Raw genomic sequence first — 57,347 nt, 5'->3', positions numbered from 1 at the left:
GTTCCAGAAGGTCGCTTTAAGCTTTTCGGCAAGACTTTCACCAAAAAAAATCCCGCCTGTGGACATGGTTAAAAAAGGCAATTCGCTGAATCATTTAGGTCTTGGCCCTGAATCATTTTCGTAACGCGAAAATGACAGATCACGGGAAAGCGGCATGCGGGGGGCTGGTGTTGGCGAATACGCATTATACACTGATTTTAATAGATGATTCGAAATAGAGCCCGGTGCGTGCAACGCGGGGAGGCCGGTATCGCAACTGGCCGAAGCCGGTGGGCGGTACTCGGAAAAGGTGGTTTATGGGTCTTGGTCTTTTGGAAATTGAACGTTTGAACAATCCGGTCGACATGATCGAGTTCGTGGCATCCACGAATGACTGGAGTTTCGAGCGTTCCGGCGAGGACGAGATCGCGATGACGGTCGGTGGCCGTTGGGCCGACTATCACGTCTCGTTTTCATGGATGAGCCAGCATGAGGCGCTGCACCTTGCCTGCGCCTTCGACCTGCGCGTGCCTGACCACAGGGTGACCGAACTTGTGCGCCTGCTGTCGCGCGTCAATTCCCAGGTGCTGATGGGCCATTTCGATTTCTGGCCGCATGAAAATGTCGTCGTCTTCCGTCATTCGCTGCTTCTGGCAGGCGGTGCCGAGCCCACCAACCAGCAGGTCGAGGGCACGCTGTCGAACGGGCTCGATGTGTGCGAGAATTATTTTCAGGCCTTCCAGTTTGTCGTCTGGTCCGGCATGTCGGCCGAAGACGCCATGAAGGCAGTGTTGTTCGAAACGGTTGGAGAGGCCTGATATGGCGGATCTCGGCGAAATCGAAGGACTGGTTCTGGTCGGCGCCGGCAATATGGGCGGCGCGATGCTGTCCGGCTGGGTTGCCGGCGGGGTGTCGCGCGAGGCGATCACGGTGATCGACCCGAACCCCTCCAACAATATCAAGAGCCTTCTGGACCGCAGCGGCATCCGCCATGCGGTCGCGCCGCCGGACAATATCAAGGCAAAGATCCTCATTCTGGCGGTCAAGCCGCAGGTCATGTATGCGGTGCTCGACACGATTATCCCGATAATCGATGACGATACGCTGGTGGTCTCCGTTGCCGCCGGCAAGACGCTTGACTATTTCGAGGAACGTCTCGGACAGCATGCCATGATCCGCACGATCCCGAATACGCCGTCCATGGTCGGGCGCGGCGTCATCGGCGCCTTTGCCAACAGCCTTGTCTCAGCGCCCGCACGGGAAAAGGCGGATATGCTGCTTTCCGCTGTCGGTCAGGTCGAGTGGGTGGAAAAGGAATCCGATATCGACGCCGTGACGGCGGTTTCGGGCAGCGGGCCTGCCTATGTCTTCTATCTGGTCGAGTGCATGGCAGAGGCCGGGCGCAAGCTCGGGCTTGATGAAGAACTCGCCATGCGGCTTGCGCGCGGTACGGTGATCGGCGCGGGCGCGCTGATGGACGGATCTGAGGATGAGGCCGGAACGCTGCGCAAGAACGTGACGTCTCCCGGCGGAACCACGGCGGCGGCCCTTGAGCACCTGATGGCCGAAGACGGCCTGCAGCCGGTTTTCGATCAAGCGCTGGAGGCCGCCTGCAAACGCTCCCGCGAACTGGCAGGCTGAACGCGATGACAGACGAGATTGCATTCGATGATTTCCTGAAGGTGGATATCCGCGCGGGCACGATTGTCGAGGCGGAAACCTTTCCCGAGGCGCGTAAACCCGCCTACAAGCTGAAGATCGATTTCGGGCCGGACATCGGCATCAAAAAATCGTCCGCCCAGATCACGGTGCACTATACGCCGGAAACACTGGTCGGCAGGCAGGTGATGGCGGTTGTCAATTTTCCGCCGCGCCAGATCGGCCCGTTCCGCTCGGAAGTGCTGACCCTCGGCATGGCGGACGAAAATGGCGACATCGTTCTGGCTGCAATCGGCAAGCCGGTCGAAAACGGCGCAAGGCTGCACTGAAGCCTATCAGCACTGACATCTATCAGCACGGAATGTGAATGGTCGCCCGCAAGCCGCCGAGCGGGCTATCCGACAGCACCACATTGCCGCCATGGGAACGGGCGATGTCGCGTGCAATCGCCAGCCCGAGCCCGGTTCCAGACGAATCGAGATTGCGCGCGTTGTCGAGCCTGAGGAACGGCTTGAACACGTCTTCGCGCATGTCCTCGGCAATGCCCGGCCCGTCATCGTCAAAGGAGACTGACAGCCATTTCTCGCCGTGTTCGGCGGTGATTTCCAGGCGATTGGCATGGCGTTTGGCGTTTGATGCCAGATTGGCCACCAGCCGGGCAAAGGCATTGGGGCGCACCGTGACCGCATCATCGCCGATAATCGTGTAATGCAGCGTCTTGCCGGAAAGCTCGAAATCCTCCTGCTGGCGTTTGAACAGGGCGGAAAGGCTTGCCGTACCTGTTGTCTCCTCCGCGTCGCCGCGGGCAAAGTCGATATAGCCCTCCAGCATTTTCTGCATTTCCTCGATATCCTGATTGAGCGCGTCAACCTCCGCACTGTCGCCGATCAGGGCGAGCTGCAGCTTGAAGCGTGTCAGGATGGTGCGCAGATCGTGGCTGACGCCGTTGAGCATGGTGGTGCGCTGTTCGATCTGCCGCTCGATGCGCTCGCGCATCAGGATGAAGGCGAGACCGGCCCGCCGGATTTCGATGGCGCCGCGCGGCTTGAACGGCATGGATGAGCGATGTCCCTTGCCGAAATCTTCCGCCGCTTGCGCCAGGCTCAGGATCGGGCGTGTCTGTCCCCGCAGGAACAGCGTGGCGATGCCGATCAGCACCAGCGAGGTGCCGACCATCCACAGGATGAAGATGTGGGTGTTCGACGCATAGGTCATGGAACGCCGGGCAAAAATCCTGAGAATGCCTTCATCCAGCTTGATGCGGATTTCCACGAAACGCGAATTGCCCAGCGTATCGATCCAGAAGGGGCGGCCGATCTTGTCTGAAATGAGCTCGGCCAGCACCTGGTCCAGCAAGCCGAAAAACGGTTTCGGCAGCGGTGGCGGCAGTTTGCCGTCGGGCTCCAGGGCGACGCGAAGTCCCATGTCGCGCGCCGCAATCGATATGATCTCGTCCTCGTAATCGGGGTCGGTCGTGTCGATGAGGTCGATGATGGCCGCAATGTCACCGGTCACGGCGTCGGAGAGCCGCTCGGTCACCATCTGCCAGTGGCGCTCCATGAACACCGCGGCGACGACGGCCTGAAGCAGCAGCATCGGGATGATGCTGATCAGCAGGGAGCGCGCGAAAAAGCCGCGCGGCAGGCGGTGATGGGTCCAGCGGGCAACGGTGTTGTAGGCCCCGCACAGCTGGCGCAGGCCGGGCAGTCCTGCAATGGCGCGAAGCACCTTGCGCACCCCTCCGGCGGCTTGGTTGCAGGCATTCGTCAGGCTTTGGCGCAATTGTCTCAACGACACACCCTAATCCCGGTTCAGCCGGTAGCCGATGCCGCGTACGGTCTGCAGATAGCGCGGATTTGCCGGATCGCTCTCGATCTTGCGTCTGAGCCGGTTGATCTGCACATCGATCGTGCGTTCGTTGATCTCCGCGTCGGAACTGACAAGGTCATAGCGGGCAACGGTTTCGCCGGCCTTTTCCGTCAGCATGGTCATGATGTCCTGTTCGCGTTCGGTCAGGCGGATCGGCGTGGAGCCCTTTTTCAGTTCGCGGCGGGACAGAGAGAAGGTGTAGGGGCCGAACATGATCTGTTCGATCGCCGGTGTCTTGGGCGTCTGGGAACGGCGCAGGATATTGCTGATTCTCAGGAGCAGTTCGCGTGGTTCGAACGGCTTGGCGAGATAGTCGTCCGCGCCGGCTTCGAGCCCTTCAATCCGGGCATCGGCTTCCGCTTTCGCGGTCAGCAGCAGCACCGGAACCGGGCGGATTTTGCTCAGGTCCCGGGTCAGTGACACACCGTCTTCGCCGGGCATCATCACATCGAGCACGAGCAGGTCGAAATCCAGCCCCTCAAGCTTGCGCCGCGCCTCGGCCGCATCGCCGGCGGTTGAAACGCGGTAGCCCTGTTCGCCGAGATAGCGCTTCAAAAGCGTGCGGATGCGGGTGTCGTCATCGACGATCAGCAGGTGAGGGGCGTCGTCTGCAACTTTTGGGGTCATGAATTGGCTCCGTTGCCGGAGGACAGCGCGCCGCACAGATCGGTGGGATCGTTGTTGCACATGCGCGCCAGAAAGTGCATTACGGCGCTGCGCTCGTTCTCCGAAAGGTCTTTCAGGGCTTCGGCAATGCGTTCAAGCTGCGGTGACAGCAGTTCCTGACGCAGGCTTTCCCCCTTTGGGCTTAGCGACAGGCGGCGCTGGCGGCGATCCTCCGGGCCGGTGGTCTGGCGCACATAGCCGCCGTCGATCAGCTGTTTGAGAACGCGGGCAAGGCTTTGCTTGGTAATACCCAGCGTGTCGAGCAGGTCGGCAACACTCATGCCCGGACGGCTGCCGACGAAGTGCACCACCCGGTGATGGGCACGGCCAAAGCCGATCTCATCCAGGATCGCGTCGGGATCCGAAGTGAAATCGCGATAGGCAAAGAACAGAAGCTCGACGATTTCGAACTCCTCCTCGCTGTTTCGGGTCGGGTTGGAAAACACGTCCGCTGTTATCGCTTCACTCTTCGGCACTGAGGCTTACATCCTTTCGCCGTTTTGCATTTCCCGGGTGACGGGGGTTTGCAATCAAAACAAGTCTGACATAGGTGTTGCAATAGATTTAGAGCGGTTCTCTGTGAAATGGAAGCCGCACCGGCGGATCGAAAACGGGAGCGAAGAGAATAGCATGGCACAGCTTCAGGCCGGAATCATCCCCGTCACCCCGCTTCAGCAGAACTGCACGGTCCTGTTCGATCTGGAAAGCCGCGAAGGCGTTCTGGTCGATCCCGGCGGCGATGCCGAAGTGATCATCCAGACAATCGAGGAAAACGGCATCAAGCTGTCGGCGATCTGGCTGACCCATGGTCATCTCGACCATGCCGGCGGCGCGATGGACATGAAGGAGCAGCTCGGCCTCGAAATCATCGGCCCGCACGAGGATGACCGGCCGATTCTGGAATCCATCGAGGAAAGCGCGGAAAAGTTCGGGATGACCGGCATGGTGCGCAATGCCTATCCCGACCGGTTCCTGACGGAAGGCGAAACACTGACATTCGGCGAGCATGAATTCGAGGTGTTCCACACGCCCGGCCACGCGCCGGGGCATGTGATCTTCTTCAACCGGCGCCAGAAATTCGCGCATGTCGGCGATGTTCTGTTCCACGGCTCGATTGGCCGCACCGATTTGCCCGGCGGCGATCATCAGACGCTTTTGAACTCGATCCGCACCAAGGTCCTGCCGCTCGGCGATGATGTCGGCTTCATCTGCGGTCATGGCCCCGGCGGCCGTATCGGCGAGGAACGGCGCACCAACCCCTTCATTCAGGGGCTGTAGGACGTGTTTTAGCTGACAACAACCGTCTGTTCGGGGTCACAACCGGCATTTTCGGCAAACACGGCCTGACCGTTTTCCATGCGCACATCGCCGGCGGCAAGGCGGCGCAGGGCTGCGGGGTAAAGCCGGTGCTCGACGGTCAGGATCCGTGCGGCAAGCGCTGCGGCGTCATCACCGGGCTGAACCGGCACGGCCGCCTGGCCGATGATCGGGCCTTCATCCATGCCTTCGGTCACGAAATGCACGGTGCAGCCGGCAATTCGCATACCGGCGTCGATGGCGCGCTGGTGGGTATTCAGCCCGGGAAACAGCGGCAGCAGCGAAGGGTGGATGTTGATGATGCGCCCTTCATAGGCGCGGATGAAATCTGCCGAGAGCAGCCGCATGAAACCGGCAAGGCAGATGAAATCGGGCCGCACATCGGCAAGGACGTCCAGCATCGCCTGTTCATGGGCGCTCTTGCTGTCATGATCCTTGCGGGCAAGCGCATAGGCCGGAATGCCATGCGCGCGGGCCTTGTCCAGCCCCTTCGCATCCGGCTTGTCGGCGATCACGGCAACGATTTTAGCCGGGAAGTCATCCGCCTGTGCGGCCTCGGCGAGCCTGACCATGTTCGAGCCGCTTCCCGAGATGAAAACGGCGACACGTTTCTTCGTCATAGGTTGATCATGCCCTTGTAGACCGTGCCGTCCATGCCGTCTTCGCGCGTGACAATGCGGCCGAGTGCAAAGGCGGTCTCGCCTTCGCGCGTCAGAACCTCAAGAACGGCCTTAAGATCGTCCGCCTTGCACACGCCGATCATGCCGACGCCGCAGTTGAAGGTGCGCATCATTTCTGCCGGCGCCACGCCGCCTGCACGCGCCAGCCAGGAAAACACCGGCGGCACGGATATCGCCGCGAGATCGATTTCAGCCGACAGCGTTTTCGGCAGGACGCGTGGAATGTTTTCGGGAAAACCACCGCCGGTGATGTGGGCCAGCGCCTTGACCGCACCGGTCTCGCGGATGGCGGCCAGCAGCGGCTTCACATAGACGCGGGTCGGCTCCAGCAATGCCTCGCCCAGGGTCTTGCCGGGGGCAAAGGGGGCGGCGGCCTGCCAGCCGAGACTGTTCATTTCGGCAACGCGACGCACCAGCGAAAAGCCGTTGGAATGAACGCCGGAAGAGGCAAGGCCGAAAATCACATCGCCTTGCTCGAGGTTTGCCGCCGGCAGAAGCGTGCCGCGCTCGGCCGCGCCGACAGCGAAACCGGCGAGGTCATAGTCGCCCTTGGAATACATGCCCGGCATTTCCGCCGTTTCGCCGCCGATCAGCGCGCAGCCCGCCTGGCGGCAGCCCTCTGCGATCCCCTCGACAATCGTCGCGCCTTCGTCGGGGTCGAGCGCGCCGGTGGCAAAATAATCGAGGAAGAACAGAGGCTCGGCGCCCTGCACGACGAGATCGTTGACGCACATGGCCACAAGATCGATGCCGACGGTGTCATGCTTGCCCGCTTCGATGGCGATCTTCAGCTTGGTGCCCACGCCGTCATTGGCGGCAACCAGAACCGGATCGGAAAAGCCCGCTGCCTTCAGATCGAAAAGGCCGCCGAAACCGCCGATCTCGCTGTCGGCGCCAGAACGCCGTGTCGATTTGACGGCCGGTTTGATCTTTTCGACCAGAAGGTTGCCGGCATCGATATCGACGCCGGCATCGGAATAGGTCAGTCCGTTTCTGCGGGTCTCGCTCATGGGAAATCCTCGTGCAAAATTCAGATGTGGGCATTGCACGGGTTGTGGCCCGATGCAAGCGCGAAGGCCGAAAGCCCCTGTTGATGTCGACAATAAAGCCTGCGAGCGCCCTCCACAGCGGGTTTGAAAGCCTGTTTGCGGACGGTGGATATCGGGGAGTGCCGCTGGAACCGGCATGCTTGAGACTTGACGGTGAACACGCAATAGCCAACAAACAAGGCGTGCCGACGGATTTTCCGGGCCCAAGCCTTTCAACAGAACCGGCAATCGTTTCTAAAACCGGAAGCGTGCCTGCGACGGGAGTGTGGTGAATGACAGGACGCATCAGCGGGGCAGGCCTTCGCAGACAGGTGATCTTCTGGCTCCTGTTCGCCGCCTTCGTGGCGCTCTTCCTTTATGTGTTCCGCAGCATTCTTCTGCCGTTCGTGGCGGGCATGGCGCTGGCCTATTTCCTGGACCCGATTGCCGACCGTCTGGAAAAATTCGGTTTGAACCGGCTGTGGGCGACGACGGCGATCATGCTGACCTTCCTCATCGTGGTGATTGCGGTCTTGCTGCTGTTCATTCCGCTGCTCGTTTCGCAGGCTTCCGATGTCGTCCAGCAATTTCCGCAATATATCGCGGCGCTGGAGCATTATGTTCAGACGACGCAGCTCAGCAAGCTGGTCGACTGGGCGAACGGTCAGCTGACCGACCTCAGCGAAAATGTCGGCAAGATGCTTTCAGGCGGCGCCTCGATTGCCGGTTCGCTGTTCGGCAGCCTGTGGAACTCGTCGATGGCCGTGGTCAACGTCGTCTCCTTCGTGGTGCTGGCGCCGGTGATCGCTTTCTACCTGCTGCTGGACTGGGACCGGATGATTGCCAAGGTCGACCAGTGGATCCCGCGTGCCCAGGTCGATGACGTGCGCTACCTTGCGCGCGAGATCAACGGCGTGATTTCCGGCTTCGTGCGCGGGCAGGGGTCGCTCTGCCTGATCCTCGGTATCTATTATGCCGTCGCACTCAGCCTGGCGGGGCTCAATTTCGGGGCACTGATCGGGCTTTTCGCCGGCTTTGTCAGCTTTATTCCCTATCTCGGTTCGACATCGGGGCTGGTGTTGTCGATGGGCGTTGCGATCTTCCAGTTCTGGCCGGATTTCTGGATGATCGCGCTGGTGTTCGGCATATACCTGTTCGGCCAGTTTCTCGAAGGCAACATCCTGCAGCCGAAACTTGTCGGCGGCAGCGTCCGGCTTCATCCCGTCTGGCTGATGTTCGCCCTGTTTGCGTTCAGTGTGCTGTTCGGCTTTGTCGGCCTGCTTGTGGCCGTGCCGGTGGCCGCTGCCGTCGGTGTTCTCGTGCGCTTTGCGATCGACCGTTATCTCACCAGCGATCTCTATTGGGACGGTGTTGAGCACGATACGGAAAAGCCCGCGCCGGTTAAGGAAGAAGAAAGCTGAGCACACACGCCGTGACGAAAGAGACCGACACCCTGCAATTGCCGCTCGCACTCGGCCATGATCCCGCCGCCGACCGGGAGCACCTGCTGGTTTCCGCATCGATCGCGCCTGCCGTCGATCTGGTCGACCGCTGGCCCGAATGGCGTGCGCCGGTCACCGTGCTGAGCGGACCGGCAGGCTCCGGCAAGAGCCATCTTTCGGCAATCTGGAAGGGCATGAGCGAGGCGCATGACGTTACCGACAATCTGCGCGCCGGTCGTCCCATCCCTTATCGTCAGGGCGCCTTTCTGTTTGAAGACGCCGATCGCGCCGAATTCGACCAGACCGCACTTTTTCACCTCATCAACACGGTGCGCCAGAACAGCGGAAGCCTTCTGATTACCGCGCGCTCGGCACCTGGCCTGTGGGATATCACGCTTGCCGACCTTCGCTCCCGGCTTCAGGCGGCAACGCTGGTCGAAATCGGCGCGCCGGATGACGCATTGCTGCAGCAGGTCATCGTCAAACTGTTTTCGGACCGGCAGCTGGAGGTCGATCAGCGGGTCGTTACCTATCTCGTTTCGCGCATGGAGCGGTCGCTCGATGCCGCCTGCCGGATTGTCGACCAGATCGACAGACTGGCGCTGGCGCGGGGACGCCGGATTACGCGGGCGCTGGCCGCCGAAGTTCTCACCGCGCGTGAAAATGCCGTTTAGAGCGTTTCAGTCTGAAACGCTCTAGTGTGCGGTTCACCGGTTTGTGTGTCGAATTCTCATCGCCTGCTTGCAAGCACCAATAATCTGCGCAAGTCTGACGTCGTGTCACAGTTTCGTTGCCAAATTCAGATAGTTCGGCAGACGGGGCGTTGTTGCCGGTGTGATGCGCTGCCGTGTTGTGGCCAATGAGAGGGAAAAGCGGAAACCATGGAAAACCTGTCTTCACGTGTGGATGATATGACCGAACTCGAGGGCGCCGAAGATCTGGCAAACAGCCCGGCGCGCTTCATCAACCGTGAGTTTTCCTGGCTGCAGTTCAATCGCCGTGTGCTCGAGGAAACACTGAACCCGGCGCATCCGCTTCTCGAACGCGTGCGCTTCCTGTCGATTTCGGCGGCCAATCTGGACGAATTCTTCATGGTCCGCGTTGCCGGTCTGGAAGGTCAGGTGCGCCAGGGCGTGACCATGCTGTCCGCCGATGGGAAGACGCCGGCCGAGCAGCTTTCCGACATTCTGCGCGAGATCGACAATCTGCAGATGGAGCAGCAGGCCGCCCTTGCCGTGCTCCAGCAATATATGACCAATGAGGGCATTGCGATCGTGCGTCCGTCGGTACTGACGGAAGAAGACCGCGCATGGCTGACCAACGAATTCGAACGTGGCATTTTCCCGGTTCTCACCCCGCTTTCCATCGATCCGGCGCATCCGTTCCCGTTCATTCCCAATCTCGGCTTTTCCATGGGGCTGCAGCTCGTCAGCCGTCATGGTCGTGAGCCGATGAATGCGCTTTTGCGCCTGCCGCCGTCGATGAACCGTTTTGTACGCATGCCCGATCTCGACGGGATGATCCGTTATATCACCATGGAAGATGTGATCGGCCTGTTCATCCACCGGCTTTATCCGGGCTACGAGGTGCAGGGCCACGGCACATTCCGCGTCATCCGCGACAGTGATATCGAGCTTGAGGAAGAAGCCGAGGATCTGGTGCGTTATTTCGAAACGGCGCTGAAGCAGCGCCGGCGCGGCTCGGTCATTCGTATCGAGACCGACTCGGAAATGCCGGCGTCGCTTCGCCATTTCGTGATCCACGAGCTTGGCGTTCCCGAAGACCGCGTGGCCGTGCTGCCGGGGCTTCTGGCACTCAACACGCTTTCGGAAATCACCAAGGCGCCGCGTCCCGACCTGTTATTCAAGTCCTTTAATCCGCGCTTTCCCGAGCGCGTGCGCGAGCATGTCGGCGACAGTTTCGCTGCGATCCGCGAGAAGGATTTCGTTGTCCATCATCCGTATGAATCCTTCGATGTCGTGGTCCAGTTCCTGATCCAGGCCGCGCGCGATCCGAATGTGCTCGCCATCAAGCAGACGCTTTACCGCACCTCTAACGACAGCCCGATTGTGCGTGCGCTGATCGACGCGGCGGAGGCCGGTAAATCGGTGACCGCGCTTGTGGAACTGAAGGCGCGGTTTGACGAGGAAGCCAATATTCGCTGGGCGCGCGATCTCGAACGCGCCGGCGTGCAGGTGGTCTTCGGGTTCATCGAACTGAAGACCCATGCGAAGCTTTCCATGGTGGTGCGCCGTGAAGACGGCAATCTCAGGACCTATTGCCACATGGGAACCGGCAATTATCATCCGATCACCGCCAAGATTTACACGGACCTGTCCTACTTCACCTGCGATCCGCAGATCGCCCACGATGTGGCGGAAGTGTTCAATTTCATCACCGGTTACGGCGAGCTTGAGCAGAACATGAAGCTTGCCGTTTCGCCGCGCACCATGCGTTCGCGCATCCTTCAGCATATCGAGGATGAGATCGAGCATGTGAAGAACGGTCTGCCGGGCGCGATCTGGATGAAGATGAATTCGCTTGTCGATCCCAAGATCATCGATGCGCTCTACCGGGCAAGCGGCGAGGGCGTGCAGGTCGATCTCGTGGTCCGCGGCATCTGCTGCCTGCGCCCGCAGGTGCCGGGCCTTTCGGAGAATATCCGGGTCAAGTCGATCGTCGGTCGCTTCCTGGAACACTCCCGCATCTACTGTTTCGGCAACGGCCACGGTCTGCCGTCGGAGAATGCCCATGTCTATGTCGGTTCGGCCGATCTGATGCCGCGCAATCTCGACCGGCGGGTGGAAACCATCGTGCCGCTGACCAACCCGACCGTGCATGAGCAGGTGCTTTCACAGATCATGCTTGGCAATATCATTGACAACCAGCAGAGCTACGAGATACTGCCCGACGGAACCTCACGTCGGGTGGAGCCGCGCGAGGGCGAGGAACCGTTCAACGCGCAGGAGTATTTCATGACCAATCCGAGCCTTTCTGGCCGCGGTGAAGCTTTGAAATCAAGTGCGCCAAAGCTCATCGCCGGGCTTTTGTCCGGCCACAATAACTAAGCCGGTATTTTATGGTCGAATCAGAAGCACAGGGGCGCCTTCCGGGCATAAACCCTGTCTCCGTGGTCGATATCGGGTCAAACTCGGTTCGTATCGTTATTTACGAGGGCCTGTCGCGTGCGCCGACAGTACTCTTCAACGAAAAGGTCCTCTGTGGCCTCGGGCGCGGTATTGCCGCAACCGGCAGGATGAGTGACGAGGGCGTCGAGCGTGCCTTGCGCGCGCTCAAACGCTTCAAGGCGCTTGCCGAACAGGCGCGTTCGGTCACCATGCATGTGCTGGCGACGGCAGCCGCCCGCGAGGCCGAGAACGGCCCGGCATTTATCGAAGCGGCGGAAGACATTCTCGGCATGGAAATCCGCGTGCTGACCGGCCGCGAAGAAGCGCTTTATTCCGCCTACGGCATCATCAGCGGCTTTTACCAGCCCGATGGTATCGCCGGCGACCTTGGCGGTGGTTCGCTGGAACTCATCGACATCAAGGACAAGACCTATGGCGACGGCATCACCTTGCCGCTCGGCGGTATCCGGCTTTCCGAACTGTCCGAAGGGTCGCTGAGCAAGGCCCGCAATTTTGCCAAGAAGCAGGTCAAGAAGGTCAGCTTTCTCGAAAAGGGCCGCGGCCGGACCTTTTATGCGGTCGGCGGCACCTGGCGTAATATCGCCCGCCTGCACATGGAAATGACCGGTTATCCGCTGACCATGATGCAGGGCTATGAGCTGAGCTTCGAGGAGATGATGAATTTCCTCGACCGGATTGGCGAGGACGAGGATCAGAAAGACGATGCGTGGCAGGCGGTCTCCAAGAACCGCCGCATGCTGCTGCCTTTCGGCGCCATCGCCATGCGCGAGGTGCTGAGCATCATGCAGCCGAAGTCGATCTGCTTTTCCGCGCAAGGGGTGCGCGAGGGGCTGCTTTATTCACTGCTGAGCGCCGATGACCAGCAGCAGGACCCGCTTCTGGTTGCCTCAAGGCAGCTTGCGCTTCTGCGGGCGCGCTCGCCCAAACATGCGACCGAGATCGCCGCGTGGACCGGGCTGATGCTGCGCCGTTTCGGCGTGGAGGAAACACCGGAGGAGGCACGCTATCGCCAGGCGGCCTGTCTTCTGGCTGATATCAGCTGGCGCGCGCATCCGGATTTCCGCGGTCCCCAGTCGCTCAACGTGATCGCCCACTCGTCGGTCACCGGCATTACCCATCCCGGCCGCGCCTTTATCGCGCTTGCAAACTATTATCGCTTCGAGGGCCTGCGCGACGACGACCATACCAATGGTCTCGGCACCATTGCCACGCCGGAACTGCTCGACAGGGCAAAATTGCTCGGCGGTCTGCTCCGGGTTGCCTATCTGTTTTCGGCCTCTATGCCTGGCATTGTCGGCGCGCTGGACTTCCTGCCCGGCAAGAACGACGATGTCGACCTCGAACTGGTGGTGCCGGCGCAATATGCCGATTTCATCGGCGAACGCGTCGAGGGCCGCCTGCAGCAGCTTTCCAAGCTCACCGGCAAGAATCTGGCGATTGCCACGGTCTAGAGATAAGCGGCGCTCCCATTGTCAGGATCGGTGGGCGCTGTAGCCGTCTTCTGGCTGCTGATCCTGTTTCAGCGAAGCCACCTCCTGCCGCAGCGCCTTCAGCTCTGAAAGGATCAGCTGCATTTCCGGTTGCCTGGCCTGGCGGTTTTCCTCCAGCAGTTCCTGCTCGTGCTCCTTCTGCATGGCCGAGACGATGATACCGATGAACAGGTTGAGCACGGTGAAGGCCGTGGAGAGGATGAACGGCACGAAGAACAGCCAGGCATTGGGATAGACATCCATGACCGGGCGGACGATGCCCATCGACCAGCTTTCCAGCGTCATGATCTGGAACAGCGAATAGATTGTCGCCCCCAGCGAACCGAACCATTCGGGAAAGGCTTCGCCGTAGAGCCGGGTGGCGATCACGGCGAAGATATAGAACACCAGCGCCATCAGCACGATGATCGAGCCCATGCCGGGCAGTGCGGCCACAAGGCCGCCGATCACGCGCCTGAGCGAGGGGATCATCGACAACAGTCTCAGCGCACGCAGAATGCGCAGCGCGCGCAGCACCTGAAGCGGCCCGCTGGCCGGCAGAAGGCTGATCGCCACGATTGAAAAATCGAACAGGCTCCAGGGATCGCGGAAGAACCGCAACCTGTGGGCATAAAGGCGCAGCGCAATCTCGACGACAAAGATGACGAGCACGATCCGGTCGAAAAACCGCAGCACCGGGCCAGCGAAGCTCTGCATCACGGTTTCGGATGTTTCAAACCCCAGCGTGATCGCGTTGATGATGATGACCGTCAGGATAAAGGCCTCCCAGTTCCGGGAAGCCGTCAAAGCCAGTACCTTGTCACGCATCTCGTCTCAATCTCCGCTTGGGTCACCTTCGGCAAACGAAATGGGGATGGTTTGCGAGAAAGCAAGAGTTGCCGGTATGGCAACATCAAAGCCGCGTTGCGGCCGTCTTCACGAATCTGTGAATGTCTTTGGCGGGTGCTTTCATGGATTTTTCAGCGGTTCTCCCGCACACTGATGCCATCCTCAAAACCCGGGGGAATGGCAATGCTTCGTCAATTCGCGATGCTCGTTCCTGCAATTTTAATGCTCGTGGGCGCGGGCGCGGCTGCGCAAACGCGCCCGCCGGTCAGCCAATGTCAGGCGATTGCACAGCGCCTGCCGGATGTGAAATTCGCAAGCTTCGTGCCCGTTGCCTATGAGGCGCCGGAGGTGACGATTACCTTCATCGGCCATTCCACCTATCTGATCGAAACGCCTGCCGGGGTCCGGATTGCAACCGACTATTCCGGTTTTCTGCTGCCCGGCGGCCCGCCGGATGTCGCCACCATGAACAAGGCCCATCAAAGCCATTTCACGCTGACGCCAGATCCGAACATCGGCATGGTTCTGCATGGCTGGGGTGACGTGCCGGGCGAGGCGGCAGACCACGACGTGGTTGTCGGCGATACCTACATCCGAAACGTCACCACCGATATCCGCGCCTGGGGTAGTTTCGAGGAAGACGGCAATTCGATTTTCATCTTCGAAGTGGCGGGCCTGTGCATCGGGCACCTTGGCCATTTGCATCACGAACTGACCGCTACCCATATCATGGAGATCGGCAGGCTTGATGTGGTCATGGTGCCCGTGGATGGCGGGCTGACGCTGGGGGCCGAAAGCATGGGCAACGTGATCGAGCGGCTTTATTCCTCCATCGTGCTGCCCATGCACCGCACCGGTCCGCGTGTGAGAAGCTTCGCGGAGATGATGGGCGAGGGGTTCGAGGTGGTCTATTCCGACAGTCGCTCGCTGACGGTGTCGCTCCGGACGTTGTCGAGCCCGCCGAAGATCATTCTTCTGGAGGGGGTCTGGTAGGATTTGTCCGGCTCTGCCTGCGGTCTGCCGATCGCTCACGCTCTTGGGCTTGAACAGAAAGCGTCACGCCCTTATAAGGCGCCCATTCTATCCTTTGAACGATAAAGAGACAGGGCGGAGCTCATGGCGGGCCATTCACAGTTCAAAAACATCATGCATCGCAAGGGCCGGCAGGATGCGGTGCGTTCGAAAATGTTCTCCAAGCTGGCGCGCGAAATTACCGTCGCTGCCAAGATGGGCGCGCCTGATCCCGACATGAACCCGCGTCTCAGGCTGGCGATCCAGAACGCCAAGGCGCAGTCGATGCCGAAGGACAATATCGAGCGCGCGGTCAAGAAGGCCGCCGGCGGCGATGCCGAGAACTATGACGAGGTTCGCTACGAAGGTTACGGCCCCGGCGGCGTTGCCGTGATCGTCGAGGCGCTCTCGGATAACCGCAACCGTACAGCCTCCAATGTTCGTTCGATCTTTACCAAGGCCGGTGGCGCGCTTGGCGAAACCGGCTCGGTCGCCTTCTCCTTCGATCACGTCGGCGAAATCGTCTACAAGCCGGAAGCCGGTGATGCGGACACGATCATGGAAGCCGCAATCGAAGCCGGCGCCGATGACGTCGTTTCCGACGACGAGGACGGCCACACGATTTACTGCGCCTTCGAGGACATCAACGAGGTGTCCTCCGCTCTGGAAAAGGCGCTCGGCGAAGCCGACAGCGTCAAGGCCATCTGGAAGCCGCAGAACACCATTCCCGTCGACGAAGACCGCGCAACGTCACTGATGCGCCTCATCGAAAACCTCGAAGACGATGACGACGTGCAGAACGTCTACTCGAACTTCGAAGTCGATGACGAGGTTATGGCCAAGCTTTCGGCCTGAGTTCCGTCACGCAGGTGTGAGGGGCGATGGCCGGGCTGACGCGCAGATCGTTTCTGGCGGCCGGCTTTTCGGCCATGGCCGCCGCGTCTGTTCGGGCCGATGTGCAGGGTCCGCCGGGGCCATATTATCCCACACTTGCCGCTCTCAAGGATTCGCTTGCCGATTACGGCGTTGGCTGGTTCGACCGCCGCGCGCTGGCCAAGCTGGCGCGCCCGACGACGATGTTCACGTCGAAGGCGATGTCCGACAGCGCCATTGCCATCGGAAAAACCAAGATCGGCGGCGCGCCCGATGTGACGCCGCAGTTCGGCTGGCCGATGCGCGGCGTATCCTCGGCTGGGCTGGGCGAGGTGAAAATCCTCAGGCAACTGGCGCAGGAGCATCCGGAATATCGTCTTGATGACGAGATTGCCCGAAAACAGGCGGTGGCAAGCCGGCCCGCGCCGCTTGCCTTCCTGATGCAGATCGATCTGGCCGAGGCGGCAAAAGCGGGGCCGATGGACCCGGATATTCCCCAAAATGGCCGGCTTCTTCTCTTTTTCGATTTCGTGTTCCTGCCCTGGTTCGGCGAACAGCAGGACGAAAAATCCTTCCGCCTCATCTATCTCGAAGACGGTGTTGACCCGCTTCAACGCCCGCCGACGCCGGATCTTGGCCTGTCGCTTGGGGGCGAGATGCCGACCGGGGACGCGCCGCAAACCGATGCGGAACGGCTTCAGGCTCAGCAACTTCCGCCCGCCCGCCTGACCCCTGTTTTTTCCTATACGCTTCCCGGTGGCGGCACCTATCCGATGATGACGCGCTGGCCGTGGCCAGACGTCGCCCCGCATCAGGCCTGGCTTGACGCGCAGACCGCGTTGGCGGAGGCCGGGAGCCAGCTTTTTGGTTGGCCCGAATACGTCCAGTCCGATCCCGGCATCGACCTCGGGGCGGACGACGCTCACGTGAGCCTGCCGCACAACAGCCTGTTCATACCGACGATCCGCACAATGCCGGGGCCGATCACGAACTGGATACCGTTGGTGTCGGTCCTCGGTTATGACAACGACTTTATCGATTTCAACGGCGGTTACTACGTGATGATCCGCCGCACTGATTTGCGCCGGCGCGACTTCTCCAAAGCCGTGATTGTCTACCAGACGGATTAGGGGTCTGGCCGGCCGGTTTGTGCCGGGAAGCGGGACCGGACCGCGCCATGTTTACAAGCCGATGATTGTGCGTATTGCAACAATTGACATCTTCTGATTGTGTAATGCCGATTACTGGTTGTTATGGTGCGGGGAAATGCCTTCTTTTGCCAAAAGATATGGCTGGGTTCTCTTCGTTCTTCTGTCCGCAGCCACGGCCATGGCCGATGATGCCGACAGCCAGGCGAAGCTGGCCAAGCAGCTTTCAAATCCGGTGGCGCCGCTGGCCGTGCTGCCGTTCCAGTTCAACTATGACCGCGGCTATGGTCCCGAAAAGGGCGACCAGTTGCAGCTCAATATTCAGCCGATCATCCCCTTCAACCTGAATGCGGACTGGAATCTGATCAGCCGCACCATCGTTCCGATCGAGCAGCAAAGCGACATTGCCGGTCCCTCCGGCGACCAGTTCGGCCTTGGCGATACCTTGCTGTCGCTGTTTTTCTCGCCGGTCGACAGCGGCGTGGACGGGCTGATCTGGGGCGCGGGACCGGTTTTCCTGTTGCCCACGGCAACCGATGATCTGCTCGGAACCGAAAAATGGGGTGCAGGACCGACCGGCGTCATTGCCTTCGAGCACGGGCCATGGACGACCGGCCTTCTCGCCAACCACGTCTGGTCCTATGCCGGCGCGGACGACAGGAGCCGCATCTCGACGACGATGACCCAGCCCTTCATCTCCTACAACACCAGATCGGCATGGACCTTCTCGCTCACCAGCGAGGCGGAATATGACTGGGTGGAAGAGGACTGGATCGTGCCGCTCGACTTTACGGTCAGCAAGCTGGTGATGGCGGGCAAACAACCGATCAGCCTGACGCTGGGCGCGCGCTACTGGGCAACGGCGCCCGCCAACGGCCCGGAAGGCTGGGGGCTGCGGGCCGTGGTGAGCTTCGTGTTCCCGAAATAGCGGGTGGCTAGGCCGCTGCTTTCAGTTCATTGCGCAGCGCGCCGAACATCGCCACCGATTTCAGCCGCGCCTCGACCGAGTGGACGGGCACGGAGATGATCACTTCGTCGGCCTTGGTGTCGGCGATGAAACCTTCCATCTTGGCCCTCGCTTTCTCCGGCCCGCCGACGACGGCGAACTGGAACGTGTGTTCGATCGACATCTTTTCCATTTCGGTCCAGTGGCCATCCATGCTTTCGACCGGACGCGGGGTCTTGCCGCGGGCATTGCGGCGCAGCGCCACGAAACTTTGAAGCGCCGAGGTGAAGTGATAGTCCGCCTCGTCATCGGTATCGGCCATTGCGCCCATCACGCCGACGATCACATAGGGTTTTTCGAGCTGGGCGGAGGGTTTGAAATTGCTGCGGTAGATGTGAAGCGCCTCGAACAGCATGTCGGGGGCAAAATGCGAGGCGAAGGCATAGGGCAGGCCAAGAGCGGCGGCCAGATGCGCGCTGTAGGTGGACGAGCCGAGAATATAGAGCGGCACCTTTGCGCCCGCACCGGGATTGGCGATCAGCCGCTGGCCCTCTTCCGGGTCGTCCATCAGCTTCTGCAGTTCGACGATATCATTGGGGAAGGTCTGTGCGCCGGCCTCCAGATTGCGGCGCAGCGCCCGGGCGGTGTTCATGTCGGTGCCGGGCGCGCGGCCAAGGCCAAGGTCGATCCGGCCGGGATAAAGCGCTTCCAGCGTGCCGAACTGTTCGGCGATCACCAGCGGCGAATGATTGGGCAGCATGATGCCGCCGGAGCCGACGCGAAGCGTTTTTGTCGCCCGCGCCGCTTCCGAGATCACCAGAGATGTCGCGGCACTGGCGATGCCGGTCATGCCATGATGTTCGGCCAGCCAGAAACGGGTGAAGCCTGAAGCTTCCGCCTGTTTCGCCATCTGCCGTGTGGCGTCGAGCGCTTCTGAAACTGTGCCGCCTTCGACGACGGGGCAAAGGTCGAGAATGGAAAATGCAGTCATCGGAAAATCCTGATCCGGAAAATGAGGTTTGAAACACACTTAGGAATTAATCACCTGATTTGCAAAGCGGTGTCACGCCGGATTCGGCTTTTCGTCAGTCCCGCGTGCGCGGCGGTCTTCGGCAACGAGATCGATAAATGCGCGCAGCGGGCGCGGCGTCAGCCGGCTCGAATAGTAGAGAAAGGGGCCGTCGAATTCCGGCCACCAGTCGGAAAGAAGCGGAACCAAGGCGCCGCTAGCAAAATGAGGTTCAAGCCAGTTACCGAATGCAAAGACAAGCCCATGTCCGGCAATCGCGAGATCGATGGCGGCCTGCCAGGCCGACGTGCCGATGGCAATGCTGGCTGCCGGATCGACCCTGACGACCTCTTCTCCTCTTTCGAATTCCCATTCGGCCAGAGCGCCGCTGGCAAAGCGGGTGCGGATGCAGGCGTGATCAAGCACGTCGCGGGGATGCTCGGGGGCGGGGTGCATTTTCAGATAGTCGGGAGAAGCGGCAAGCGCGGCCCATTGTCGACGTGGCCCGATCGGCACGGCAATCATGTCCTGTGCCAGATGCTCGCCATACCGGATGCCGGCGTCGAAACCGGCGGCGAGTGTGTCCGTCAGCCGGTCATCGACGATAATTTCAAGACGGACATCCGGGTGGCGTTTCAGAAAACGATCGATCAGCGGCGGCAGGATATCGCTCATCACCGCGCCCGGAACATTCAGCTTGAGCGCGCCGCGAACGGAGCCGGATGAACTTGCCGCATCGGCCAGCGCCGAGCGTGCCTCGCTCATGACCGGTTCCAACCGCTCGGCAAGCGCGCGTCCGGCTTCCGTGAGGGCCACATTTCGGGTGGTACGGATCAGAAGCGGGACGCCGAGGCTCGCCTCAAGCCGCGAGATCGTTTCGCTGACGGTGGAGGGCGCGATCCCCAGCCAGCGAGCGGCCGTGCGGAAGCCGCCGCCGCGGCTGACCGCCAGAAAGACCGAAAGGCCGTCGAGAGCAGGCAAATGAGGATTGTTCGACATGGCGATCAACCTATTCGGAATTGTCCGGATTATCAAATCAAAATGGACGTCCTAAATCGGCCGGGAAAACAACGAAAGGAAACCGTTATGACCTTACCAGCAAGCGCCGCCGGCCGTTTCACCTTTCCCGGCACGGAAATCTCCGTCAGTCGCATGGGCTACGGCGCCATGCAGCTTGCAGGTCCGCATGTCTTTGGCGAACCGAAGGATCCGGATGAAGCCCGGGCCGTGCTGTGTGAAGCACTTGATCTCGGGATCGACCATATCGACACCAGCGACTTCTATGGGCCCTATGTCACCAACAGACTGATTGCCGAAACGCTTCATCCCTATCCGGAAAATCTCACGCTCGTCACCAAGGTTGGCCGCTGGCGGGATGATCAGGGGGGCTGGAACATGGACTACAGCCCGGCATTCCTGCGCAAATCCGTCGAAGACAATCTTAAGCGCCTGAAGCTTGATCAGGTCGCAATCGTCAATCTGCGCATGGGCAGTGCTACCGGCTTTAGCGAGGACAGTGCCCTTGCCGAACCGATGCGCGAGATGAGCAGGATGCAGGAAGAGGGGCTGATCGCCCATATCGGTCTTTCAACCGTGACGGAATCGCAGATCAGGATTGCCCGAGATATCGCGCCGGTCGTCTGCGTGCAGAATCTTTACAACCTCGTGCACCGCGATGACGATGCAATGATCGACAGTCTTGCCGAGCAGGGGATCGCATATGTGCCGTATTTCCCGCTCGGTGGCTTTTCGCCGCTTCAGTCGGATGAGTTGGCGAATGTTGCAAGCGAACTCGGTACATCGCCGCAAAGTGTGGCGCTTGCCTGGCTGCTCGCCCGCAGTCCCAATATTCTTGTCATTCCGGGAACTGCATCGCGCACCCATCTGCGGGAAAACATCGCCGCCGCCAGCCTGAAGCTTGATGCGGACCATCTGCGTCGCCTCGACGGGATTGCATCGATCAGCTGAGTGCCTTTCTTCGCTGAAACATGAAAGGCCCGCCGAACGGATCGGCGGGCCTTTTCGATTTTGGCTCTATGCCCGCTGCAATGTTGCAACAGGCTGCAGAAAGCCTTGGTTGCTTAGAGCAGCTTGCCCATGACGACGGCGTTGTCGGCCATGCGGTTGGAGAAGCCCCATTCATTGTCGTACCAGGACAGGATGCGCACGAGCTTGCCTTCCAGAACCTTGGTCTGCTCGGCAGCAAAGATCGAGGAGGCCGGGTCGTGGTTGAAGTCGCGCGAGACGAGCGGTTCTTCCGAATATTCGAGAACGCCCTTCAGTTCGCCCTCTGCGGCTGCCTTGATCGCGGCATTGACTTCCTCGGCAGTCACGTCCTTGCTCGGAACGAATTTCAGGTCAACGACCGAAACGTTCGGGGTCGGAACGCGGATGGCCGAGCCGTCGAGCTTGCCGTTAAGTTCCGGCAGCACCAGACCGACAGCCTTGGCGGCACCGGTGGAGGTCGGGATCATCGACAGTGCGGCTGCACGGGCGCGATAGAGGTCCTTGTGCATGGTGTCGAGGGTCGGCTGGTCACCCGTGTAGGAGTGGATCGTGGTCATGTAGCCACGCTCGATGCCGAACGTCTTGCTCAGGACGTAAGCGACCGGCGCCAGGCAGTTGGTGGTGCAGGAGCCGTTGGAGACGATCAGGTCGTCCTTGGTCAGCGTGTCGTGGTTCACACCGTAAACGATGGTCTTGTCGGCGCCCTTGGAGGGGGCGGAAACCAGAACGCGCTTGGCGCCGGATTCCAGCAGCATCTCGGCCTTTTCCTTGGCCGTGAAAATGCCGGTGCATTCCAGCGCGATGTCGACGTCGCTCCACGGCAGTTCCTTGGGGTCGCGGATCGCGGTGACGCGCATCGGGCCGAGACCGGCGTCGATGGTGTCGCCCTTGACGGTGACTTCGTGCGGGAAACGGCCGTGAACGGAATCGTATTTCAGAAGATGGGCGTTGGTTTCGACCGGACCGAGATCGTTGATGGCAACGACCTCGATGTCCTTGCGGCCCGATTCGACGATGGCGCGCAGAACGTTGCGGCCGATGCGGCCGAAGCCGTTGATGGCAACTTTAACTGTCATGGTAGGACTCCCTATTCGCGAGTAGATTCTTACAAAACCCAAAGCCGCCGGATGACATTCAATTGCGGCAGGGCAACCTCTTTTGGACTGCGAGCGCATCGGCCATTGCGCACCGGTAAGCTGGCAGCCCTGATATAAGCCTTTTTTGCCGGAAATTCAGCATTCGTCTGGCGAAATGCAGTCATTTTCGGCACGAGACGGCCCGGCTTTAAAACCGGGCCGCTCAATTCATTCATGGTTAGCCGCTTATGCGCGCTTCTTTTCGACCGCTTCGACAATCGCTTCGGCGGTGATGCCGAAATGCTTGAACAGGTCGGCGCCCTTGCCGGATGCGCCGTAACCGTCCATGCCGATGAAGATGCCGTCTGTGCCGATGAAGGAATCCCAGCCCATGCGGATCGCGGCCTCGACGCCGACCTTGATCGGCGAATTACCGATGATGGCCTTCTGATAGTCTTCCGGCTGCTCGAAGAACAGCTCCATGCAGGGCACGGAAACCACGCGGGTGGAAATACCCTTGCCGTCAAGCGTCTTCTGCGCTTCGACGGCCAGGCCAACTTCCGAGCCGGAGGCAAAGATCGTGACTTCGGCTTCATTGGCCGGGATCAGATCGTAAGCACCGGTGGCGCAAAGGTTCTTCTCGTTATAATCGAGACGAACGGCCGGCAGGTTCTGGCGGGTGAGCGCAATGCCCGAGGGGGCATGCGCACTTTCCAGCGCAAGCTGCCAGCATTCCGCCGTCTCCATGGCGTCTGCCGGACGGAACATCTGGAGGCCCGGAATGGCCCGCAGCGATGCCATCTGCTCGACCGGTTCATGGGTCGGGCCGTCTTCGCCGACGCCGATCGAATCATGCGTCCACACATGGATGACCCGGATGCCCATCAGCGCGGCAAGGCGCACCGAGGTGCGGCAATAATCCGAGAAGATCAGGAAGCCGCCGGAATAGGGGATCAGCCCGCCGTGAAGCGCGATGCCGTTCATGGCTGCCGCCATGGCATGCTCGCGAATACCCCAGTGGATGAACCGGCCGGAGAAATCATCAGGCGTGATCGACGGCGTCTGGCTGGTATTGGTGTTGTTCGATCCGGTCAGGTCGGCAGAGCCGCCGATGGTTTCCGGAATCGCACCATTGATGACTTCGAGCGCGTTCTGCGAAGACTTGCGCGAGGCCAGCGTCGGCTTCTCATCGGCAAGCTGCTGCTTGTACTTCTGAACTGTGCGGTCGAAGGAGCCGGGCAGTTCGCCGGCAAAGCGGCGGTTGAACTCGGCCTTGATTTCGGTCTTGGTGCCTTTCAGGCGCTCTTCCCACTCGACACGTGTCTTGGTGGAACGCAGACCGGCAACGCGCCATGCGTCCAGAATGTCTTCCGGCAGTTCGAAGGGGGCGTATTCCCAGCCGAGCGCCTTGCGCGTTTCAGCGATTTCCTCATCACCGAGCGGCGAACCATGGGCCTTGTTGGTGCCGGCCTTTTTCGGTGCACCGTAACCAATGGTCGTCTTGCAGGCGATCATCGTCGGCTTGTCGGATTTCTGCGCTTCCTCGATTGCCGCGGCGACTTCATCCGGGTTGTGGCCGTCAATGTCGATCGTGTGCCAGTTGGCCGCGCGGAAACGGGCATGCTGGTCGGTCGAATCGGCAAGCGAGACGGCGCCGTCGATGGTGATCGAGTTGTTGTCCCAGAACAGGATCAGCTTGGAAAGCTTCAGGTGGCCGGCAAGCGTGATCGCTTCCTGGCTGATACCTTCCATCAGGCACCCGTCGCCGCAAAGCGCATAGGTGTAGTGATCCATCAGCTCGCCGCCGAACTCGTCGGCAAGCTTGCGCTCGGCGATCGCCATGCCGACGGCATTGGCAATGCCCTGGCCGAGCGGGCCGGTGGTGGTCTCGATGCCGGAGGCATGGCCGTATTCCGGGTGACCGGCGGTCTTGGAGCCGAGCTGGCGGAAATTCTTCAGGTCTTCGAGCGTCATGTCCTCGTAGCCGAGGAGGTAGAGCAGCGAATAAAGCAGCATGGAGCCGTGGCCGGCCGAAAGCACGAAGCGGTCGCGGTTGGGCCAGTTCGGGTTCTTGGGATCGAAACGCATGAACCGCGTGAACAGCACCGTTGCGACATCGGCCGCGCCCATCGGCAGTCCGGGATGTCCCGAATTGGCTTTCTGTACGGCGTCCATGGAGAGGAAACGGATCGCGTTGGCCATCCGGTTGTGTTTTTCAAGAGAAGTCATGTGTTCTTCGCTTTTCTTGATTCTGAGGGATTACGTTGGTCGTTGGAAGTACCGGCCGTCAGGCCAGTCGGCAGTGCTGCCGGTTAAATTACAGTGTTACCCGAACCAATCAAGGCGGCAAATTTGAAAGCGCCTCGATGGGCCTCGAGCCCGAAAACGCGTGGACACTACACCATTTCAAATGGGCCTGCCACAGCTTAACCCGCCATGAGGCAATATGGTGTATATCGTGTCTCATTTCTGCGTTTATCCGTTCGCTAAATCGATTGATAGAGGAATTTTCATCGGGTTACATTGTTTTATGACAAATCGACGGTCAGTCCGGCGGCCGCAATGAAGCGCTTTTTAACAAAACCGGCGGCGTTTGGGCCGGTCGGGGAACAGTCCTTAAATTTCCACTTGACAACCACCGGTCTCAGTTGACCTCGGCTGTTAACTCTCCCTAAGATCATAATGAATTTTCGGGCATCTTGACGATTCGAAAAGCGCATTTTGCACCGTATGGTGGTGAGCGTATCGGTGGCTCAAGCAGTGCGCGTCTCTCTATTTCGGGAGGAAGGCAGTAGTGGCAGAAACGGGACGGCTTGAAAACGCGCTTCAGGCGCTTGAAAACGCTCTTTCGGGCCTCGAAAATGCCGTCGATGCCCGTGCGGAAAAGCTTCAGAACCGCGAGGATCTCGAAAACGAGGTGCGGATTGTCCACGAGGACCGCGCAGGCCTTGCGCGCGAACTCGACCAGGCGCAGTTTCGGGCCAACCGGCTGGAAGAGGTGAACCGTGAGGTCTCCCGCAGGCTGGTGACGGCCATGGAGACAATCCGCTCGGTTCTCGATCACGAGAAATAGGCCGGAAGGAACAGGGCAGATGGCGCAAGTCACCGTCAACATCGATGGCAAGGCCTACCGTATGGCCTGCGAAGAGGGGCAGGAGGACCACCTGGTCGATCTTGCAGCCCGGTTCGATTCCTATATCAGCAATCTGCGCGGGCAGTTCGGCGAGATCGGTGATCTCAGGCTGACGGTGATGGCCGGGATCATGATCATGGATGAGCTTCATGATCTGCAGACACTGGTAGATGCCAATGCCGCCGAACTGGAAGACCTGCGCGCCAAGGCCGGCTCCGCCGACAGTGCGCGTGCAGCCCATGACGACGAAATGGCGGCGGTTCTGGAAAATCTTGCCGGGCGGCTGTCGAGCCTTTCGGCAAAAGTGTCCGGCGTTGACAAGTGACCGGTTTTTCGGGCTTTCGGGCAAACTCTCCGGAAGATTGAAGAAAATCGTTTCGCTGACATCTTTTTCCCTCTGGCAGGTGGAAGGGTGGAACGCTATATAGGAGCTACGGTCTGCGCTTCACGACAGGAATCTTCGAATCCCCGGGGCCTTACTCGATCCTAAGGGAGCTGTCCCTGACCTCGCCCGTGGGCTTGGTTATATGGCGCCCACCTACTTCTGTAGGCGCCCAGGATCCAACCGATTCCATCGGTCGCCGTGGACCGGCTTTATAATTCAGGTTTCTTTATGCTGAGACGTTTCTTTTTGCGGTTGACGGGGGGCTCCGGCGAGTTTCTGGAAGCCTATTTTTCCCGTCCTGATGAAACCAAATCCGATCTTCGCAAGGTTCTTCTGTCCCGGCGCGACAGCTTGAGCGAAAAGGAACGCAAGAAGCGCGACAAGCGCATCATGCACGAACTCGAAGAACTGTTTACAGCGTTCGAAGGCATGACCGTTGCCGGATACTGGCCGATCAAGAGCGAATTCGATCCGCGCCCGGCGATGCGTGAAATCGAAAAGGCGGGCGGCAAGCTCTGCCTTCCTGCCGTCATTGACCGTGAGACCATTGTTTTTCGGGCTTATAAAACCGGTGACGATCTGGTGAAATCCGGTTTCGGTACGCTTGCGCCGCCGGAGACGGCCGAGGCGGTCGATCCCGAAATCATTCTGATTCCCCTTGTCGGTTTCGATGGCACCGGAAACCGCCTCGGCTATGGTGCCGGCCATTATGACCGTGCCGTTGCCGATCTTGCAGCCAGGGGAAAGCGTCCGCGTCTGATCGCGCCGGCCTACGCCATCCAGGAAGCCCGCAGAATTCCCTCCGAGCCGCATGACCAGCGGCTGTTCGGCATCGTGACCGACGGTGGAACAAGGACGATCATGGAAGTGGTGGAAGACGGGGAAATACATCTGGAGCCGCCGACGACCTGAGGCGATGGTGCGAAACCGGATTAATTTATTTCCATAGCCGCCGTGCCGCGCTAGAGCGTTTCAGACTGAAATGGAATCGTTCTGCGGCAAGGAATTTGCGCCGGGATCAAGGGCTTTGGCGCAGGGCATAGCCGAAGCTATGTCCAAGCCGAAGACCGCCGGTAATGGCGCAAATTCATGCCGCCCTTCAGGGTTTGCCGAAACCGGCCCTCCACTTTGTCGAAGCCCTTCGCCATAGCTATGGCTATGCCGCGCGGGCTTCTTCGCGTGGAATGACCGGTTTGGGCAAACAGAACTGTTTCCATTTCAGTCTGAAACGCTCTAAAGGGGGCAGCAACACCATCACCACTTTGCCGCAGACCCTCTGTCGCTTTTGACTGCGACGATGCGGCTGGAAACGGAATTTTCAATGCGTTTGCTTTTTCTCGGGGATATGGTCGGCAAGACGGGGCGCAGGGCGGTCTGGGATCGCCTGCCGGGGCTGATCAGCGATCTGAATCTCGATTTCGTCATCGTCAACGGCGAGAACGCCGCCGGCGGCTTCGGCATCACCGAAACCATCTTTCAGGAAACCATCAATGCCGGCGCCGATGTTGTGACCACCGGCAATCATGTCTGGGACCAGAAGGATGCGGTCATCTTCGCCGACCGGCATGAGCAGTTCCTGCGCCCTGCGAACTATCCGGCCGGCACGCCGGGCCGGGGCTCGAGCATTCATTATGCCAGGAACGGCGCGCGCGTGCTGGTGGCGAACATCATGGGCCGTGTGTTCATGCATCCCGAGCTCGACGACCCCTTCAAGGCGGGTGAGGATATTCTCGGGGCCTGCCAGCTCAAGGATCAGGTCGACGCCATCATCTTCGATTTCCACGCGGAAGCCACCAGCGAGAAACAGGCCTTCGGCCATTTCGTTGACGGCCGCGCCAGCCTCGTCGTCGGCACCCACACCCATGTGCCGACCGCTGATTGCCAGATCCTGAATGGCGGCACCGCCTATATGTCGGATGCCGGCATGTGCGGCGATTACGATTCCTCGCTTGGCATGGACAAGGAAGAACCGCTTTCTCGTTTCGTGTCCAAGATGAACAAATCCCGCTTCGAAGCTGCCTCCGGCCCGGCGACCATCTGCGGCGTCGGCGTCGAAATATCCGATACGACGGGGCTGGCTGAAAAGATCGCGCCGCTCAGGCTCGGTCCGCGTCTGGAAGAGACGGTGCCTGCGTTCTGGGGGTAGGTCACCCGTTCATGAAGGGTTTTTCCGGACGTCGTCGCCCGCGGCATTTCCGCAGCGTTTGCCGGTCTGTCCCCGAGATGCAGATCGCGGGGTTTTAAAACCGGATCAAAGCATTTGTTTGTGAATGACCTATTCGTTATGGTTCGGTAACTGCCATAACAGAGCGTTATCGATGGACATCAATGCAGCCCTCAAGGCGTTCGTTCGCACCGTCGAGCGCGAATCGATCACCGCCGCCGCCCGCGATCTGGGCATTTCCCAGCCGGCGGTGACGAAACATATCCGAAACCTTGAAGCCCGCCTGAACGCGCGCCTTCTGGAGCGATCGCCCAAAAATGTCCGGGTGACGGCCCAGGGGGCCGAACTCTATGAATCCTGCCGGCATGCCCTGGCCTCGATCGACGCGGCGCTCGAAGGCGTCCGGCTGAACGATGGCGAGGTGGAGGGCCCCTTGCGGGTCCATGCGCCGGTCTGCATCGGCGAAAAGCATGTTCATGCCATCGTGATGGAATTTCTGGATGCGCACCCGCAGACGAATATCGAACTGGTGCTGGAAAACAGGCAGGTCGATCTCATTCACGAGAATTTCGACATCGCCATTCGCTTCGGCAGGATCGAGGGGCAGGATGTCATCGCGCGACGCATTGGCTGGATTCAACGCATCCTCGTCGCGGCGCCGGAATTCCTGGATATCACCCCGCGCATCGATGCGCCGCAACAGCTTGGCGACGTCGCTTTGGTCGCCACCAGAAACGTGCTTGAAAAACGCAACGAACTGCAGCTTGTCAGCGACGCAAACGAGGCGATGACTGTCACTGTTTCGCCGGTGCTGACGACCAACAGCGCGCAGGTTCTCCTGAAGAGCCTGCTTTCGGGGCGCGGGGTCGGCACAATCCAGACCAATCAGGTCATCGACGAGCTTCGCGACGGGCGTCTTGTGCGGGTATTGCCGCATTACACGATAAAGCCGATCGCAGCGTCATTGACCTATCCCTCCACGAAATTCATGCGCCCCGTCGTGCGGGCCTTCACCGATTTCGCCATCACAAGACTGCGCGGCATCACCGGCATCAGCGCTGAGCCGAATTGCGGATTCGATGTGCCCCATGCGCCGGAAAAACCCGAAGCCGAGATCGTCATGTCCTCCTGATCGGGATTGGCGGTATCGTTTCGAGGGTTCTACACGCTGACCGGCTGCTGGCGAACGACGATCCGGGCGTGGTAGGGCACGCGGTCGTAAAGGTCGATGACGTCCTGATTCAAAAACCGGACACAACCCGACGACACCGCATTGCCGATCGAAGACCATTCCGGCGAGCCGTGCAGCCGATAAAGCGTATCCTGACCATTTTGAAAGATGTAAAGCGCGCGTGCGCCCAGCGGGTTCATGATCCCCGGCGCCATGCCGCCATTGGCGACCGAATAGATTTCAAGTGCGGGATCGCGCGCGATCATGTCACGCGGCGGCTTCCATCGCGGCCAGTGTTGCCGCCAGTGGATGACGCCTTCGCCTTCCCAGGAAAAGCCGGTTCGCCCGATGCCGACGCCATAGCGCATGGCGCTGCCACCGTCCTCGACGAGATAGAGAAAGCGGGAGGGCGTGTCGACGACCACCGTGCCGGGCGGCTCCCCGGTTGGGTTTTCGACGCGCTGGCGCAGCATTTGCGGGTTCATCTGCCAATAGGGCACTGCGGGGATTTCGTGGCCGTCGTCCGTCACAGCCGCATATTGCAGATCGCGTTCGGGGCTGCGCGGGGTGGAAATCCGGGCTTCCGGCGTTTCCTCGACGGGCTGCGTCTTCACGGCGGGCTGTGTCGAGACGCATGCCGAAACGGACATGGCCAGAGGAAGGGCGCCCAGAACAAACGTCCTGCGGGTGAGGGGTGCTTGAGTGTCTGATTCTTGCATGGAGGCGGTGAGTCTTTTTCTGGTCGGCTTGGTGTCGCCGGCCAGAGAAAACCAAGTAGTCAGCCATGTCCAGTGGTTGGGTGGTGATTAGATCCATAACCAATGGTTATGATTTGATCTGCCTTATGCATTGTACCCTCCGGCATCCGTTCGACTGAACCGCGTCTCGCCCCACCTGCAAGCACGGTCTGCGACCGCGGGACATCTCAGGGGCGGCTGATGACGGCCGGAGGTTTTCGTTTTGTCAGCCAGCCTCAACGCTTTGGTAACCAAAACAGGCGAGAATCGGGCCAATCACCAGTTGTTGAGTACCTGTACAAGCGAGTAACACATGGTTCCGGTCACTGCCCTGAAGACGAAGGCGGCGTCGCCTGAGCGCGCCGAATGGATTGACACTATCCTCAAGGGCGATTGCGTTGCCGCACTCGAAGCGCTTCCGGATCATTCGGTCGACGCGATTTTCGCCGACCCGCCCTATAATCTCCAGCTTGGCGGCGTGCTGCACCGCCCGGACCAATCGAAGGTCGATGCCGTCGATGACGAGTGGGACCGGTTTGCATCGTTCGAGGCCTATGACGCCTTTACCCGCGCATGGCTGCTGGCCTGCCGGCGGGTGCTCAAGCCGAACGGCACGATCTGGGTGATCGGCTCCTATCACAATATTTTCCGCGTCGGCGCCAAGATGCAGGACCTTGGCTTCTGGATTCTCAACGATATCGTCTGGCGCAAGACCAACCCGATGCCGAATTTCAAGGGCCGCCGGTTCCAGAACGCCCATGAGACGATGATCTGGGCCAGCCCCGACGCCGAAACCAAAGGCTATACCTTCAACTATGACGCCATGAAGGCGGCCAATGACGATGTGCAGATGCGCTCGGACTGGCTGTTTCCGATCTGCTCGGGCGGCGAGCGGCTGAAGGGCGAGGACGGCAAGAAGGTGCATCCGACGCAAAAACCCGAAGCATTGTTGTCGCGCATCATCCTGTCATCGACCAAGCCCGGCGATGTCGTGCTCGACCCGTTCTTCGGCTCCGGCACCACCGGCGCGGTGGCCAAACGTCTCGGTCGTCATTTCGTCGGCGTCGAGCGCGAACAGGACTATATCGATGCCGCGACTGCGCGCATTGAAGCTGTCGAGCCGCTGGCCGACGAAATGCTGGCGCCGACGCCGAGCAAGAAATCGCTGCCGCGCGTGGCCTTCCTGTCGCTGATCGAAAGCGGACTGCTGGCTGCCGGCGACCGGTTGACCTCGCCCAGGGGAAATCTGACGGCCTATGTCCGGGCAGACGGCACGCTGGCAAGCGGCGCAGACAGCGGTTCGATCCATCGCCTCGGTGCGCGCCTTCAGGGCGCGGAAGCCTGCAATGGCTGGACATTCTGGCATTATGAGGAAGGCGGCGAACGCTATCCGATCGATCGTCTTCGTGGGCGTATCCGCGCGGCAATGGCCGGCGCCTGATCGCGCCAGCGTTCATATTAGGACTTTATCAACCATATATAGAAACTGTTCACGAATTTCGTTTAAAGGTTGATCTGTTCCCTGTAGCGGCGTTTCGGTTCCTGACCTCCGAACATGACGCGGCAATTTCCGGGCCCGGCACCAACCGGGCCCGGTTGTGCTTTGCGCGGTTCAGACGGTGATGCCGAAAGAGGCAAAATCGGCTTTCAGCGTCGCGGCATCGGTGAACCGGACTGCGTTCCAGCCGGCTGCCTTTGCACCCTCGACATTGACCGCCTTGTCATCGATGAACAGCGTTGCTTCCGGTGTCAGACCGAAGGTCTCGGCGTGCCGGTCGAAAATCTCGCGGTCGGGTTTGACCATGCCGATCTCGCCGGAAACGGTGATGCCGCGTCCCTCGTCAAGAAACGGATAGCGGGTGCGGCAGACCCGGAATGTATCGGCCGCGAAATTGGTCAGCAGCGTCACATCCCGCCCCGAAGCGATCAGCGATTGGTAGAGCGCCACCGAATCCTCGTAGGAATAAGGGATCATCTCTTCCCAGTGGGCGCGGAAGGCGCGGATATTGTCGGCTTCTTCCGGATGGCGGGCGATGGCCTCGGCTTCCGCTTCCGGCCATGGGCGGCCGCGGTCCTGCTCGTGGTTCCAGGCATTGGTGCAGACCTCGGCAAAGAAGCGGGCACGCTTTTCCGGATCCGGAATGATGCGCGAAAACGGGACGTGCGGGTCGTAATGCACCAGCACATGGCCGATGTCGTAGACAATGTGGCGGATTTCAGTGGTCATGATGTCTCCCTGCGGGCCTTGAATGCATCGGGTATAGCCTGCGTGATTGCCTTTTTCATTACACTGGGAAGTGCTTCCTCACCAAGTGCCGTGATTTGCGTCCAGCGCCCGCCGGTAACCGGGCGCTCGTCCGAAGCCGCATGCCAGATGGCAAGCCTCAGTTCGAAATGGGTAAAGACGTGCGTGACTTCGCCCTTCGGCGTCCATGCCGCCGAAAACGGGGCGGCGTCCTTCCCGGTTTCACCGTCGCTCCTGGCCGTCCAGCCGGTTGTCGGCACCTCGGCCATGCCGCCCAGAAGCCCCTTGTTTTCGCGGGTCTTCAGCAGGATCCGCTGGTCCGGCGTTTCCGCGATGAAGGCCGCGCCATAGCGCACCGGCCGGGCGGCTTTCGGCATCTTCAGCGGAAGACGCTGCGGGTCGTCTTTTGAAAGCGCGATGCAGTCATCGCGCAACGGACAGAGCACACAGGCCGGCCGTTTCGGTGTGCAGATCGTGGCGCCGAGGTCCATCATCGCCTGTGCGTAATCGCCCGGACGCTCGGCCGGCGTCATCGCCTTCGTTCGGGTTTTGATCTCCGGTTTGGCAGTCGGCAGTGGCGTTTCGATGGCAAAAAGCCGTGTCACCACGCGCTCGACATTGCCGTCGACAACGGCTTCCGGCCGGTCGAAGGCGATGGCCGCAATCGCTGCAGCGGTATAGTCGCCGATGCCGGGCAGGGCCTTCAGCCCTTCAAACGTATCGGGAAAACGTCCGTCATGGTCGCGCGCCAGCACTTCGGCGCATTTCTTCAGATTGCGCGCGCGCGCATAATAGCCTAGGCCCGCCCAGGCCGCCATCACTTCATCCGTATCGGCGGCGGCGAGATCGGCGACGCGCGGCCAGCGCGTGAGGAACTTGTCGAAATAGGGTTTGACCGCCTGCACGGTGGTCTGCTGCAGCATGATTTCCGAAAGCCAGACATGATAGGGATCGGGCACGACGCCCTGCGCCTTGTCGGAAGGGCCGACGCGCCACGGCAGTTCCCGGTGGTGGCGGTCGTACCAGGCGAGAAGCTTTCGGGCGAAGTGATCCATGATGTCCTGAAATTCAATTGTGTTCGGGCGATTTTTCGCAGGGTCTTCATCGCTTATCGCGGAAGTCCGGCACCGGGCAACATGGCATGCGAAAATTACCCGCGCGCTTTTTCATCAATCCCTGTTCAATACCTGACAAAATCTCTATGGTCTGCACATCTTCTGCCGTATATCGTTGCCGGCCTTGTAAAGGTTTGGAAAGAAAATGCGCCCGTCCCGCCCGAGAAATGCCAGCCAGATTGCCGATGTGGCCAACAGCCTCATCGACCCGATCCTTGCGCGCCGCTCGGGCATATCCACAGCACTTCTGGGCGCCTGGGACGAGATTGCCGGCGAAGCCTATGCCGATTTCTCGCGGCCTGAAAAGATCACCTGGCCGAAACGTCCCTCGGAAAGCGAGGACGGCGGGTTTCGGCCCGGCTGCCTGACGATTGCCTGCGAAGGCGCGCGGGTGCTGTTTTTGACCCATGCGCAGGGCGAACTCATTCACCGGGTCAACGGCTTTTTCGGCTTTTCGGCGATCGATCGCATCAAGGTGGTTCAAAAGCCGGTGCAGCCGCCCGGCGGACACCGCAAGAAGCCGCCGGAGCTGTCGCCAGCCGAAGCGCGCGACCTTGAGGCGCGGCTTGCGGGCATCGAATCTGAAAAACTGCGCGCCGCGATCATGCGGCTTGGCGCGGGCGTCATGAGTGAAAAGCGGCAAAAAAAGGGCAGAAAGGGCATATGATGCGGGGCAAAACCGGCATGGCAGTCACATATGTTTGAAGCGTGGGCCGGCTTGCCGGCTTGTGCAATTTTCGCCCAATCGCTAGTGAAGTTGAAACGGGAAACCAGACGAGAGTAACCAAAATGGCTGAATTCGAGATCACAAAGCGGACCTTGTTGCGGGGCGTTGCTGCCGGCAGCGCGGTGGCAGGCCTTTCCTTCGCCCCTTCCGCTTTCGCGCAGAGTGGCGAATTGCCCGAATCCCAGGGCAATGTCGACATGGAAAAGGCGCTGGAGCCCGGACCGCTTCCGGAAATCGCGATGGGTGAGGAAGATGCGCCGGTCAAGATCATCGAATACCTGTCGATGACCTGCCCGCACTGCGCCAACTACCAGGAAAAAACCTTTCCGGCGATCAAGGAAAACTACATCGACACCGGCAAGGTCTATTACATCTTCCGCGAATTTCCCTTCGATCCGCGCGCCATGGCCGCCTTCATGCTGGCCCGCTGCGCCCCGAACGACAAGTTCGTACCGTTCATGGACATGATGTTTTCGCAGCTGAGAACCTGGGCCACGGCAGAAGACGGCAGCGCTGCAATGCTGCAAATGGCGAAACTGGCCGGTTTTACACAGGAAAGCTTCCAGGCTTGCTTGACGGACCAGACTCTGCTCGATGAGATAAATACGGTAAGAGAGCGCGGGGCGGAAGAATTCGGGGTCAGCGCGACGCCGACCTTCCTGATCAATGGCAAGAAGTATTCGGGGGACATGTCGGTTGACACTATGTCGGCCCTTATCGACAGCATGCTTTGATTTTACGTTCGCACGATTTTGGGCGCGCGCCGGGAAAGGCGCGCGCTTTTTTGCGTCTGCATACCCCTTGCGGGGTGATGCGCGATGAAATTCGATCGCCTGCGGCTTGTCGGTTTCAAATCCTTCGTCGAGGTCGGTGACTTTATCATCGCCCCGGGGCTGACAGGGGTGGTCGGTCCCAATGGCTGCGGCAAGTCCAATCTAGTCGAAGCCCTGCGCTGGGTGATGGGAGAAAATTCCTACAAGAACATGCGCGCCTCCGGCATGGACGATGTGATCTTTTCAGGATCCGGCAGCCGTCCCGCCCGCAATTCCGCCGAGGTCGGTCTTCATATCGACAATTCCGACCGCACCGCGCCGGCGGCCTTCAACGACAGCGATGAAATCCAGGTCTCGCGCCGGATCACCCGCGAGCAGGGCTCGCTCTACCGCATCAACGGCAAGGAGGCCCGCGCCAAGGATGTGCAGCTTCTGTTTGCCGACGCCTCGACCGGCGCGCGCTCGCCGTCCATGGTCGGGCAGGGGCGGATCGGCGAACTGATCCAGGCCAAGCCGCAGGCCCGCCGTCAGCTGCTGGAAGAAGCGGCCGGCATTTCAGGGCTTCATTCCCGTCGCCATGAGGCGGAGCTCAGGTTGCGCGGCGCCGAGACCAATCTGGAACGGCTGGAGGATGTTACCGCACAGCTTACAAGCCAGATCGAAAGCCTGAAGCGCCAGACCCGGCAGGCAACCCGCTTCAAGGCGCTGTCAGCCGATATCCGCGCGCATGATGCCATTCTTCTGCATCTGCGCTGGGTGGATGCCAAAAACGCCGAAGCCGAGGCGACGAGTGCGCTCAACCAGTTGACCGCAATCGTTGCCGAGCGCGCCAACCAGCAGATGGAAGCGGCCAAGACCCAGGCCGTTGCCGGTCTCAAAATGCCGGAACTGCGCGATGAAGAGGTCAAGGCGGCAGCGCTTCTCCAGCGTTTGCAGATTGCCCGCCGCCAGCTTGAGGACGATGCCGCGCGCATGATGCAGCGTCGCGACGAGCTGTCGCGCCGGCTGTTGCAGCTTGGCGAGGATATCCGCCGCGAAGAGGCAATGATCGCCGACAACAGCGCCATTCTCGAGCGGCTTGCCGCCGAAGAGGCTGAGCTTTCCGAATTGCTGGAGTTTTCCGGCGAGGACATTGCCGCGGCCCGCGAAACCATGGATGAGGCGGCGGCCCGGCTTTCCGAAAGCGAAAACAGCCTGAATGCGCTGACGGCCGAGCGCGCCGAAGCTGCCGCCAACCGCGCCCAGCTTGAGCGCGCGATCGCCGATCTTGCCGACCGGCGGGCGCGGCTGGAAAAGCAGATCCATGACGCTGACAGTGAGCTTGAGGCGATTTCGGCGCGCATGGGTGCACTGCCGGACCCGGCGGAAAAACGCGAGGCGCTGGAAGCTGCCCAGATCGCCGAGGAAGACGCCTACGGCGCGCAGGAAACAGTCGAGGAGAACCTTGCCGAAGCGCGTCGCAACGAGGTGCTGACCCGCCAGCCGGTGGAAACGGCCAAGGCCAGGCTGTCGGAAATCGAGACCGAGGCGCGGACCATTGCAAATATGCTTTCGGCCAGTGCGGCTGCAGGCGACTTTACCCCGTTGGCCGATTTGCTGAGCATCGAGCAGGGTTTCGAGACCGCGCTCGGTGCCGTGCTGGGCGATGATCTGGAAGCGCCGCTGCAGGCCGAAGCGCCGGCGCACTGGCGTGGCAATGGCGCAGGCCTCGGCGACCCGGCGCTGCCTGATGGCTGTCGTGCGATGAGCGAACTGGTCGACGCGCCGCAAGAGGTGATGCGGCGGCTGCAACAGATCGGCCTGGTCGAGGAAGATGCGGGCGAAACATTGATGCATGCCCTGTTGCCGGGGCAGGAACTGGTGACCAAGGAGGGGGCGGTTTTCCGCTGGGACGGTTATGTGAAGGGAGCGGATGCGCCAAGTGCAGCCGCGCTCAGGCTTTCCCAGAAAAACCGGCTGACCGCACTTGAGGATGAACGGCGCGGGGCGGAGGTGATGCTGGAAGACGCGCAGCAGCGCCAGCAGCAGGCCGCAGACCAGGTGCGCACCGCTGAAGCCGCGCTGTCGTCGTCCAGAGAGGCCGTCCGCATGGCCGGTAGGGTGGTGGCTGACGCGCGTTCCGCCCTTGCCGAGGCTGAGCGCGCCTCGGGCGAACTGGTGCGCCGCCGCGATGTTGTTACCGAAACCCGCAGTCAGCTTGCCGCCCAGCTTGAGGATATTGCCCTGCGCAGCGAGGAAACCGCGGCGCAGCTTGCCGAAGCACCGGATTTTTCCGTGCTGGAACAACGCCTTGCCACGCAGGGCGCCGAGGTTGCCCGGCTGCGCGGCGAACTGGCGGAAGCGCGCGCGCGCCATGATGGGCTGATGCGTGAAAACGATGCCCGCAAGCGCCGGATCGTGGCGATCGGTCAGGAGCGGACAAGCTGGCAGAACCGCGAAAAGGGCGCACAGGCGCAGATTGCGACGCTGAAAGGCCGCGAGGAAGATGCGCGCGATGAACTGGAAGGCCTTGAGGAAGCGCCGGAGGAACTGGAAGACAAGCGCCGCCAGCTAACCCGTGAGCTCGAAGCTGCCGAAAACACGCGCAAGGACGCCGCCGACCGGCTGGTCGAAGCGGAAGAAGCCCAGCGCGAGGCCGATCGCCATGCCGCCAAGGCGCTTTCCGATCTGGCCGAAGCGCGCGAAAAACGGGGCCGGGCGGAAGAACGTCTGGTCTCGGCGCGGGAACGGCGCGAGGCGGCCGAAACGCGTATCGGCGAGGTTCTGGACGTTGCCCCGCATGAGGCCTTCCGCCTGACCGGTCTTGCACCCGACGAAGACCTGCCGGACCCGCTGACGGTGGAGCGCGCGCTGGAAAGGCTGAAGGTCGAGCGCGAGCGTCTCGGCGCGGTCAATCTGCGCGCGGAGGAAGAACACGCAGAACTGTCCGGAAAGCTTGAGGAACTGGTGCGCGAGCGTGACGATATTCTGGACGCCATCCGCAAGCTGCGCGGCGCCATTCAAAACCTCAACCGAGAGGGCCGCGAGCGTCTGCTGGCCGCCTTCGATGAGGTCAACGATCAGTTCCAGCGCCTGTTTGTCCATCTTTTCGGCGGCGGCATGGCCGAACTCCAGCTGATCGAATCGGACGACCCGTTGGAGGCCGGTCTCGAAATCCTCGCTCGCCCGCCCGGCAAGAAGCCGCAGACGATGACGCTGTTGTCCGGCGGCGAGCAGGCGTTGACGGCCATGGCGCTGATCTTCGCCGTATTCCTCACCAATCCGGCGCCGATCTGCGTGCTCGACGAGGTGGACGCTCCGCTCGACGACCACAATGTCGAGCGCTACTGCAATCTGCTGGAAGAGATGGCGACCACAACCGATACCCGTTTTATCGTGATTACCCATAACCCGATCACCATGGCGCGCATGGACCGGCTTTTCGGCGTGACCATGGCGGAGCAGGGGGTGTCGCAGCTTGTGTCGGTGGACCTGAGAACGGCGGAAAAACTGGTGGAAGAAGCCTGATGGCAGCCGGTTTGGCAGCGTCCATCGGGATTTTTCTCTTTTGTCCAATTCTCATTTCGGCTCCGATGCTCTAACGTCCCGGAAAACAACAGTGAAAGCGGGCGGCGCATTGGCCCGTCCGGCAACCGGGCAGATGAATGGCGAACTGGGTTTACGGTTTCGGTTTCAGTGAGGCGGACGAACACGAGATTGACCGGGATCGGCTGGGCGGCAAAGGCGCCAGCCTTGCCGAAATGTCGCGCATGGGACTTCCCGTGCCGCCCGGGCTGACGGTGGTTTCCGATGTCTGTCTGTATTTTTATGAACACGGCAAATCCTTTCCCGAAGGACTGAAGGACGCGGTCGCCGAAGGGCTGAAACAGGTCGAGCAGGCGACCGGCAAGCTGTTTGGTCGTGGCGAACATCCGCTGCTTTTGTCGGTGCGTTCGGGCGCGCGCGTTTCGATGCCGGGGATGATGGATACGATCCTCAATCTCGGCCTCAATGATGAAACGGTTCAGCTTCTGGCCGATGACACCGGCGATCCGCGCTTTGCCTGGGACAGTTACCGGCGCTTTATCCAGATGTATTCCGATGTGGCGCTGGGGCTCGACCAGGAATTTTTCGAGGAAGTGCTGGAGGAAAGGCTTTCCGAACTTGGCCACGCCTATGAAACCCAGCTGACGGCCGGTCAGTTGGAAGACATTGTCGCAAGCTACAAGGAACTGCTTGAAGACGAACTGGGCGAGGCATTTCCGCAGGACCCCTATGAACAGCTCTGGGGGGCGATTTCGGCGGTTTTCTCAAGCTGGACCAGTGCACGGGCCACGACCTATCGCGCATTGCACAACATCCCTTTCGAATGGGGCACGGCGGTCAATATTCAGGCCATGGTGTTCGGCAATCTCGGCAATGATTCGGCCACCGGCGTTGCCTTCACCCGCAATCCTTCGACCGGCGAAAAGGCGCTTTACGGCGAGTTTCTGGTCAATGCCCAGGGCGAGGACGTGGTTGCCGGTATCCGCACGCCGCAAAGCGTGACTGAGCCCGGGCGCATTGCCGCAGGCGGCGAAAAACCGTCGCTGGAAAAGCTGATGCCGGAGGCCTTTCAGGAGCTTGAAACCGTTTCGGCCCGGCTTGAGCGCCGCTATGGCGACATGCAGGACATGGAATTCACCATCGAGCGCGGCAAGCTGTTCATGCTGCAGACGCGCGCCGGCAAACGCGCGGCCGGAGCGGCGATGAAGATCGCCATGGATATGGCCGATGAAGGGCTGATCACGCGTGAGGAAGCGATTGTCCGCGTCGATCCGGCAACGCTCGACCAGATGCTGCATCCGACGATCAAGCCGGGCTACAAGGGCACGCAGATCGGTTCAGGCCTTCCCGCTTCGCCCGGTGCTGTTACCGGCGAGATCGTGTTTACGGCCGAGGACGCAATCTCCGCCCATGCAGAAGGCCGCAAGGTCATTCTTGTGCGCACCGAGACCAGCCCGGAAGATATCCACGGCATGACGGCGGCCGTCGGCGTTTTGACCACGCGCGGCGGCATGACCAGCCACGCTGCCGTGGTGGCGCGCGGCATGGGGGTGCCCTGCGTCACCGGCGCCGGGAACATGCGGGTCGACCGGTTTGCCAACATCCTCCACGGACTTGGCGGGGCCATGTTGCACCCGGGCGATACGGTAACCATTGACGGGGCCACGGGCCGGGTGATGAAAGGTGCCGCACCGACGCAGAAGCCGGCGCTTTCCGGTGATTTCCAGCGGCTGATGGGATGGGCCGATAATGTTCGGCGCATGAAGGTCAGGACCAATGCCGATACGCCGGCAGATGCCCATGCCGCACGCGATTTCGGCGCGGAGGGTATCGGGCTTTGCCGCACCGAGCACATGTTCTTCGATGGCGAGCGCATTCACATGATGCGCCGGATGATCCTGGCGGAAACGGAAGGCGGCCGCCGGCAGGCGCTGGACCAGCTCTTGCCGATGCAGCGTGCCGATTTCGAGGCGCTGTTTGCGATCATGCATGGCCTGCCGGTGACGATCCGCCTGTTGGATCCGCCGCTTCACGAATTCCTGCCGAAAACGGCTGGCGAGGTCGAGGATATCGCCGAAGCGCTGGGCATGGAAACGGACGCGCTGCGTCACCGGCTTGATGCGCTGCACGAATTCAACCCCATGCTTGGGCATCGCGGTTGCCGGCTGGCGATTTCCTATCCCGAAATTGCCGAAATGCAGGCGCGTGCGATCTTCGAGGCGGCCATTGCCGCCGCGCGGGAAACCGGCGAGCCGGTGGTGCCGGAAATCATGGTTCCGCTGGTCAGCCTGCGGGCCGAACTTGACTATGTGAAGGCCCGGATCGATGAGGTTGCCCATGCGGTGATGGCCGAAAGCGGTATGGAGATTTCCTATCTCGTCGGCACCATGGTCGAGCTGCCGCGTGCGGCGTTGCGCGCCCACGAGATTGCGGAAACGGCGGCCTTCTTTTCGCTTGGCACCAACGATCTGACGCAAACGACCTTCGGGCTTTCGCGCGATGACGCGCCGGGCTTTCTCGGAACCTATCAGAAGAAGGGCATCATCGAGCGGGACCCGTTTGTGTCACTCGATTTCGATGGCGTGGGCGAACTGATGCAGCTTGCAAGCGAGCGCGGACGGCAGACCCGGCCGGATCTGCAGGTCGGCATTTGCGGCGAGCATGGCGGCGATCCGGTTTCAATCCGTTTCTGCGAGGGGCTGTCGCTCGATTATGTCTCCTGCTCGCCGTTCAGGGTGCCGACTGCCCGGCTTGCCGCAGCACAGGCGACCATTCGCAAGGCCGAAGAGCAGCACGACGGTCAGCCCGCAAGCCGGTAACGGCCACCGGCAAGCGGCGGGCCGTCGGTCTCGACAGCGCCGCGTTCCACGAGTGCTTCCAGATGGGCGAGTATGGAAAGTGCTGCCGCTCCGTGAAGATTCGGACTGGTGGTGCGGTAGACCACCTTCACCATCTCGGCAATCGTTTCGTCGCCGGCATTGAGCCGCTCGACAATGGCGCGTTCGCGCATCCGCCGGTGCGAGCGAATGCCGCGTACGAAGCCATGGGCCGACTTCACCGGGGCGCCATGGCCCGGCAGATAGATGGTTTCCGGCCGGGCGAGCAGCTTTTCAAGCGAAGCCATGTAATCGCCCATCGAACCGTCCGGCGGCGCGACAATGGTGGTCGACCAGCCCATGACGTGATCGCCGGAAAACAGAAACGGCGTGCCCTCCAGCGCAAAGGCGAGGTGATTGGCCGTGTGACCGGGCGTGTGAACCGCCTGAAGCACAAAGCCGTCGGCCACCAGCCGTTCGCCGTCGCCGATCTTCCGGTCCGGCACCAGGTCGGTGTCCGAACTCTCGGCAAAGGGGTTGGTTTCGCCGTCGTGAAGCGGCCGGGCCGCACAATGCGGGCCGAAGGCAACAACGGGAGCGCCGGTTTCCGTCCGCAGACGATGGGCCATCGGCGTATGGTCGAGATGGGTGTGGGTCAGTACGATGTGATCCACACGCCGCCCGGCAATCGCCTTCAACCAGATGTCGAGATGGCCTTCGACATCGGGGCCCGGATCGATGATGGTCAATGTCTTGTTGCCGATGAGATAGCCGTTTGTGCCATGTGCGGTGAAGGGGGAGGGGTTTTGCGCGGTGAGCCGCGCGACACCGTCGGCAATGTTGACGGCGCGGCCATAGGCCGGGTCGAAGTCACGCTCGATATCGGTATCTGTCATCATCGTCTCCTTGCTGGCAATCGCGCGCCGTGGCCAACACCTATCTGATATCGAGCGGGCAAATAGCAAGGTGCGTGCGATGCGTCTTCGCTGGGCAACCGCACAAAAAACTCAATCACCGGTCTGATTTAGACGTTGTGACCCGCGGAGAGCTTTGCTATGAGGCATGTCGTTCCATCGGTCGCACGACCGGGCGAACATGCTGGGGTGTAGCCAAGCGGTAAGGCACCGGTTTTTGGTATCGGCATGCGCTGGTTCGAATCCAGCCACCCCAGCCATATCGATCTTCCAGTCTAAAACAGCTGTTATCGTCCCGGTGGTGCTGACCTGTTAATGGGGAATTCTGGAGAGCAGTTCATCGCAGATGATATGCGATGGAATGGGGGGAGGTCTTTGCCGAACGGTTTTTGAGGATGGGCTGGATTTTTTTGCACCCGCGGATGTCGGAATCCAGCTTTTCTATAATGTCCTCGGACCAGTGGCGCGCGCGTAAAATCTGCGCAAAATTTCCTATTACATATGGACTGACTTCCTGCAGGGTCCGGGCAGCACGTTCGGGCTCTTTGATGTTGCAAAGCATTGCTGCTCCGATCAGAGAGGAGAGACCCGTCACTGTCGGGCCGGATTTCTCGAGAAACGAAAGTCCTTCGGCATAACGCCCGCTTTGATAAGAAGCCAGTACCAGTCCGGAAAACTCATAGCCGACATTCAATCCCAACTCGTCGATCGCGTTCTTGATCAGCTCTGTTGGTCTTTCTATTTTTCCGAGCCTTATCAGCCTGCTTGCGATATTGAGTTGCAGGTACGTGTCTTCGGGACGGTTCTTCAGAAGATGTTCGGAAAGGGAGACAAACTCGTCAATCCGGTTACGGGCAAAAAGAAAATAAACGCGTGAAACATCGACATCATATGTGTTCGGAGCCAGATAGACTGCTTTGTAGATTGCCTCCTCGGAGGCGTCCAGAAGCTCCTGGATCTGATGCCCGTGAAGTCCGAGAGCTTCGCTCTTGATTGCATAATATGCTCCCAGTACGGCCCATGCCGTGGCATCCCTGGGATTGCTGGTGACCAGCTCTTTAAGGCACCGCTATCAACTGATAGCCGGGGTCTTCATCATAGATCCAGTAGAGGGTTCTGGACCGCAAAAGGCATGATGAACGCGTCTTCTGCGCTCCGGCAATCCCTGAGAGTTGTCGGGTCAGGACGCCATTTTCACCCAATATCTGAAACGCGAGCGTGCGGGTGGCCGAGTCTATCTGGCGTCCGGTTGGTGTGCTCGACGGAAAATTATAACCGGAAGCTGCGATCAACGCCCCCGTCAGGTGATCGTAAAGACGCCACATCAGTTTTGGGGGAGCGTCGTCACCGGGAACAATCATACCTTGCAGCGTAACCGTCGCCGGCCCGCGAGGGGCGGCTATATCCGACGTGACGAGCGTAACAATGTCGTTTCGCGCCAATGCCGGCGCCAGTCGGGCGTCAACGGCCGCAGCCAGCCGTTTGTAGCGATCGTCGCGTATATCGGTTTTTTCAACGATCATGATAATGTTCGTTGCAGTCTCGGGCCCTTGGTGCGCCATGACAAAAGCGCTGGCGCCGAACGCCGTTCCCAAAAGCAGAACAGCCAACGCCAAGTAATAGCCGGTTTGCCGCCAGTTCCTGCGCACAGCAAAGGCTGTGATACTGTCGGCAGGTGAAACGTCAGCGGGGGATTCGCTTTCCAATGCGACAGCGGGCGCGACCGACGGTTCGTCGCAGACGGAGAACTCCGGCACATAGCATCCTTTGGGAACCGCGATGACGACAGTGTCGTCGCTCCCCTCATTGTCATAGTAGGCCGCCAGCGCTGCGCGTAGTCTGCGCGCGGTATTTCTCACGATGGCATCGCCGGCTGCATCGAAATCGGACGGCCGGTTAAAGACCTCGATACCGATTGAATACGACTTTATACGGTCGGCTCGCCCATCGAGTACTTCATCAACGATATACTTCAAAAATTTCTTCAATATCGGTGAATTCGCGAAATACCGGGATTTCTGTATTTTTGAAACAGAATCATTGATCGCCTTGCGGCAGAGTTGGGGATTGCTTTCGATCATAAGTAGACCCGAACAGAAATGCGTGGAAGCGATATCGCCGAAAACGCGCGAAACAGGGCACTGAAAGCAGACACATCATCCGAACCGGAGATATAGACATAACAGGTTCGGGGCTTCGGCCGCCGTTTCCACATCTTGTAATGTCAGCAGAATAGAACCAACACATGATGGAAACCGTCTGTCGACACTGTGTACTGTGCCTACCATCTGAAGATGAAATTTACAAGTAAGCGCGATTTAATTGTAACTTTGAAAAAAGAGAAGTGAACCTCTTTTGTTATTGAAAAATATATATTTTTATTGAAAGCGAACTTCGCCTTTTTAAGCTTTTGAGACGGTTTTGTTACCGTATCATTAAACCTGATATGTGGCCTGTTCGGGCGGGTTTTGAAAATGATTTTACGTCGGTTGGCGCTTTCTTTGATGCTGCGCATATCTTCCGGGACGGTTATCGAAGCGCGGATGCTGAAAGGGTGTGTTTTTCCTTTTATGCAACCGGAATGGCGTGGGTGAGCTTCACCGATGAGTCAATGAGGTGCGGACGCAGGATGGTGGCGTGGTTGTCAAGAACACAAGTAGCGCTGTCGAAACGCGTCGCAGAACGGTATTGGCCATGGAAGATTAGATTAGCCAATACCCGTAGTTTAGTTAATGTTTATATTCAATTTATTTAATATTGAGTGTATTTTTACGCGCTCGTCCCGCGCTGTGAAATAACTGGTTTATCAGCCGGATATCTCTGCAGAAGAGCCGAATGTTACCGTATCAAACGTTGTGACACTCCTGGTTGCGTCCGCGAATCACCTACAGCTTGTTGTGCAAGGCGCCACTTTCCGAGGGGAGGTGTTTTGCGGCTCCGGCCTCTGTTTATGAGGTTGAGGGGGAGGCGATCCGACAACGTCGTTTTGTTGCGGGTCAGACATTTTCATGGGTGAGGTCGGTTCAGGTCTTTCTGGTTGGTAAGGCATTCCTTCCTTTTCTCATGATGGGTTTGCGCTCCGCTTCTCCCTTCGCGTTCCAATCCAGTTCCAGTGACAGCGTTAATTGAAATTCGAGAATAACGGACGGGGTGTTCGGTGAGACAGATTCTACGCATGGTTGGCGGACCCGTTAATGCACTCACGGCATTGACGACTAAAGGTAGACTGAGGCTTTCGGATCCCGTTCGCGCACCGTCGGCGGTCGCGCGGGGGACGGGGAATACTTGCCGTGCAACCGCGTTGGCTTTGCTGACGGTGCTTGGCATTGGGGCGTGGGCCGGAGAGGCTGCCGCCGATCCCTTTCCCGGATGCACGTCGGAAATGTATCTGTCTCAGGGGAACCCCAATACAACGCTTTATCGCGTCGATACCTCGACAAATCCGTTTACCTATCCGCCGATCGGAGTGACCAATGACACTTACAATGCCATGGGTTTCAATCCGGTTGATAACTATCTCTATGCGATTCATTACAATATCAGTGAACAGCGTTTTCACCTGTGGCGTATCGGGGATGACGGCCAGGCAACTAATCTGGGCCAGGTGCAAGGCGCCGGCATCAATACCCACGGAGCCGGCATCGCTTCAGGTGAAATCGGGCCTGATGGCTCCTTTTATGTCAAGTTCAACGGGGTTTCGACCGGCGCTGCGGGATTTCTCTACAAGATTGACGTTACCAACCCTGCGGCGACCACCAGTGTCCAGCTTTCACAGACCATAAGCACCGCCGACCTCGCCTGGCACGAAGGCCTTCTCTATGGGCACAGCATGGATGACGGGCATCTGTATACCCTCAACCCGAATTCCGGCCAGGTTACCGATGTTGGTGACTCGGGCATCATAAACTCGTTCGGAGCAATGATCGGGGCGTCCAACGGCGTCTTCGGTGCTTTGAACACCGGAGGCTTCTATCAGTTCGACCTGGATACCGGCGAGGCAACGCTTTTGTCGGATTCTCCCGCATCAAGTAACAATGATGGCGCGAAATGTGCGACGACTCCACTGCAGTTCGGCGCAGATCTGGCTGTCACAAAGACCGACGACAATGAATTCTACAAGGCCGGAAAGGATGTCACCTACACGATCGTGGTGACGAATAACGGTCCGTTCGGCACGCAGAATGCCGGCGTTCTCGACGAACTGCCTGACGGCATCACCGAAGCGAGCTGGACCTGCGGCAACGCAACCGGCGGCGCTGTCTGCGGAGCGTCGAGCGGGACAGGCTCGCTTGATGATCCGGGAGATTTCCCCGCCGGCGCGTCTCTGACCTACACGTTGACGCTGAGCGTTCCCGAGGACTTTTCCGGGAACCTCGAGAATGTCGCAACGGTCACGGTTCCCGAAACCAATACTGAAACGGACATAAGCAACAACAGCGCGACGGATGTAGACCAGCAGGCACTGCCTGAAATAGCGCTCGACAAGACCGGGGCGCTGGACGATGCCAATGGCAATGGCTTTGCCGATGCCGGTGAGACCATCGCCTACAGCTTCCTCGTGGAAAACACCGGCAATGTGACGCTCACCGATGTCACGGTGGATGACCCACGGCTTGCCGATGCGGGTGTTTCCCTCGATCAGGTCCCGCAGACGCTTGCGCCTGGCGACAGCTTCACCTTCACGGCGACCTATACGGTGACCCAGGCGGATGTCGATGCGGGCGTCGTCGACAATACCGCAACTTCAGTGGGAACAGACCCTTTCGATGATCTGATCGAGAGCGATCCCGATACCGTGACCTTTCCCACGGATACAGCATCCTCGGTAACGCTCGACAAGGATGCGGCGCTGGACGATGCCAATGGCAACGGTTTTGCCGATGCCGGCGAGACGATTGCCTACAGCTTCGTGGTCGAGAACACCGGTGCGCTGACGCTCACCGATGTGACGGTCGACGATGCGATGCTGGCGGCCGCCGGTGTTGCCCTCGACCAGGGCCCGCAGACGCTTGCCCCCGGTGACAGCTTTACCTTCACGGCGAGCTATACGGTGACCCAGGCGGATGTGGATGCCGGTTCTGTGGACAACAGCGCGACGGCGACGGGTGTCGATCCCGACGATACGGCGGTGGAAAGCGATCCGGATACGGCCACGGTTCCCGCCGATACGACGGCGGCGATGACGGTCGACAAGACCGGGGCGCTTGACGATGCCAATGGCAATGGCTTTGCCGATGCCGGCGAGACCATCGTCTACAGCTTCCTCGTGGAAAACACCGGTTCGGTGACGCTCACCGATGTGACGGTCGACGATCCGAAGCTTGCCGCGGCCGGCGTTGCGATCGACCAGCCGCCGCAGACGCTGGCGCCCGGCGACAGCTTCACCTTCACGGCGACCTATACGGTCACCCAGGCGGATGTGGATGCCGGTTCGGTGGAGAACTCGGCAACCACGACGGCGACAACGCCGGATGACGATCCGATCGAGAGCGATCCGGATACGGAGGTCACCGACTTGCCGGCCTCCGGCAAGCTGGAAATCGCGAAGTCCGGTCTGTTCAACGACGATAATGGCAACGGTTACAGCAATGTCGGGGAAACGATCACCTATACGGTGACCGTTGAAAACACCGGCAATGTGACCCTCACCGATGTGGTGCCGCAAGACGGCGGTCCGACGTTCGACAGCCAGCCCGGTGAGGGGACTTTCAGTGCATTCGACCCGGCTTCGGCCCGGCTCGCACCCGGCGAAAGCCAGAGCTTTATCGCGACCTATACGCTGGCGGAGGTCGATATCGAGCGTGCCGGCGGGATCAGCGATGCTGTCTCCAACGTCGCGCGCGCCACGGGCGTCATGCCTGACGGGTCGCTGACGCCGGAGCAGGAGGCCACATCCATTGTCGCTCTGCCTGCCGCTACGCCACAGAAGGTGGTTGTGACCAAGCAGGCGCTGGTCAAGGAAGTGCGGCGAGGCGGGAAAGCGCCCTATTTCATCACCGTGACGAATACGCAGGAACGCGCCGTCACGGGGATTACGGTTACCGACAGGATACCGTCTGGCTTCCGTTATGTTGAAGGCTCCGCATCCGTCGATGACGAGGCGGTTACCCCTGACATTTCCGGCCGCGACATTCGCTTCAGGGATATTTCCGTCGATCCGGATCAGAAGGTCGTTATCCGGGTAAGCCTGGAGGTCTTGAGCTCCACGGCGCCGGGAAAATACAAGAATGCCGCCTTCGCGACGGATCTGGTGGGGCGGAAGATTTCCGATACGGTCTATGCCGAGGTGGAAATTCCCGTCGAACCGGTTTTCGACTGCGGTGATATCATCGGCAAGGTCTTCGACGACCTGAACCGCGACGGGTATCAGGATGAGGGCGAGCCGGGGCTTCCGGGCGTTCGCGTGGCGACCGTCAACGGCGTGCTTGTCACCACCGATCCCTTCGGACGTTTCCATGTCGCCTGCGCGGCCCTTCCGGACAACCGCATCGGCTCGAACTTCATCATGAAGCTCGATGAGCGGACATTGCCGAGCGGCTACAGCCTCACGACCGAAAACCCCCGGGTTGTCCGTCTGACGGCCGGTAAGATGACCAAGCTCAACTTCGGCGCATCGATTGGTCGGGTTGTCAGCCTTGATCTGACGGACGCGTCCTTCGTCGAGAACGAGATAACGCTGAAGCCGGACTGGCTGGAAGGTCTCGACCAGCTCACGGCGATATTGGCGACGGAGCCCTCCATCCTTGATCTCAACTATTACGGCGACCGGCTCGAAACACTGGCCCGCGAGAGACTGAAGGAGGTTTCCAGACAGGTTCGCCTGCGGTGGAAGGCCGAAAAGGAACCCTATTCGCTCGAAATCACCACGCACATGGAGGCGTCGAAATGAACGGCTCCATAGCGAAAATCGTGAACGAAAAGCGGGGCATAAAGATGCAGTTGGTCTTCCGGAAAAACGTCCTTGCGGCAGGTATATGCGCGGCGGCAATTTCAGCGAACATGTCCCTGGCGCTGGCTGACGATCCTGTCCAGTTTGCCATTTCCGTGGACGGGGAGCCGGTGGTCATCGACAACAAGCCGGTGGCGCAGGTCAAGCCGGAAAAGGTCAGGCAGGTGGAAAACAGGGCGCAACATCGCGCCCGCCGGACGGATGTCGATCTCAACGATGTCGACATTCAGGTGAAGTTCGATGGGCTCGATACGCGGCCGGTCCTGAATGTTGCGACAGACGATATCGAAGAGTCGTTCAAGACTGGCGACAGGATCCGTTTCTTCACCGCCAGCAACTATCCCGCCTATATCGACCGCGCCGAGATCCGTGTTTTCGGCGAGGACGACAATCTGACGCCGGAAAGCGTGCCGCTCGCCGTTGTTCCAGCAAAGCTGAATGGTGAAACCGAATGGGACGTGCCGCCGGTCCACGATGGCGATGATGCGCTGATCTACGTTCTGCGCGTTTATGGCAAGAACGGTCTTTATGACGAGACCCGCTCCCGCGTGATCTGGCTGGAAACGCCGGAGCGCCTGCAGGACATGGTCGATGATGACGGCGATCTCGCGACCGACATAGCCGTCGACGAGGCGCTGAGCGCCACGACCATCGGCGTCGACAATGTCCAGGGCGCGCTGGATATGTCGGAGGATTACGCCCTGCGCCGCAACATCCCGGTCGTCGGCGGTACGGTCACGGTTTACGGCCGGAACGTACCGGGTGACTATCAGGTCCGTACGCTCGGTGACGATGTCGAGGTCGATGACGACGGCAGTTTCGTCATTCAGCGCATCATTCCCAATGGCGAGCATTCTGTGGATGTCAGCGTCGATAAACCGAATGGCGAAACAGCCGTCGAGTTTTCGCGCGATATCGATATCCCCGACAGCGAGTGGTTCTACATGGGACTTGCCGATCTGACGATCGGTCAGCGCACGGGCTCTCACAATATCGAGGAGGTGCGCGACGAAGAATATGACGAGGTCTATACCAATGGCCGTGTCGCGTTCTATCTCAAAGGCAAGATCAAGGGCGAGTATATTCTGACCGCGGCGCTCGATACGGAGGAAGACGACCTTGCCGACCTGTTTCCCGGCTTGGATGAGCGCAATGCCCGTCAGTTGCTCAAGGAACTGAATGCCGACGATTACTACCCGGTTTACGGCGATGATTCCGCGGCGATCGACGATGCGCCGACGAGCGGAAAATTCTATGTTCGCCTGCAGCACCACGACAGCCACATCATGTGGGGCGATTACCGGGTCAGGATAGACGGAACCGAGCTGCAGAACACGAACCGCGCGCTTTACGGCGCTCAGGCGGTTTACCAGCCGGACAAGGCGACATCTTTCGGCGCCCCGCAAACGCAGTTGCAGGCTTATGGTGCAGCACCCGACACGTTGTCTGCCGTTGACCAGTTCCTGGGAACCGGCGGTTCGGTCTACTTCCTCAACCATTCCGACCTGACCGCCGATACCGAAACGCTGACAATCGAGGTGCGTAACCCGGATACCGGCGTTGTCGTCAGTTCCTCCACGCTGGCCTACGGCGAAGACTACACGATCGACTATATCCAGGGCGTGATCATTCTGACGGATCCGCTGGCTTCGAAGACCGGAACCACATCCGCCGTTCGGTTTGGCGCCATCGGCGGCAACGACGTCTATCTTGTTGCTGAATACGACTATACGCCGGTAATCGAAGATGTTGACGGCACTGTCTACGGGGGGCGCGCCGAACAGTGGTTCGGCGATCATCTGCGCATCGGCGTGACCGGATCGTCGGATGGTACCGGCGAGGACACCAAAGATGCCTATGGTGCCGATGTCCGGCTGCGGTATTCCGACAGCACGTTTCTCGATGCCGAAATCGCGAAAACGCATGGGGCCGCGTCGGGGCAGTCGATCTCCATGGATGGCGGCCTGACCCATACCGACCTCAACACCAATGACATCGGGAAGTCCGCCCTGGGATGGCGTCTGGCGGGCCAGGTCGATCTGGCGGACATCAACGAAAATGCCGAAGGGTTGATACAGGCCTATTTCGAGGACAAGCAGGCCGGGTTCAACTCTCTGACGGAGGATCTGAATGCGCCCCAGATGCAGTGGGGCATCAGTGCCAACGCGGAACTCAGCGATACGCTTTCGCTGGCGTTGTCCTACGACTATTTCGACAGTGAAAGCTACTACAACGAGGACTCTCACTCCTATGTTGTCGGCAGCAGCAAACAACAGGGCGATCTGAGCCTGACCCGGCAGATCGACGAGCGCTGGGCGCTTTCCGGCGGGCTTGGATATACGCTCCAGCGGCGGCCTTCCGAAACGACGGTCGCCACATATGGCGATGATGGCGAGCGGCTGGATCTGGGGATACGGGCAGAATATACGCTCGATGACGAGGAAAGCACGGTCTACGTGTTCGGGCAGACCACCGTCTTCGACAAGGGCAATATCGAACGGGGCGATCGCGGCGGTATCGGAACCAGCTACCAGATCACCGAAAGGCTCGGTCTCGACGGCGAGGTCTCCTACGGCACGACGGGCTGGGGCGGCATGGCCGGTGTCTCCTACAAGCCCAACGATACCGACCGTTACTACGTCAACTACGTGCTTGATCCCGACCGGGCCTATGACTGGAACCAGACCTATGATCTTTATGGTCAGGATCTCAGAACGGTCGTTGTCGGGGCGGAGCAGCGGATGAACGACATGTGGTCCGTCTACGCCGAAAACAATTACGATCTCTATGGCGAACGGAACACGATGTCGCGCACCTATTGCGTGAAATTCGAACCCGATGCCATCTGGACCGTTGATGCGGCCTATGAGGGCGGTATGGTCGATGACGATACGATCGATCCGATCACGGGGCTGAAAAACACCGATTTCGACCGCGATTCATTCTCGCTGGCGTTCAATTATGACGATGACGAGGAAAACGGGATTGTCGCCCGGTTGCGCGGTGAGGCGCGTTTCGAGGATTCCGAAGACGGCACTGACGATATCGACAGCTACCTGATTTAGGGCTTCTACAACTACCGCGCCAATGACAACTGGCGGCTTCTGACCAGTATCGACACGGTTTTCGAGGATGCCGGGCCGAAAGCGACACTGGCTGTCAACGACTATGTCGACGCCGTGGTGGGATGGGCTTACCGTCCGGTGGAAAATGACCGCTTCAATGCGCTGTTCCGCTATAATTTCCTCTATGACGTGCCGAATGTCGCGGCCTATAACTATTCCGACAGGGACGAGCCCGGTCAGCGGACCCACATCCTTTCTGCCGACTTTGCCTACGACCTTACCAAGGAGCTGACGATCGGCGCAAAATACGGTTTTCGCCTGAGCGAGGTCAAACAGCAGATCGATGATCCTGAACGGGGCACATATTATACCGGTTGGGAAAATGCCAATGCCCATCTGGGAATCATCCGGGCCGATGTTCATGTCATCAAGAAGTGGGACTTCCTTGCCGAAGGTCGGGTGCTTTACACGCCGAGTTCGAAGACGACGGACTTCGGCGCCCTGACAGGCCTTTACCGTCACTTCGGCCAGAACATGAAAGTCGGCCTTGGCTATAATTTCGGCAACTTCAGCGACGACCTGCGCGATCAGACCTATGATGACCGCGGTTGGTTCATCAATATTATCGGCAAGATATGACGGAAGTCGTCCTACCGGCCCGGATTCTTCCTGATCAGGCTGCTACAGCTGTGATGCACATGGAAATTGACGGGCCGGTTTTGCAACCAAGTGCGCGTCGCCTCCCGGTCCTGCATGGGGTCAGTGCTTGAAGCAGTTTTCCCGGTGCCATTGAAGGAAACGTGGATGAGGACGTTGCGCGGCGCGGGTGGGGGCGATGGCCTTTCCTGTTGTGTTGATCAGGGAATGGATGCTGTCCGGGTCGTTTGCCTGTCGTGATACGAGGATATCGAGGTCGTTGGAAAGCGCGATCAGGCCACGGTCGAACATCCAGTGGGCTGTTCCGGAAAGGGCGATGCCGTTGGTGAGGATATCCGGGCCGCTGTGTTCGACCGGGCGGATATGGGCGGCGTCGACCTCGGCGCGGCCGCCGCCATTGATCAGCTTCAGGCCGGTAATCGCGCAGCGCTTGTCATAGGCGGTGATCACCAGCCGCCGGAAAAGCCGGTCACGCACCACCCGCGAGTTAAGTTGTGGAATGCGGATGCGCTGCTCTTCGAAGACGAATAGTTGCTGTCCCTGTTCATGAAAACCGTCATGAACTGGCTTGTCATATCCCGTATCGATGCGCGGAAGTTCCTGCACCGTTTCGTCAAGTCCAAGTGACAGGATGCGATTGAAGTCTTCAGCAGACAGAGGTCGGACGGCCGATTGCGCGCGACCGGAAATCCGGCCGGCCTCATTCAGCAATCCGCGCTCTATCAGCGTGCCGTCGTGGTTGAAGGGCACCGGATTGACAAAATCGAGATAGGTTCCGGGCTCGATCAGAGCGATGAACATGTTCGCGGCAGATGGGTCCTGGATGACCGCCTGCACTTTGGCGACGGCGAAATAGCCGCGTGTTTCGCGCACCTTGCTCGGTTCATAGTACACGATCCAGTCGCCGACACAGGCTTCCACGCGCGTGCGATATTGCGCCGGAAACTGATAGCGCTCGGCCGGACTGTCGTCATAGATCGAATCCGAACGATGAATGAACACGCCGTAGGTCATGAATTACGGATAGCAGGAATGGACGGGAAGGACATCGAAAATATCAGGCATTTGCCTTTTTGACGCAGATCGCCTGTTGCGTTCCGTTCTTGGCTGTGGCCGTCCGTTTCACCAAAGTCTGATCCGGTGGCAGGCAAAATATCTTCCCTCATGCGGCGTTTTCCATCACAATGCGGTCAGCGATCCGCAGAGGAGGCCGGAAAAGCACCGAAGATGTGCGCATCCGGTTGCGTGATACGCTTGTTTGGGAGGAGGTACCCATGGCGTCTTTCTCAAGGCCGGGGGGAACCCGCAGGCATGCCGATGTTGTGCTTTCAACGGCGCTGTCGGCAGACGGCCCGGCGTGCTCGCCCGTTGCCGCTTCATGGTGGCGCTCGCATGTGCAGCACGGGCTCGACCCCGCAAACGCGGCACCCCGCCGCGCCGAAACCATCACCGCCCGCGAATTGTCGGAACGGCGGCAAAGGTTCGATCTGCTGCTTCATGTCGCCGGTTCCCGGCTCGACCGGCTGTTTCGCTGTGTTTCGCAGTCAGCCTGCGGCGTGTTTCTCAGTGACGCGGACGGATATGTTCTGGACGGACGCTGGCGCAGCGGCGATCAGTCGAGTTTCGAGAGCTGGGGGCTGAGACCCGGACGCAACTGGTCGGAAGCAGCCGTCGGCACAAATGGCATCGGCACCTGCCTTGCCGAGGAACGCCCGCTCATCATCCACCAGAGCGAACACTTTCTTGAAAGCAACATTGCCATGAGCTGCATGGATGCACCGATCCATGGCCCCGACGGCCGGCTGATCGGCGCGCTGGATGTTTCATCAGCCCGCAGCGACCAGACCGCGCCCGCCAACCAGATGATCGCCGCGCTTGTGCGTCAGGCCGCCCGGCAGATCGAGGCGGATTGTTTTCGCCATAGCCATTCCGGCCATCGGATTGTGCTGATCGATGGCAGCAAAGGGGACGATGACAGCGAGCCGGCAGATACGCAAACCGCCCTTGTCGCTGTCAACGCAGACGATCTGGTCGTCGGTGCAACACGGGCGGCGCGGCAGGCGCTTGGCCTGACACCGACAGGCGCATTTGCACCGGTTCCCACCGATGATCTTCTGACCGGCGAGGCGCCGAATTCCGGTTTCGTTCCGGCGGAACGTTCGGCCGTGGTGAGGGCGCTTGCCCGGCAGAACGGCAATGTCAGCCGTGCAGCCAGAGATCTCGGCATCGGCAGGGCAACGCTTTATCGCCGCATGAAGCGGCTTGGCCTTGCCCAGCATAGCATAGAGAGCTGATGCGACATCCTGCGGGCGGCTTTGGTGCCAGCTGCCCGCCTTGATGCCGTTCATTGCATCCGTCTTCAAAACACCTTTCAGCCCGCAAACTGTCTCAATCCCGAGACAGTATTGCTCCTCTGCCGGTTTCGTGCCGGTGACAAGGCCCGTCTGCGCGCGCAAATTCAGGGCCTCAATAGAGTTCAGATAATTTCTGGGAGGAGTATCATGAACGAGATGCCGAAAACCGAAGGGCTTTTGAAATCGCCTTTCAAGGACCGCTATGACAACTTCATCGGCGGCAAATTCGTGCCCCCGAAAAACGGGCGCTATTTCACCAATACCACGCCGATCACAGGCGCTGCGATCAACGAAATCGCGCGTTCGGACGCCGATGACGTCAATCTGGCGCTGGATGCGGCGCACGCGGCCAAGGCAAAATGGGGCAGTACCCCGCCGACCGAACGTGCCAACCTGCTGTTGAAGATTGCCGATATCATCGAGGAAAATCTCGAACTGCTGGCAACGGCGGAGACCTGGGACAACGGCAAGCCCATCCGCGAGACCAGAGCGGCCGACATTCCGCTGGCAGCCGACCATTATCGTTATTTCGCTTCCGTTCTGCGTGCGCAGGAAGGCTCGATGAGCGAAATCGATGACGACACCATCGCCTATCACTTCCATGAGCCGCTCGGCGTCGTCGGGCAGATCATTCCGTGGAACTTCCCGATCCTGATGGCATCGTGGAAGCTTGCGCCGGCCCTTGCCGCCGGCAATTGCGTGGTGCTCAAACCGGCCGAACAGACACCGGCCTCGATCATGGTTCTGGCGGAGCTGATTGCCGATGTCCTGCCGGCCGGCGTGCTCAACATCGTCAACGGCTTCGGTCTGGAAGCCGGCAAGCCGCTGGCGCAGAGCCCGCGCATTGCCAAGATCGCCTTTACCGGGGAGACCACGACCGGCCGCCTGATCATGCAATATGCCACGGAAAACCTTATTCCCGTGACGCTGGAACTTGGCGGCAAATCGCCCAACATCTTCTTCAAGGATGTGATGCGCGAGGACGACAATTTCCTCGACAAGGCGATCGAAGGCTTCGTGTTCTTCGCGCTCAATCAGGGCGAAGTCTGCACCTGCCCGAGCCGGGCGCTGATCCATGAAGACATCTATGATGAATTCATGGAACGGGCGATTGCCCGCACCAAGGCCATCATTCAGGGCGATCCCCGCGCAGCCGACACGATGATCGGCGCTCAGGCCTCCAGCGAACAGCAGGAGAAAATCCTGAGCTACTTCGATATCGGCCGGCAGGAAGGCGCGGAAGTGCTTCTCGGCGGCGAAAAGGCCGATCTCGGCGGCGAGCTTTCGAGCGGCTATTACATCAAACCGACCATTCTGAAGGGCCACAACAAGATGCGGGTCTTCCAGGAGGAAATCTTCGGCCCGGTGGTCTCCGTCACCACATTCAAGGACGAAGCCGAAGCGCTGGAGATTGCCAATGATACGCTTTACGGGCTTGGCGCCGGTGTATGGTCGCGCGATGCCAATACCTGCTACCGCTTCGGACGGCATATTCAGGCAGGCCGCGTGTGGGTGAACAACTACCATGCCTATCCGGCGCATGCCGCCTTTGGTGGCTACAAGCAGTCCGGTATCGGCCGAGAAACCCACAAGATGATGCTCGACCATTATCAGCAGACCAAGAACCTGCTGGTCAGCTACAGCACCGACAAGGTTGGCTTCTTCTGAGGCGCGACGCGTCGGGATCATATCCCCCAAGACCCGGCGCCACACGGTGCCGGCGCGGGCGGCAGGCGGGCAGGGACCTGCCTGCCGCCAAATTGTCTGAAAGGAGGCTAACATGCGTGAACACGACATTGCCTGCGCAACGGATGACACCCTGCCCGAAGGGGCGGAGAAGGGATGCCGGGTAACAGCCACCACGGCGGCCCGCGCCCTCATTCACGAAATTCAGGCCGATCACGGCGAGATCATGTTTCATCAGTCCGGCGGTTGCTGCGATGGCTCGTCGCCGATGTGCTATCCGAAGGCGGAATTTCATCTCGGCAGCAGCGATGTACGGCTTGGAAGCGTTGAGGGCGCCGAGGTCTGGATTTCCGGCCCGCAGTTTCAGGCCTGGAAACACACTCAGCTCATTCTCGATGTCGTGCCCGGTCGCGGCGGCATGTTCAGCCTCGACAACGGCCGGGAAAAGCGCTTTCTCACCCGTTCACGGGTTCTGACAGATGAGGAACAGGAAGCGCTTGCGATGCCTTGAGGAAACCCCTTGGCATTCCAATTGCCCAGGCACAGCCAATGTGCCCGGGCATTGCTTTGAACGTCAGCGAGTGACGATTTCCGGACCCATCAGCCAGTACGGCAAGGCCGTGGAAATGAACGGGACATAGGTCACCAGAATAAGGAACAGGAACAGCACCATCACGAAGGGTGCGGCTGCCCTGACGACCTTGACCAGGCTCATGCCCGTTATCCCCGACGTCACAAACAGGTTGAGCCCGAT

At 60.0% G+C, this 57,347-nt stretch carries 50 protein-coding genes, 1 tRNA gene and 1 other RNA gene (1 of these 52 cut by a window edge); 32 read left to right on the top strand and 20 right to left on the bottom strand.

What is annotated here, in order from left to right; translation table 11 throughout:
• Positions 1–296 precede the first annotated feature (296 nt).
• From ABID12_RS03410 to ABID12_RS03400, 3 genes are read left to right on the top strand one after another with little or no spacing between them, the layout of a single operon-like run.
• Positions 297–797 (top strand): type III secretion system chaperone family protein, encoded by a 501-nt coding sequence (locus ABID12_RS03410; protein WP_106311358.1) that lies wholly within the window; start codon positions 297–299, stop codon positions 795–797.
• A gap of 1 nt (position 798) precedes the next feature.
• Positions 799–1,620 (top strand): pyrroline-5-carboxylate reductase, encoded by an 822-nt coding sequence (gene proC, locus ABID12_RS03405; protein ID WP_354433107.1) that lies wholly within the window; start codon positions 799–801, stop codon positions 1,618–1,620.
• A gap of 5 nt (positions 1,621–1,625) precedes the next feature.
• Positions 1,626–1,967 carry a tRNA-binding protein gene (locus tag ABID12_RS03400; RefSeq protein WP_354433106.1) on the top strand — a complete coding sequence of 114 codons (342 nt, stop codon included), beginning with the start codon at positions 1,626–1,628 and terminating at the stop codon, positions 1,965–1,967.
• A gap of 22 nt (positions 1,968–1,989) precedes the next feature.
• On the opposite strand, the gene ABID12_RS03395 is transcribed toward ABID12_RS03400, so the two are convergent.
• The 3 genes from ABID12_RS03395 to ABID12_RS03385 form a co-directional block, all read right to left on the bottom strand.
• Positions 1,990–3,366 (bottom strand): ATP-binding protein, encoded by a 1,377-nt coding sequence (locus ABID12_RS03395; protein WP_435528151.1) that lies wholly within the window; start codon positions 3,364–3,366, stop codon positions 1,990–1,992.
• Between the two features lie 72 nt (positions 3,367–3,438).
• The gene (locus tag ABID12_RS03390; RefSeq protein ID WP_354433105.1) at positions 3,439–4,134 is read right to left on the bottom strand and encodes a response regulator; all 696 of its coding nucleotides are present in this window, start codon (positions 4,132–4,134) and stop codon (positions 3,439–3,441) included.
• A complete protein-coding gene (locus ABID12_RS03385) occupies positions 4,131–4,631 on the bottom strand; it encodes a MarR family winged helix-turn-helix transcriptional regulator (protein ID WP_354433291.1) in 501 nt (166 codons plus the stop codon). Before ABID12_RS03385 ends, ABID12_RS03390 begins: the two co-directional genes overlap by 4 nt.
• Positions 4,632–4,803: 172 nt before the next feature.
• On the opposite strand from ABID12_RS03385, the gene ABID12_RS03380 reads away from it, so the two are divergent.
• Complete coding sequence (locus tag ABID12_RS03380) at positions 4,804–5,451, top strand: MBL fold metallo-hydrolase (RefSeq protein ID WP_106311373.1); 648 nt, start codon at positions 4,804–4,806, stop codon at positions 5,449–5,451.
• An 8-nt stretch (positions 5,452–5,459) separates the two neighbouring features.
• Here ABID12_RS03380 and purN read toward each other — a convergent pair whose 3' ends face one another.
• Together purN and purM are read right to left on the bottom strand one after the other, a co-directional pair.
• The gene (gene purN / locus ABID12_RS03375; RefSeq protein WP_354433104.1) at positions 5,460–6,110 is read right to left on the bottom strand and encodes a phosphoribosylglycinamide formyltransferase; all 651 of its coding nucleotides are present in this window, start codon (positions 6,108–6,110) and stop codon (positions 5,460–5,462) included.
• On the bottom strand, positions 6,107–7,180 hold the full coding sequence (purM, locus tag ABID12_RS03370; protein WP_354433103.1) for a phosphoribosylformylglycinamidine cyclo-ligase: 1,074 nt from the start codon (positions 7,178–7,180) through the stop codon (positions 6,107–6,109). The genes purN and purM overlap by 4 nt, the downstream gene beginning before the upstream one ends.
• Before the next feature lie 311 nt (positions 7,181–7,491).
• Between purM and ABID12_RS03365 the strand changes: the two genes are divergently transcribed.
• The 4 genes from ABID12_RS03365 to ppx all read left to right on the top strand — a co-directional run bounded on the left by ABID12_RS03365 (position 7,492) and on the right by ppx (position 13,240).
• Positions 7,492–8,619: an AI-2E family transporter gene (locus ABID12_RS03365; protein ID WP_354433102.1), complete on the top strand. Its 1,128-nt coding sequence runs from the start codon at positions 7,492–7,494 to the stop codon at positions 8,617–8,619.
• Between the two features lie 11 nt (positions 8,620–8,630).
• Positions 8,631–9,314, top strand: coding sequence for a DnaA regulatory inactivator HdaA (gene hdaA, locus ABID12_RS03360; protein WP_354433101.1), 684 nt, complete (start codon positions 8,631–8,633; stop codon positions 9,312–9,314).
• A gap of 207 nt (positions 9,315–9,521) precedes the next feature.
• A complete protein-coding gene (locus tag ABID12_RS03355) occupies positions 9,522–11,708 on the top strand; it encodes an RNA degradosome polyphosphate kinase (RefSeq protein WP_106311387.1) in 2,187 nt (728 codons plus the stop codon).
• An 11-nt stretch (positions 11,709–11,719) separates the two neighbouring features.
• Positions 11,720–13,240, top strand: coding sequence for an exopolyphosphatase (ppx, locus tag ABID12_RS03350; protein WP_354433100.1), 1,521 nt, complete (start codon positions 11,720–11,722; stop codon positions 13,238–13,240).
• A 21-nt stretch (positions 13,241–13,261) separates the two neighbouring features.
• Here ppx and ABID12_RS03345 read toward each other — a convergent pair whose 3' ends face one another.
• Entirely contained in the window at positions 13,262–14,086 is an 825-nt protein-coding gene (locus ABID12_RS03345; RefSeq protein ID WP_354433099.1) for an ion transporter, read from the bottom strand.
• A 198-nt stretch (positions 14,087–14,284) separates the two neighbouring features.
• Here ABID12_RS03345 and ABID12_RS03340 point away from each other — a divergent pair, with 198 nt between their 5' ends.
• From ABID12_RS03340 to ABID12_RS03325, 4 genes are all read left to right on the top strand, one after another.
• Complete coding sequence (locus ABID12_RS03340; protein WP_435528150.1) at positions 14,285–15,100, top strand: MBL fold metallo-hydrolase; 816 nt, start codon at positions 14,285–14,287, stop codon at positions 15,098–15,100.
• A gap of 123 nt (positions 15,101–15,223) precedes the next feature.
• Positions 15,224–15,973: a YebC/PmpR family DNA-binding transcriptional regulator gene (locus tag ABID12_RS03335; protein WP_354433097.1), complete on the top strand. Its 750-nt coding sequence runs from the start codon at positions 15,224–15,226 to the stop codon at positions 15,971–15,973.
• A gap of 26 nt (positions 15,974–15,999) precedes the next feature.
• Positions 16,000–17,121 (top strand): DUF1963 domain-containing protein, encoded by a 1,122-nt coding sequence (locus ABID12_RS03330; RefSeq protein WP_354433096.1) that lies wholly within the window; start codon positions 16,000–16,002, stop codon positions 17,119–17,121.
• Between the two features lie 136 nt (positions 17,122–17,257).
• The gene (locus ABID12_RS03325) at positions 17,258–18,067 is read left to right on the top strand and encodes a transporter (protein WP_435528149.1); all 810 of its coding nucleotides are present in this window, start codon (positions 17,258–17,260) and stop codon (positions 18,065–18,067) included.
• Positions 18,068–18,074: 7 nt separating this feature from the next.
• Here the strand turns inward: ABID12_RS03325 and ABID12_RS03320 are convergent, their stop codons facing one another.
• Together ABID12_RS03320 and ABID12_RS03315 are read right to left on the bottom strand one after the other, a co-directional pair.
• Positions 18,075–19,076 carry an LLM class flavin-dependent oxidoreductase gene (locus ABID12_RS03320; protein ID WP_354433095.1) on the bottom strand — a complete coding sequence of 334 codons (1,002 nt, stop codon included), beginning with the start codon at positions 19,074–19,076 and terminating at the stop codon, positions 18,075–18,077.
• Between the two features lie 72 nt (positions 19,077–19,148).
• The gene (locus ABID12_RS03315) at positions 19,149–20,093 is read right to left on the bottom strand and encodes a LysR family transcriptional regulator (protein ID WP_354433094.1); all 945 of its coding nucleotides are present in this window, start codon (positions 20,091–20,093) and stop codon (positions 19,149–19,151) included.
• An 87-nt stretch (positions 20,094–20,180) separates the two neighbouring features.
• On the opposite strand from ABID12_RS03315, the gene ABID12_RS03310 reads away from it, so the two are divergent.
• The gene (locus tag ABID12_RS03310) at positions 20,181–21,062 is read left to right on the top strand and encodes an oxidoreductase (protein WP_354433093.1); all 882 of its coding nucleotides are present in this window, start codon (positions 20,181–20,183) and stop codon (positions 21,060–21,062) included.
• A gap of 113 nt (positions 21,063–21,175) precedes the next feature.
• On the opposite strand, the gene gap is transcribed toward ABID12_RS03310, so the two are convergent.
• The 3 genes from gap to tkt are packed head-to-tail and all read right to left on the bottom strand — an operon-like array spanning position 21,176 to position 24,406.
• Positions 21,176–22,177: a type I glyceraldehyde-3-phosphate dehydrogenase gene (gene gap, locus ABID12_RS03305; RefSeq protein ID WP_354433092.1), complete on the bottom strand. Its 1,002-nt coding sequence runs from the start codon at positions 22,175–22,177 to the stop codon at positions 21,176–21,178.
• Between the two features lie 29 nt (positions 22,178–22,206).
• On the bottom strand, positions 22,207–22,413 hold the full coding sequence (locus tag ABID12_RS03300; protein WP_146132366.1) for a hypothetical protein: 207 nt from the start codon (positions 22,411–22,413) through the stop codon (positions 22,207–22,209).
• Between the two features lie 10 nt (positions 22,414–22,423).
• Positions 22,424–24,406 carry a transketolase gene (tkt, locus tag ABID12_RS03295; protein WP_354433091.1) on the bottom strand — a complete coding sequence of 661 codons (1,983 nt, stop codon included), beginning with the start codon at positions 24,404–24,406 and terminating at the stop codon, positions 22,424–22,426.
• A gap of 565 nt (positions 24,407–24,971) precedes the next feature.
• Here tkt and ABID12_RS03290 point away from each other — a divergent pair.
• The 7 genes from ABID12_RS03290 (at position 24,972) to ABID12_RS03260 (ending at position 28,991) form a co-directional block, all read left to right on the top strand.
• Positions 24,972–25,250 carry a DUF4164 domain-containing protein gene (locus tag ABID12_RS03290; protein ID WP_106311417.1) on the top strand — a complete coding sequence of 93 codons (279 nt, stop codon included), beginning with the start codon at positions 24,972–24,974 and terminating at the stop codon, positions 25,248–25,250.
• A gap of 19 nt (positions 25,251–25,269) precedes the next feature.
• The gene (locus ABID12_RS03285; protein ID WP_319519320.1) at positions 25,270–25,635 is read left to right on the top strand and encodes a cell division protein ZapA; all 366 of its coding nucleotides are present in this window, start codon (positions 25,270–25,272) and stop codon (positions 25,633–25,635) included.
• A gap of 107 nt (positions 25,636–25,742) precedes the next feature.
• Positions 25,743–25,904: non-coding RNA, 6S RNA (gene ssrS, locus ABID12_RS03280), on the top strand.
• 19 nt (positions 25,905–25,923) lie between these two features.
• Positions 25,924–26,607: a 5-formyltetrahydrofolate cyclo-ligase gene (locus ABID12_RS03275; RefSeq protein WP_354433090.1), complete on the top strand. Its 684-nt coding sequence runs from the start codon at positions 25,924–25,926 to the stop codon at positions 26,605–26,607.
• 164 nt (positions 26,608–26,771) lie between these two features.
• Entirely contained in the window at positions 26,772–26,984 is a 213-nt protein-coding gene (locus ABID12_RS03270; protein WP_354433089.1) for a hypothetical protein, read from the top strand.
• A 32-nt stretch (positions 26,985–27,016) separates the two neighbouring features.
• The gene (locus tag ABID12_RS03265) at positions 27,017–27,841 is read left to right on the top strand and encodes a TIGR00282 family metallophosphoesterase (RefSeq protein WP_354433088.1); all 825 of its coding nucleotides are present in this window, start codon (positions 27,017–27,019) and stop codon (positions 27,839–27,841) included.
• A gap of 172 nt (positions 27,842–28,013) precedes the next feature.
• Positions 28,014–28,991 carry a LysR family transcriptional regulator gene (locus tag ABID12_RS03260; protein ID WP_354433087.1) on the top strand — a complete coding sequence of 326 codons (978 nt, stop codon included), beginning with the start codon at positions 28,014–28,016 and terminating at the stop codon, positions 28,989–28,991.
• A 29-nt stretch (positions 28,992–29,020) separates the two neighbouring features.
• Here ABID12_RS03260 and ABID12_RS03255 read toward each other — a convergent pair whose 3' ends face one another.
• Positions 29,021–29,749, bottom strand: a complete 729-nt coding sequence (locus tag ABID12_RS03255; RefSeq protein ID WP_354433086.1) for a L,D-transpeptidase — start codon at positions 29,747–29,749, stop codon at positions 29,021–29,023.
• 331 nt (positions 29,750–30,080) lie between these two features.
• On the opposite strand from ABID12_RS03255, the gene ABID12_RS03250 reads away from it, so the two are divergent.
• Positions 30,081–31,208 carry a site-specific DNA-methyltransferase gene (locus ABID12_RS03250; RefSeq protein ID WP_354433085.1) on the top strand — a complete coding sequence of 376 codons (1,128 nt, stop codon included), beginning with the start codon at positions 30,081–30,083 and terminating at the stop codon, positions 31,206–31,208.
• A gap of 171 nt (positions 31,209–31,379) precedes the next feature.
• Here the strand turns inward: ABID12_RS03250 and ABID12_RS03245 are convergent, their stop codons facing one another.
• Positions 31,380–31,994 carry an HAD family hydrolase gene (locus ABID12_RS03245; RefSeq protein ID WP_354433084.1) on the bottom strand — a complete coding sequence of 205 codons (615 nt, stop codon included), beginning with the start codon at positions 31,992–31,994 and terminating at the stop codon, positions 31,380–31,382.
• Positions 31,991–33,067 (bottom strand): A/G-specific adenine glycosylase, encoded by a 1,077-nt coding sequence (gene mutY / locus ABID12_RS03240; RefSeq protein ID WP_354433083.1) that lies wholly within the window; start codon positions 33,065–33,067, stop codon positions 31,991–31,993. The genes ABID12_RS03245 and mutY overlap by 4 nt, the downstream gene beginning before the upstream one ends.
• A 205-nt stretch (positions 33,068–33,272) precedes the next feature.
• Here mutY and ABID12_RS03235 point away from each other — a divergent pair, with 205 nt between their 5' ends.
• The 4 genes from ABID12_RS03235 to ppdK all read left to right on the top strand — a co-directional run bounded on the left by ABID12_RS03235 (position 33,273) and on the right by ppdK (position 40,971).
• The gene (locus tag ABID12_RS03235; RefSeq protein WP_354433082.1) at positions 33,273–33,794 is read left to right on the top strand and encodes a DUF721 domain-containing protein; all 522 of its coding nucleotides are present in this window, start codon (positions 33,273–33,275) and stop codon (positions 33,792–33,794) included.
• A 122-nt stretch (positions 33,795–33,916) separates the two neighbouring features.
• Positions 33,917–34,588, top strand: a complete 672-nt coding sequence (locus ABID12_RS03230) for a DsbA family protein (RefSeq protein ID WP_106312654.1) — start codon at positions 33,917–33,919, stop codon at positions 34,586–34,588.
• A gap of 84 nt (positions 34,589–34,672) precedes the next feature.
• Entirely contained in the window at positions 34,673–38,134 is a 3,462-nt protein-coding gene (locus ABID12_RS03225) for a chromosome segregation SMC family protein (RefSeq protein ID WP_354433081.1), read from the top strand.
• A 137-nt stretch (positions 38,135–38,271) separates the two neighbouring features.
• Positions 38,272–40,971 (top strand): pyruvate, phosphate dikinase, encoded by a 2,700-nt coding sequence (gene ppdK, locus ABID12_RS03220; RefSeq protein WP_354433080.1) that lies wholly within the window; start codon positions 38,272–38,274, stop codon positions 40,969–40,971.
• Here the strand turns inward: ppdK and ABID12_RS03215 are convergent.
• Positions 40,953–41,864, bottom strand: a complete 912-nt coding sequence (locus tag ABID12_RS03215; protein ID WP_354433079.1) for an MBL fold metallo-hydrolase — start codon at positions 41,862–41,864, stop codon at positions 40,953–40,955. The genes ppdK and ABID12_RS03215 overlap by 19 nt on opposite strands.
• Positions 41,865–42,067: 203 nt before the next feature.
• On the opposite strand from ABID12_RS03215, the gene ABID12_RS03210 reads away from it, so the two are divergent.
• Positions 42,068–42,142 (top strand) — tRNA-Gln (locus tag ABID12_RS03210).
• 77 nt (positions 42,143–42,219) lie between these two features.
• On the opposite strand, the gene ABID12_RS03205 is transcribed toward ABID12_RS03210, so the two are convergent.
• On the bottom strand, positions 42,220–42,576 hold the full coding sequence (locus ABID12_RS03205) for a hypothetical protein (RefSeq protein ID WP_354433078.1): 357 nt from the start codon (positions 42,574–42,576) through the stop codon (positions 42,220–42,222).
• 364 nt (positions 42,577–42,940) lie between these two features.
• Positions 42,941–43,963 carry a hypothetical protein gene (locus ABID12_RS03200; protein ID WP_354433077.1) on the bottom strand — a complete coding sequence of 341 codons (1,023 nt, stop codon included), beginning with the start codon at positions 43,961–43,963 and terminating at the stop codon, positions 42,941–42,943.
• A 1,301-nt stretch (positions 43,964–45,264) separates the two neighbouring features.
• Here ABID12_RS03200 and ABID12_RS03195 point away from each other — a divergent pair.
• The 3 genes from ABID12_RS03195 to ABID12_RS03185 all read left to right on the top strand — a co-directional run bounded on the left by ABID12_RS03195 (position 45,265) and on the right by ABID12_RS03185 (position 52,535).
• Positions 45,265–48,771 carry a DUF7507 domain-containing protein gene (locus ABID12_RS03195; RefSeq protein ID WP_354433076.1) on the top strand — a complete coding sequence of 1,169 codons (3,507 nt, stop codon included), beginning with the start codon at positions 45,265–45,267 and terminating at the stop codon, positions 48,769–48,771.
• Between the two features lie 110 nt (positions 48,772–48,881).
• Positions 48,882–51,896: a TonB-dependent receptor gene (locus ABID12_RS03190; RefSeq protein ID WP_354433075.1), complete on the top strand. Its 3,015-nt coding sequence runs from the start codon at positions 48,882–48,884 to the stop codon at positions 51,894–51,896.
• A 138-nt stretch (positions 51,897–52,034) separates the two neighbouring features.
• Positions 52,035–52,535, top strand: coding sequence for a hypothetical protein (locus tag ABID12_RS03185; RefSeq protein WP_354433074.1), 501 nt, complete (start codon positions 52,035–52,037; stop codon positions 52,533–52,535).
• A 120-nt stretch (positions 52,536–52,655) separates the two neighbouring features.
• On the opposite strand, the gene ABID12_RS03180 is transcribed toward ABID12_RS03185, so the two are convergent.
• A complete protein-coding gene (locus ABID12_RS03180; RefSeq protein ID WP_354433073.1) occupies positions 52,656–53,567 on the bottom strand; it encodes an HNH endonuclease in 912 nt (303 codons plus the stop codon).
• Complete coding sequence (locus ABID12_RS03175) at positions 53,564–53,719, bottom strand: hypothetical protein (RefSeq protein ID WP_354433072.1); 156 nt, start codon at positions 53,717–53,719, stop codon at positions 53,564–53,566. Before ABID12_RS03175 ends, ABID12_RS03180 begins: the two co-directional genes overlap by 4 nt.
• Before the next feature lie 108 nt (positions 53,720–53,827).
• Here ABID12_RS03175 and ABID12_RS03170 point away from each other — a divergent pair, with 108 nt between their 5' ends.
• The 3 genes from ABID12_RS03170 (at position 53,828) to ABID12_RS03160 (ending at position 57,104) form a co-directional block, all read left to right on the top strand.
• A complete protein-coding gene (locus ABID12_RS03170; protein ID WP_354433071.1) occupies positions 53,828–54,847 on the top strand; it encodes a GAF domain-containing protein in 1,020 nt (339 codons plus the stop codon).
• 207 nt (positions 54,848–55,054) lie between these two features.
• Positions 55,055–56,575 (top strand): aldehyde dehydrogenase, encoded by a 1,521-nt coding sequence (adh, locus tag ABID12_RS03165; RefSeq protein WP_394706071.1) that lies wholly within the window; start codon positions 55,055–55,057, stop codon positions 56,573–56,575.
• Positions 56,576–56,687: 112 nt separating this feature from the next.
• Positions 56,688–57,104 (top strand): DUF779 domain-containing protein, encoded by a 417-nt coding sequence (locus ABID12_RS03160; protein ID WP_106302047.1) that lies wholly within the window; start codon positions 56,688–56,690, stop codon positions 57,102–57,104.
• Between the two features lie 63 nt (positions 57,105–57,167).
• On the opposite strand, the gene ABID12_RS03155 is transcribed toward ABID12_RS03160, so the two are convergent.
• Positions 57,168–57,347, bottom strand: partial view of a TRAP transporter large permease gene (locus ABID12_RS03155; protein ID WP_354433070.1) — the 3' end only. Its footprint extends 1,446 nt past the window's final position; only the last 180 of its 1,626 coding nucleotides appear in the window; the start codon falls outside the window, past its right edge — the gene reads right to left on this strand; it ends in the stop codon at positions 57,168–57,170.

This window comes from Martelella mangrovi (assembly GCF_040545495.1).
Taxonomy (GTDB): Bacteria; Pseudomonadota; Alphaproteobacteria; order Rhizobiales; family Rhizobiaceae; genus Martelella; species Martelella mangrovi.
The sequence above is the reverse complement of the archived record's forward strand: the minus strand, read 5'-3'. Positions and strand labels throughout refer to the sequence as shown.

Coding starts and splice junctions, on each gene's coding strand:
- ABID12_RS03270 (WP_354433089.1), top strand. CDS start 26,772: ATGGCGCAAATTCATGCCGCCCTTCAGGGTTTGCCGAAACCGGCCCTC.
- ABID12_RS03340 (WP_435528150.1), top strand. CDS start 14,285: ATGGCAATGCTTCGTCAATTCGCGATGCTCGTTCCTGCAATTTTAATG.
- ABID12_RS03180 (WP_354433073.1), bottom strand. CDS start 53,567: ATGACCTACGGCGTGTTCATTCATCGTTCGGATTCGATCTATGACGAC.
- ABID12_RS03265 (WP_354433088.1), top strand. CDS start 27,017: ATGCGTTTGCTTTTTCTCGGGGATATGGTCGGCAAGACGGGGCGCAGG.
- ABID12_RS03315 (WP_354433094.1), bottom strand. CDS start 20,093: ATGTCGAACAATCCTCATTTGCCTGCTCTCGACGGCCTTTCGGTCTTT.
- mutY (WP_354433083.1), bottom strand. CDS start 33,067: ATGGATCACTTCGCCCGAAAGCTTCTCGCCTGGTACGACCGCCACCAC.
- ABID12_RS03200 (WP_354433077.1), bottom strand. CDS start 43,963: ATGATCGAAAGCAATCCCCAACTCTGCCGCAAGGCGATCAATGATTCT.
- ABID12_RS03255 (WP_354433086.1), bottom strand. CDS start 29,749: ATGCAAGAATCAGACACTCAAGCACCCCTCACCCGCAGGACGTTTGTT.
- ABID12_RS03400 (WP_354433106.1), top strand. CDS start 1,626: ATGACAGACGAGATTGCATTCGATGATTTCCTGAAGGTGGATATCCGC.
- ABID12_RS03275 (WP_354433090.1), top strand. CDS start 25,924: ATGCTGAGACGTTTCTTTTTGCGGTTGACGGGGGGCTCCGGCGAGTTT.
- ABID12_RS03250 (WP_354433085.1), top strand. CDS start 30,081: ATGGTTCCGGTCACTGCCCTGAAGACGAAGGCGGCGTCGCCTGAGCGC.
- adh (WP_394706071.1), top strand. CDS start 55,055: ATGAACGAGATGCCGAAAACCGAAGGGCTTTTGAAATCGCCTTTCAAG.
- ABID12_RS03300 (WP_146132366.1), bottom strand. CDS start 22,413: ATGAATGAATTGAGCGGCCCGGTTTTAAAGCCGGGCCGTCTCGTGCCG.
- ABID12_RS03335 (WP_354433097.1), top strand. CDS start 15,224: ATGGCGGGCCATTCACAGTTCAAAAACATCATGCATCGCAAGGGCCGG.
- purN (WP_354433104.1), bottom strand. CDS start 6,110: ATGACGAAGAAACGTGTCGCCGTTTTCATCTCGGGAAGCGGCTCGAAC.
- ABID12_RS03160 (WP_106302047.1), top strand. CDS start 56,688: ATGCGTGAACACGACATTGCCTGCGCAACGGATGACACCCTGCCCGAA.
- ABID12_RS03325 (WP_435528149.1), top strand. CDS start 17,258: ATGCCTTCTTTTGCCAAAAGATATGGCTGGGTTCTCTTCGTTCTTCTG.
- ABID12_RS03285 (WP_319519320.1), top strand. CDS start 25,270: ATGGCGCAAGTCACCGTCAACATCGATGGCAAGGCCTACCGTATGGCC.
- ABID12_RS03230 (WP_106312654.1), top strand. CDS start 33,917: ATGGCTGAATTCGAGATCACAAAGCGGACCTTGTTGCGGGGCGTTGCT.
- ABID12_RS03365 (WP_354433102.1), top strand. CDS start 7,492: ATGACAGGACGCATCAGCGGGGCAGGCCTTCGCAGACAGGTGATCTTC.
- ABID12_RS03345 (WP_354433099.1), bottom strand. CDS start 14,086: ATGCGTGACAAGGTACTGGCTTTGACGGCTTCCCGGAACTGGGAGGCC.
- ABID12_RS03260 (WP_354433087.1), top strand. CDS start 28,014: ATGGACATCAATGCAGCCCTCAAGGCGTTCGTTCGCACCGTCGAGCGC.
- ABID12_RS03215 (WP_354433079.1), bottom strand. CDS start 41,864: ATGACAGATACCGATATCGAGCGTGACTTCGACCCGGCCTATGGCCGC.
- ABID12_RS03245 (WP_354433084.1), bottom strand. CDS start 31,994: ATGACCACTGAAATCCGCCACATTGTCTACGACATCGGCCATGTGCTG.
- ABID12_RS03190 (WP_354433075.1), top strand. CDS start 48,882: ATGTCCCTGGCGCTGGCTGACGATCCTGTCCAGTTTGCCATTTCCGTG.
- ABID12_RS03390 (WP_354433105.1), bottom strand. CDS start 4,134: ATGACCCCAAAAGTTGCAGACGACGCCCCTCACCTGCTGATCGTCGAT.
- purM (WP_354433103.1), bottom strand. CDS start 7,180: ATGAGCGAGACCCGCAGAAACGGACTGACCTATTCCGATGCCGGCGTC.
- ABID12_RS03330 (WP_354433096.1), top strand. CDS start 16,000: ATGGCCGGGCTGACGCGCAGATCGTTTCTGGCGGCCGGCTTTTCGGCC.
- ABID12_RS03355 (WP_106311387.1), top strand. CDS start 9,522: ATGGAAAACCTGTCTTCACGTGTGGATGATATGACCGAACTCGAGGGC.
- ABID12_RS03195 (WP_354433076.1), top strand. CDS start 45,265: ATGTATCTGTCTCAGGGGAACCCCAATACAACGCTTTATCGCGTCGAT.
- ABID12_RS03380 (WP_106311373.1), top strand. CDS start 4,804: ATGGCACAGCTTCAGGCCGGAATCATCCCCGTCACCCCGCTTCAGCAG.
- ABID12_RS03225 (WP_354433081.1), top strand. CDS start 34,673: ATGAAATTCGATCGCCTGCGGCTTGTCGGTTTCAAATCCTTCGTCGAG.
- ABID12_RS03235 (WP_354433082.1), top strand. CDS start 33,273: ATGCGCCCGTCCCGCCCGAGAAATGCCAGCCAGATTGCCGATGTGGCC.
- ABID12_RS03310 (WP_354433093.1), top strand. CDS start 20,181: ATGACCTTACCAGCAAGCGCCGCCGGCCGTTTCACCTTTCCCGGCACG.
- ABID12_RS03170 (WP_354433071.1), top strand. CDS start 53,828: ATGGCGTCTTTCTCAAGGCCGGGGGGAACCCGCAGGCATGCCGATGTT.
- proC (WP_354433107.1), top strand. CDS start 799: ATGGCGGATCTCGGCGAAATCGAAGGACTGGTTCTGGTCGGCGCCGGC.
- ABID12_RS03320 (WP_354433095.1), bottom strand. CDS start 19,076: ATGACTGCATTTTCCATTCTCGACCTTTGCCCCGTCGTCGAAGGCGGC.
- ABID12_RS03410 (WP_106311358.1), top strand. CDS start 297: ATGGGTCTTGGTCTTTTGGAAATTGAACGTTTGAACAATCCGGTCGAC.
- gap (WP_354433092.1), bottom strand. CDS start 22,177: ATGACAGTTAAAGTTGCCATCAACGGCTTCGGCCGCATCGGCCGCAAC.
- ABID12_RS03175 (WP_354433072.1), bottom strand. CDS start 53,719: ATGAGGGAAGATATTTTGCCTGCCACCGGATCAGACTTTGGTGAAACG.
- tkt (WP_354433091.1), bottom strand. CDS start 24,406: ATGACTTCTCTTGAAAAACACAACCGGATGGCCAACGCGATCCGTTTC.
- ppx (WP_354433100.1), top strand. CDS start 11,720: ATGGTCGAATCAGAAGCACAGGGGCGCCTTCCGGGCATAAACCCTGTC.
- ppdK (WP_354433080.1), top strand. CDS start 38,272: ATGGCGAACTGGGTTTACGGTTTCGGTTTCAGTGAGGCGGACGAACAC.